This window comes from Vibrio sp. 10N.261.51.A4 (assembly GCF_041471945.1).
In the GTDB taxonomy this organism is placed as follows: Bacteria; Pseudomonadota; Gammaproteobacteria; order Enterobacterales; family Vibrionaceae; genus Vibrio; species Vibrio crassostreae_C.
Genome location: NZ_JBFRPJ010000012.1, coordinates 114,044 through 171,714, shown reverse-complemented (window position 1 = coordinate 171,714; position 57,671 = coordinate 114,044). Strand labels below are relative to the sequence as shown.

Annotated in this window: 51 protein-coding genes, 1 riboswitch and 1 other annotated feature (1 of these 53 cut by a window edge); of the genes, 37 read left to right on the top strand and 14 right to left on the bottom strand. The window is 44.7% G+C overall.

What is annotated here, in order from left to right:
- Both ycfP and AB4384_RS04405 read left to right on the top strand, forming a co-directional pair.
- Positions 1 to 169 carry the 3' portion of an alpha/beta hydrolase YcfP gene (gene ycfP / locus AB4384_RS04410; RefSeq protein WP_009847155.1) on the top strand. The gene continues 371 nt to the left of window position 1, outside the view, so the window shows 169 of its 540 coding nt (coding positions 372-540); the start codon falls outside the window, past its left edge; the stop codon is at positions 167 to 169.
- 512 nt (positions 170 to 681) lie between these two features.
- Positions 682 to 1,971: an NAD(P)/FAD-dependent oxidoreductase gene (locus AB4384_RS04405; RefSeq protein ID WP_009847154.1), complete on the top strand. Its 1,290-nt coding sequence runs from the start codon at positions 682 to 684 to the stop codon at positions 1,969 to 1,971.
- Positions 1,972 to 2,082: 111 nt separating this feature from the next.
- Here AB4384_RS04405 and AB4384_RS04400 read toward each other — a convergent pair whose 3' ends face one another.
- From AB4384_RS04400 to AB4384_RS04385, 4 genes are all read right to left on the bottom strand, one after another.
- Positions 2,083 to 2,628, bottom strand: coding sequence for a GNAT family N-acetyltransferase (locus tag AB4384_RS04400; protein ID WP_372128955.1), 546 nt, complete (start codon positions 2,626 to 2,628; stop codon positions 2,083 to 2,085).
- Positions 2,629 to 2,765: 137 nt separating this feature from the next.
- Entirely contained in the window at positions 2,766 to 3,533 is a 768-nt protein-coding gene (locus AB4384_RS04395) for a peptidoglycan binding protein CsiV (protein WP_017065298.1), read from the bottom strand.
- Positions 3,534 to 3,596: 63 nt separating this feature from the next.
- Entirely contained in the window at positions 3,597 to 7,058 is a 3,462-nt protein-coding gene (mfd, locus tag AB4384_RS04390; RefSeq protein WP_372128953.1) for a transcription-repair coupling factor, read from the bottom strand.
- A 6-nt stretch (positions 7,059 to 7,064) separates the two neighbouring features.
- On the bottom strand, positions 7,065 to 7,634 hold the full coding sequence (locus AB4384_RS04385) for a hypothetical protein (RefSeq protein ID WP_017065300.1): 570 nt from the start codon (positions 7,632 to 7,634) through the stop codon (positions 7,065 to 7,067).
- A 227-nt stretch (positions 7,635 to 7,861) separates the two neighbouring features.
- Here AB4384_RS04385 and lolC point away from each other — a divergent pair, with 227 nt between their 5' ends.
- From lolC to lolE, 3 genes are read left to right on the top strand one after another with little or no spacing between them, the layout of a single operon-like run.
- On the top strand, positions 7,862 to 9,070 hold the full coding sequence (gene lolC / locus AB4384_RS04380; RefSeq protein WP_102429154.1) for a lipoprotein-releasing ABC transporter permease subunit LolC: 1,209 nt from the start codon (positions 7,862 to 7,864) through the stop codon (positions 9,068 to 9,070).
- Positions 9,063 to 9,755, top strand: a complete 693-nt coding sequence (gene lolD / locus AB4384_RS04375) for a lipoprotein-releasing ABC transporter ATP-binding protein LolD (protein WP_017060230.1) — start codon at positions 9,063 to 9,065, stop codon at positions 9,753 to 9,755. Before lolC ends, lolD begins: the two co-directional genes overlap by 8 nt.
- Positions 9,756 to 11,000 carry a lipoprotein-releasing ABC transporter permease subunit LolE gene (gene lolE / locus AB4384_RS04370; protein ID WP_017072111.1) on the top strand — a complete coding sequence of 415 codons (1,245 nt, stop codon included), beginning with the start codon at positions 9,756 to 9,758 and terminating at the stop codon, positions 10,998 to 11,000.
- 205 nt (positions 11,001 to 11,205) lie between these two features.
- Here the strand turns inward: lolE and AB4384_RS04365 are convergent, their stop codons facing one another.
- Entirely contained in the window at positions 11,206 to 11,718 is a 513-nt protein-coding gene (locus tag AB4384_RS04365) for a DUF2062 domain-containing protein (protein ID WP_017060232.1), read from the bottom strand.
- A 17-nt stretch (positions 11,719 to 11,735) separates the two neighbouring features.
- On the opposite strand from AB4384_RS04365, the gene AB4384_RS04360 reads away from it, so the two are divergent.
- From AB4384_RS04360 to pyrF, 11 genes are all read left to right on the top strand, one after another.
- Positions 11,736 to 14,066, top strand: coding sequence for a DNA internalization-related competence protein ComEC/Rec2 (locus AB4384_RS04360; RefSeq protein WP_372128951.1), 2,331 nt, complete (start codon positions 11,736 to 11,738; stop codon positions 14,064 to 14,066).
- Positions 14,067 to 14,097: 31 nt separating this feature from the next.
- On the top strand, positions 14,098 to 15,846 hold the full coding sequence (gene msbA / locus AB4384_RS04355; protein ID WP_372128948.1) for a lipid A ABC transporter ATP-binding protein/permease MsbA: 1,749 nt from the start codon (positions 14,098 to 14,100) through the stop codon (positions 15,844 to 15,846).
- A 13-nt stretch (positions 15,847 to 15,859) separates the two neighbouring features.
- The gene (lpxK, locus tag AB4384_RS04350) at positions 15,860 to 16,867 is read left to right on the top strand and encodes a tetraacyldisaccharide 4'-kinase (RefSeq protein WP_029235494.1); all 1,008 of its coding nucleotides are present in this window, start codon (positions 15,860 to 15,862) and stop codon (positions 16,865 to 16,867) included.
- The gene (locus AB4384_RS04345) at positions 16,848 to 17,027 is read left to right on the top strand and encodes a Trm112 family protein (protein ID WP_004736429.1); all 180 of its coding nucleotides are present in this window, start codon (positions 16,848 to 16,850) and stop codon (positions 17,025 to 17,027) included. The genes lpxK and AB4384_RS04345 overlap by 20 nt, the downstream gene beginning before the upstream one ends.
- The gene (gene kdsB / locus AB4384_RS04340; RefSeq protein WP_017060236.1) at positions 17,027 to 17,773 is read left to right on the top strand and encodes a 3-deoxy-manno-octulosonate cytidylyltransferase; all 747 of its coding nucleotides are present in this window, start codon (positions 17,027 to 17,029) and stop codon (positions 17,771 to 17,773) included. The genes AB4384_RS04345 and kdsB overlap by 1 nt, the downstream gene beginning before the upstream one ends.
- Positions 17,774 to 18,052: 279 nt before the next feature.
- Positions 18,053 to 18,733 (top strand): (d)CMP kinase, encoded by a 681-nt coding sequence (cmk, locus tag AB4384_RS04335; protein WP_017060237.1) that lies wholly within the window; start codon positions 18,053 to 18,055, stop codon positions 18,731 to 18,733.
- 106 nt (positions 18,734 to 18,839) lie between these two features.
- Complete coding sequence (gene rpsA, locus AB4384_RS04330; RefSeq protein ID WP_010439921.1) at positions 18,840 to 20,510, top strand: 30S ribosomal protein S1; 1,671 nt, start codon at positions 18,840 to 18,842, stop codon at positions 20,508 to 20,510.
- 121 nt (positions 20,511 to 20,631) lie between these two features.
- Positions 20,632 to 20,916: an integration host factor subunit beta gene (ihfB, locus tag AB4384_RS04325; RefSeq protein ID WP_017060238.1), complete on the top strand. Its 285-nt coding sequence runs from the start codon at positions 20,632 to 20,634 to the stop codon at positions 20,914 to 20,916.
- Between the two features lie 129 nt (positions 20,917 to 21,045).
- A complete protein-coding gene (locus tag AB4384_RS04320; RefSeq protein WP_017060239.1) occupies positions 21,046 to 21,318 on the top strand; it encodes a LapA family protein in 273 nt (90 codons plus the stop codon).
- Between the two features lie 12 nt (positions 21,319 to 21,330).
- On the top strand, positions 21,331 to 22,506 hold the full coding sequence (gene lapB, locus AB4384_RS04315) for a lipopolysaccharide assembly protein LapB (protein WP_017060240.1): 1,176 nt from the start codon (positions 21,331 to 21,333) through the stop codon (positions 22,504 to 22,506).
- Positions 22,507 to 22,630: 124 nt separating this feature from the next.
- The gene (gene pyrF / locus AB4384_RS04310; protein ID WP_017060241.1) at positions 22,631 to 23,326 is read left to right on the top strand and encodes an orotidine-5'-phosphate decarboxylase; all 696 of its coding nucleotides are present in this window, start codon (positions 22,631 to 22,633) and stop codon (positions 23,324 to 23,326) included.
- A 104-nt stretch (positions 23,327 to 23,430) separates the two neighbouring features.
- Here the strand turns inward: pyrF and miaE are convergent, their stop codons facing one another.
- Together miaE and AB4384_RS04300 are read right to left on the bottom strand one after the other, a co-directional pair.
- Entirely contained in the window at positions 23,431 to 24,186 is a 756-nt protein-coding gene (gene miaE / locus AB4384_RS04305) for a tRNA isopentenyl-2-thiomethyl-A-37 hydroxylase MiaE (RefSeq protein ID WP_017060242.1), read from the bottom strand.
- A gap of 143 nt (positions 24,187 to 24,329) precedes the next feature.
- Entirely contained in the window at positions 24,330 to 25,094 is a 765-nt protein-coding gene (locus AB4384_RS04300; RefSeq protein WP_017060243.1) for a hypothetical protein, read from the bottom strand.
- Positions 25,095 to 25,416: 322 nt separating this feature from the next.
- Here AB4384_RS04300 and cysB point away from each other — a divergent pair, with 322 nt between their 5' ends.
- Both cysB and AB4384_RS04290 read left to right on the top strand, forming a co-directional pair.
- Entirely contained in the window at positions 25,417 to 26,391 is a 975-nt protein-coding gene (gene cysB / locus AB4384_RS04295) for an HTH-type transcriptional regulator CysB (RefSeq protein WP_372109968.1), read from the top strand.
- 214 nt (positions 26,392 to 26,605) lie between these two features.
- On the top strand, positions 26,606 to 27,814 hold the full coding sequence (locus AB4384_RS04290) for a methyltransferase (protein ID WP_372128946.1): 1,209 nt from the start codon (positions 26,606 to 26,608) through the stop codon (positions 27,812 to 27,814).
- Between the two features lie 149 nt (positions 27,815 to 27,963).
- On the opposite strand, the gene ald is transcribed toward AB4384_RS04290, so the two are convergent.
- Complete coding sequence (gene ald / locus AB4384_RS04285) at positions 27,964 to 29,088, bottom strand: alanine dehydrogenase (RefSeq protein ID WP_017060246.1); 1,125 nt, start codon at positions 29,086 to 29,088, stop codon at positions 27,964 to 27,966.
- A gap of 156 nt (positions 29,089 to 29,244) precedes the next feature.
- Here ald and lrp point away from each other — a divergent pair, with 156 nt between their 5' ends.
- The 6 genes from lrp to AB4384_RS04255 all read left to right on the top strand — a co-directional run bounded on the left by lrp (position 29,245) and on the right by AB4384_RS04255 (position 37,091).
- Positions 29,245 to 29,739, top strand: a complete 495-nt coding sequence (gene lrp / locus AB4384_RS04280; protein WP_004734558.1) for a leucine-responsive transcriptional regulator Lrp — start codon at positions 29,245 to 29,247, stop codon at positions 29,737 to 29,739.
- 163 nt (positions 29,740 to 29,902) lie between these two features.
- Positions 29,903 to 33,061, top strand: a complete 3,159-nt coding sequence (locus tag AB4384_RS04275; RefSeq protein ID WP_372128944.1) for a DNA translocase FtsK 4TM domain-containing protein — start codon at positions 29,903 to 29,905, stop codon at positions 33,059 to 33,061.
- A 75-nt stretch (positions 33,062 to 33,136) separates the two neighbouring features.
- Entirely contained in the window at positions 33,137 to 33,733 is a 597-nt protein-coding gene (gene lolA / locus AB4384_RS04270; protein ID WP_017060248.1) for an outer membrane lipoprotein chaperone LolA, read from the top strand.
- A 64-nt stretch (positions 33,734 to 33,797) separates the two neighbouring features.
- Positions 33,798 to 35,153 carry a replication-associated recombination protein A gene (locus tag AB4384_RS04265; protein ID WP_017060249.1) on the top strand — a complete coding sequence of 452 codons (1,356 nt, stop codon included), beginning with the start codon at positions 33,798 to 33,800 and terminating at the stop codon, positions 35,151 to 35,153.
- A gap of 142 nt (positions 35,154 to 35,295) precedes the next feature.
- The gene (gene serS / locus AB4384_RS04260; protein WP_017060250.1) at positions 35,296 to 36,603 is read left to right on the top strand and encodes a serine--tRNA ligase; all 1,308 of its coding nucleotides are present in this window, start codon (positions 35,296 to 35,298) and stop codon (positions 36,601 to 36,603) included.
- Between the two features lie 221 nt (positions 36,604 to 36,824).
- Positions 36,825 to 37,091 (top strand): DksA/TraR family C4-type zinc finger protein, encoded by a 267-nt coding sequence (locus AB4384_RS04255; RefSeq protein ID WP_017060251.1) that lies wholly within the window; start codon positions 36,825 to 36,827, stop codon positions 37,089 to 37,091.
- Positions 37,092 to 37,215: 124 nt separating this feature from the next.
- On the opposite strand, the gene bioA is transcribed toward AB4384_RS04255, so the two are convergent.
- Entirely contained in the window at positions 37,216 to 38,493 is a 1,278-nt protein-coding gene (gene bioA, locus AB4384_RS04250) for an adenosylmethionine--8-amino-7-oxononanoate transaminase (protein WP_102319767.1), read from the bottom strand.
- Between the two features lie 159 nt (positions 38,494 to 38,652).
- Here bioA and bioB point away from each other — a divergent pair, with 159 nt between their 5' ends.
- The 4 genes from bioB to bioD are packed head-to-tail and all read left to right on the top strand — an operon-like array spanning position 38,653 to position 42,387.
- Positions 38,653 to 39,705 (top strand): biotin synthase BioB, encoded by a 1,053-nt coding sequence (gene bioB, locus AB4384_RS04245; protein ID WP_102319768.1) that lies wholly within the window; start codon positions 38,653 to 38,655, stop codon positions 39,703 to 39,705.
- Positions 39,692 to 40,903, top strand: a complete 1,212-nt coding sequence (bioF, locus tag AB4384_RS04240; RefSeq protein ID WP_102319769.1) for an 8-amino-7-oxononanoate synthase — start codon at positions 39,692 to 39,694, stop codon at positions 40,901 to 40,903. Before bioB ends, bioF begins: the two co-directional genes overlap by 14 nt.
- Entirely contained in the window at positions 40,904 to 41,707 is an 804-nt protein-coding gene (gene bioC / locus AB4384_RS04235) for a malonyl-ACP O-methyltransferase BioC (protein ID WP_017072119.1), read from the top strand. It begins immediately after the preceding gene.
- The gene (gene bioD / locus AB4384_RS04230) at positions 41,704 to 42,387 is read left to right on the top strand and encodes a dethiobiotin synthase (protein WP_029405464.1); all 684 of its coding nucleotides are present in this window, start codon (positions 41,704 to 41,706) and stop codon (positions 42,385 to 42,387) included. The genes bioC and bioD overlap by 4 nt, the downstream gene beginning before the upstream one ends.
- 114 nt (positions 42,388 to 42,501) lie before the next feature.
- Here the strand turns inward: bioD and AB4384_RS04225 are convergent, their stop codons facing one another.
- Positions 42,502 to 42,669 carry a hypothetical protein gene (locus AB4384_RS04225; protein ID WP_017060256.1) on the bottom strand — a complete coding sequence of 56 codons (168 nt, stop codon included), beginning with the start codon at positions 42,667 to 42,669 and terminating at the stop codon, positions 42,502 to 42,504.
- Between the two features lie 277 nt (positions 42,670 to 42,946).
- On the opposite strand from AB4384_RS04225, the gene htpX reads away from it, so the two are divergent.
- Entirely contained in the window at positions 42,947 to 43,810 is an 864-nt protein-coding gene (gene htpX, locus AB4384_RS04220; RefSeq protein WP_029235495.1) for a protease HtpX, read from the top strand.
- Positions 43,811 to 44,124: 314 nt separating this feature from the next.
- Here the strand turns inward: htpX and purB are convergent, their stop codons facing one another.
- From purB to mnmA, 3 genes are all read right to left on the bottom strand, one after another.
- Entirely contained in the window at positions 44,125 to 45,495 is a 1,371-nt protein-coding gene (gene purB / locus AB4384_RS04215; protein ID WP_372083371.1) for an adenylosuccinate lyase, read from the bottom strand.
- A gap of 143 nt (positions 45,496 to 45,638) precedes the next feature.
- A complete protein-coding gene (gene hflD / locus AB4384_RS04210; protein WP_017060259.1) occupies positions 45,639 to 46,256 on the bottom strand; it encodes a high frequency lysogenization protein HflD in 618 nt (205 codons plus the stop codon).
- A 43-nt stretch (positions 46,257 to 46,299) separates the two neighbouring features.
- Positions 46,300 to 47,436 (bottom strand): tRNA 2-thiouridine(34) synthase MnmA, encoded by a 1,137-nt coding sequence (mnmA, locus tag AB4384_RS04205; RefSeq protein ID WP_017060260.1) that lies wholly within the window; start codon positions 47,434 to 47,436, stop codon positions 46,300 to 46,302.
- A gap of 204 nt (positions 47,437 to 47,640) precedes the next feature.
- Here mnmA and AB4384_RS04200 point away from each other — a divergent pair, with 204 nt between their 5' ends.
- Together AB4384_RS04200 and AB4384_RS04195 are read left to right on the top strand one after the other, a co-directional pair.
- On the top strand, positions 47,641 to 47,910 hold the full coding sequence (locus AB4384_RS04200; RefSeq protein ID WP_010439986.1) for a hypothetical protein: 270 nt from the start codon (positions 47,641 to 47,643) through the stop codon (positions 47,908 to 47,910).
- Between the two features lie 102 nt (positions 47,911 to 48,012).
- Positions 48,013 to 49,317 carry an inosine/guanosine kinase gene (locus AB4384_RS04195; RefSeq protein WP_017060261.1) on the top strand — a complete coding sequence of 435 codons (1,305 nt, stop codon included), beginning with the start codon at positions 48,013 to 48,015 and terminating at the stop codon, positions 49,315 to 49,317.
- A 194-nt stretch (positions 49,318 to 49,511) separates the two neighbouring features.
- Here AB4384_RS04195 and AB4384_RS04190 read toward each other — a convergent pair whose 3' ends face one another.
- Positions 49,512 to 49,922: an H-NS family nucleoid-associated regulatory protein gene (locus AB4384_RS04190; protein WP_017060262.1), complete on the bottom strand. Its 411-nt coding sequence runs from the start codon at positions 49,920 to 49,922 to the stop codon at positions 49,512 to 49,514.
- A gap of 364 nt (positions 49,923 to 50,286) precedes the next feature.
- Positions 50,287 to 50,464, top strand: a riboswitch (Lysine riboswitch).
- A 112-nt stretch (positions 50,465 to 50,576) separates the two neighbouring features.
- Between AB4384_RS04190 and AB4384_RS04185 the strand changes: the two genes are divergently transcribed.
- From AB4384_RS04185 to hisH, 6 genes are all read left to right on the top strand, one after another.
- A complete protein-coding gene (locus AB4384_RS04185) occupies positions 50,577 to 52,169 on the top strand; it encodes a Na+/H+ antiporter NhaC family protein (protein ID WP_017060263.1) in 1,593 nt (530 codons plus the stop codon).
- A 190-nt stretch (positions 52,170 to 52,359) separates the two neighbouring features.
- Positions 52,360 to 52,495 (top strand) — a sequence feature (His leader region).
- Between the two features lie 53 nt (positions 52,496 to 52,548).
- The gene (hisG, locus tag AB4384_RS04180; RefSeq protein ID WP_017060264.1) at positions 52,549 to 53,445 is read left to right on the top strand and encodes an ATP phosphoribosyltransferase; all 897 of its coding nucleotides are present in this window, start codon (positions 52,549 to 52,551) and stop codon (positions 53,443 to 53,445) included.
- Positions 53,445 to 54,746 carry a histidinol dehydrogenase gene (gene hisD, locus AB4384_RS04175; RefSeq protein ID WP_017065318.1) on the top strand — a complete coding sequence of 434 codons (1,302 nt, stop codon included), beginning with the start codon at positions 53,445 to 53,447 and terminating at the stop codon, positions 54,744 to 54,746. Before hisG ends, hisD begins: the two co-directional genes overlap by 1 nt.
- Before the next feature lie 9 nt (positions 54,747 to 54,755).
- Positions 54,756 to 55,796 (top strand): histidinol-phosphate transaminase, encoded by a 1,041-nt coding sequence (gene hisC / locus AB4384_RS04170; RefSeq protein WP_372128942.1) that lies wholly within the window; start codon positions 54,756 to 54,758, stop codon positions 55,794 to 55,796.
- Between the two features lie 131 nt (positions 55,797 to 55,927).
- A complete protein-coding gene (gene hisB / locus AB4384_RS04165; protein ID WP_017060267.1) occupies positions 55,928 to 57,016 on the top strand; it encodes a bifunctional histidinol-phosphatase/imidazoleglycerol-phosphate dehydratase HisB in 1,089 nt (362 codons plus the stop codon).
- A gap of 9 nt (positions 57,017 to 57,025) precedes the next feature.
- Positions 57,026 to 57,640, top strand: coding sequence for an imidazole glycerol phosphate synthase subunit HisH (hisH, locus tag AB4384_RS04160; protein ID WP_017060268.1), 615 nt, complete (start codon positions 57,026 to 57,028; stop codon positions 57,638 to 57,640).
- Positions 57,641 to 57,671 lie beyond the last annotated feature (31 nt).

Below are 57,671 nucleotides of genomic sequence, written 5' to 3'. Positions count from 1 at the left end.
AGGACGCTGTTTAGTGGTGCTTTCTCGTGAAGATGAAATTCACGACAATACCAAAACAGCTGCCGCGCTAGAAGATTACTATGATGTAATCTGGGATGAGAAAGAGAGTCATAAATTCAAAAAGATCTCTCAACATCTTCAAGCAATGAAAGCGTTCAAAAACGCTTAATCAATCCAGATGTTTTATAAAAGCAGTGCTCAATGAGTGCTGCTTTTTCACATCTGAACCTTAGAGATTGGTATTGATAAAGTAGTTGTATATGTTTTATCGGTCGGTTTGTGCATTTATAGATCAGTTTGCGCAAACGTTAACTAATTAGTCGCGAATCCTCATTGAGGGTAAGGATTTTTTTGTTGCGGTCATCTTTTTGCTATATATAATGTTCCCAAGCAAAATATTTTGACAAATATCAAAAAAAATTGAGAGCGAGTGAAAAAACTTGCCCATAATTTGTGTTCTGCCTCTCAGGTAGTCACCTTTTATATCCACGTGAGCAAAGCAACAAACCATTATTTGTTGTTTGTAACCCCTCTAACTACTCGGTGAGCTGTCGTTATTCTTTTTCGCGGTAACCCAATTTGTAACAGCCTTCGCATTCAAGGCCGAGTAGATACATAGAATTTATCGGTTGGAGTAATCGAGCCGAACCCCATTTATTCATTTTGTAGAGGATTGTCATTGTGACAAAAATTATCGTAGTAGGCGGCGGTGCTGGTGGTTTAGAACTAGCAACTAAGCTAGGCCGCACTTTAGGTCGTAAGAAACGTGCCCAGATTACTCTGGTAGACCGTAAAGCAAGCCACCTATGGAAACCATTACTTCATGAAGTAGCAACGGGCTCACTGGATGAAGGTGTTGATGCATTAAGCTACCGTGCGCACGCAAAAAACCATTACTTCGATTTCCAAATGGGCAGCCTGAACGACATCGATCGTGAGCGTAAAGTGATTGCACTAAGCGAGCTTACAGACGAGCACGGTGAACTGCTGATGCCAAGCCGTGAACTTGAATACGATATTCTAGTGATGGCGCTAGGCTCAACGTCAAACGACTTCAACACTCCAGGCGTTCGTGACAACTGTATTTTCCTTGATAGCCCAGAGCAAGCACACCGTTTCCGTACAGAAATGAACAATCAGTTCTTAAAGCTTCACGCTAAGAACGGTCAAGGCACGGTAGACATCGCGATTGTTGGTGCTGGTGCAACTGGTGTAGAGCTTTCTGCAGAGCTACACAACGCCGTTAAAGAACTTCGTACTTACGGCTTCGGCGACCTAGATTCAAGCAAGCTGAACGTAAACCTAGTTGAAGCGGGTGAGCGTATTCTTCCAGCTCTACCTCCTCGTATTTCAAGTGCAGCACACTCTGAGCTAACCAAGCTTGGTGTGAACGTTCGTACGAATACGATGGTGACTCAGGCGGATTCTGACGGCCTAACAACCAAAGATGGTGACAAGATCCCAGCTCAAATCATGGTATGGGCAGCAGGTATCAAAGCACCAGATTTCATGAAAGATATCGGTGGTCTTGAAACCAACCGTATCAACCAGTTGGTTGTGAAGAACACGCTGCAAACAACACTGGATGACAACATCTTTGCAATCGGTGACTTGGCGCAATGTACACAAGCAGACGGTTCATTCGTTCCGCCACGTGCACAAGCGGCTCACCAAATGGCAAGCTGTGCATTCAGCAACATCATTGCTAAGTTGAACGGTCGTGACCTGAAAGACTACATCTACAAAGACAAAGGCTCGCTAGTTTCACTTAGCCGTTTCTCTACGGTAGGTAGTTTGATGGGTAACCTGACGAAAGGCTCGATGATGGTCGAAGGTCGTATTGCTCGTGTGGTTTACATCTCTTTGTACCGCATGCACCAGATGGCGCTTCACGGCTTAATCAAAACATCACTGATGATGCTGGTTGGTCGTATTAACCGTGTACTTCGTCCAAACCTAAAGCTTCACTAATCAGGTAAGCCTTCTCAGAGCATTACGCTGATAATAAAAAAGAGCTCTTCGGAGCTCTTTTTTGATCGTGTCGATTATGGATTATCGCAGGTGTTGAACTCATTTCTGCTGTTAAGACGTTGGAGGTAGCACAGAATAAACCACGCCATCTTTCGGCTTACCGTTAAACAGAAATCGATTCTGGGCAATGGTTTCTCGCTCAGCGCCACACTTCTCGATCAACTTTTGGCTGGGTAGGTTCTCGGTATCGCAGACAATTTCCAAACGCGTTAACTTGAGTTGCGCGAAACAAAATTCAAATAGGGCGAACATCGCTTCTTTGGCGATCCCTCTCCTTTGAAAGTCATCACCGACCCAATAACCTAAACTCGCCATATTAAAGGTGTGGTAAAGCTCATTAATGGCAACCATACCGACTAACTTATCGCTTTTTCGTTCAAAGATGCCAAAGCCAAACGCATCGGCTTTCACCCAGTTCAGGCGAGTTGCCAGAATAAATTTCTCGGCCTCGACGATAGAAAACTCTCTATGACACCAGTCGACCCATGGCAGCAAGCTAGGGGAGGACTTAACCAGCTGAGAAAATTCTTGAGCATCTGAGGCCTCAATGATTTTAAGGCTAAGATTTTGTGTGTTGATCTGAAATTCAGGGCTCATAGGACGTACCAAGTAACGTGTAAGTACTGAACCAAGAGAGTCAGTACAGAATAAAGATAGATAGCACTTAATAAAACGCCCTCACTAGGAGGGCGGATTGAATTATTTATATAATTATAGCCGAATCGGCAAGTAACTTACTGCGCTACACGTCGAACTTGAATCACCATTCCAAGAAGTGGGTGGTCAAGGTAGTGAGTTTCTGTACTGCGCATACGACGTTTTTGGTCCATGCGGTAGCTCTTAAGGAACTCTTGGACTTCAACCGTCGGAGAAATTTCAGTTAGATTGCCTACCTGGACGTTGCTTTCTGCGCCACTTACTGGTGAATCTAGCTCAATTTGTTGCTCTTGTAGAGTCACTTCACGAACGCTTGGCGCTTTTAAATCTAATGTCGTTTCAGCGTATAGGTAGTGCTGAACGTAGATTTGCAGCTTGCCGTCTAATTCGTAGAGTGGCTTATCAATGGTCTCTTCTTGGAACCCATCAGCGCTGCCTGCAGTGATTGCGCCTTTTTCAGAGCCATCAGCATTAAACTGTTTAGAGAAATCTTTACCTGCTTGAATATGGAAAACAGGTGCCGAGCTCTTACCTTGGTCGCCTTGACGCCAAGCGGTATGCATCAGAACTTCAAAGCCAGCGTGTTTACGTAGCTTGTCTTTTTGAGGTGTTAACTTATATTCCGAGTAAGGAAGCATTTGAACGCCTTTCTTTGCTCGGTATTGGGTATCTTGAAATGAACCAACACGCTCAAGTGAAATCTTAGGCTGTGTATTTGGCCAAGATTCGTTCACCTTCTCTGCATCAACAGCGCGCTTAAAAATGATCACTTCTATATCAAATTGTCTCTGCGCCAAACTTGGCAGTGAGACGAACAATAGTAGCAGTGGGATCAGTCTTTTCATTTTTACTCCGTCTTCCAGCCGAACTACCGGCTGGATAATTTATATGTGCAAGTGGATTGGGTCTTATGCTGAAGGCAGCAAGTTTTGTCTGAATTCGCCCAATAAATCACTAACAAATTGAATTCGTTTCCGTCTGTCGACCAATGGTATCGTAAACTTGAACTTTGTTGGTCCTTCCATTGAAAACTTTTGCGGTTGAGATTGCAACAGTTTAACAAGGTAGGTCGGGTTTATGTCAGCATCCGGGTAGAATTCTAAGAATCCACCCTTATCGTGGGCTTCAATTTTCTTCGCTTTGATAGACGCTGCGGCTAATTTTAGCTCAGAAACTGATAACAAGTTCTTGGTTGCATCAGGCAGAAGGCCGAAGCGATCAATCAGCTCGACTTTCAACTCTGCCAATTCGTCGGAGTCACTCACACTCGCAATACGCTTATAGGTAGACAAACGTGTATTGATGTCTGGGATGTAGTCATCTGGTAATAGTGCTGGCAAACGCATCTCAATTTCAGTTTGTTCACGCAGTAGGTCATCAAGCGATGGCTCTCGACCTTCCTTCAATGCTTCAACCGCTTGTTCAAGCATCTCCATGTACAAGGTGAAACCAACTGACTGGATTTGACCACTCTGTTCATCACCTAACAGCTCACCCGCACCACGAATCTCTAAATCGTGAGTTGCTAAGGTAAAGCCTGCGCCCAAGTCTTCGAGCGAAGCAATCGCATCCAATCGCTTGATCGCATCTTTGGTCATTGCTTTAGGGTGTGGCGTTAACAAGTAAGCATAAGCTTGGTGGTGCGAACGACCTACACGACCACGTAATTGGTGCAGCTGTGCTAAACCAAGGTTATCGGCTCTGTCCATCAAGATGGTATTTGCCGTTGGTACGTCGATACCGGTTTCAATGATGGTTGTACACACCAGTAAGTTGAAGCGCTGGTGGTAGAAGTCATTCATGATGCGTTCCAGTTCGCGCTCTCGCATCTGGCCATGAGCTACAGTCACGCGCGCCTCTGGAATCAGCTTTTGCAATGACTCTGCTGTTTTCTCAATCGTGTCGACTTGGTTGTGTAGGAAGTAAACCTGGCCACCACGCATGATTTCACGCAGCACCGCTTCTCTGACGATGGCATCATCACTCTCGCGAACGAAGGTTTTAATTGCCAAGCGTCGTGCGGGTGGTGTAGCGATGATCGAAAGGTCACGCATGCCACTCATTGCCATGTTCAGCGTTCGCGGGATCGGTGTCGCAGTAAGCGTTAGAATATCGACATCCGCACGCATCGCTTTCACTTTCTCTTTCTGACGCACACCAAATCGGTGTTCTTCATCGACAACCAGCAAGCCAAGGTCTTTAAACTTAATATCACTCGAAAGTAGCTTGTGAGTACCCACTAAGATATCGACCTTACCGTCGGCGACATCTTGCATGATCAACTTCTGCTCTTTAGCTGATTTGAATCGGGATAGAACCTCAACACGAATCGGCAAGTTGGCGAAACGGTCACGGAAGTTCTCGAAGTGTTGCTGAGCAAGTAGGGTAGTAGGAACTAACACCGCCACTTGTTTACTGTTATCCGTACAAACGAATGCTGCGCGCATTGCGACTTCTGTTTTACCAAAACCAACATCACCACACACTAAGCGGTCCATGGCTTTTGCTTGGCACATGTCAGACATCACCGCATTGATTGCCATCGCTTGGTCATCGGTTTCTTCAAATGGGAAGCCAGATTTGAAGGTTGCGTATTGCCCGCGATCTAAAACAAATTTATAGCCAGGTTTAAGCTCACGCTTGGCGTAAACATCCAGCAGCTCTGCAGCAACGTCACGTACTTTTTCAGCGGCACGCTTACGCGCTTTTTGCCACGCCTCACCACCTAGTTTGTGTAGCGGTGCAGACTCTTCGGCGCCACCAGAGTAACGTCCAATAAGGTTCAAAGACGCAACGGGCACGTACAGCTTGGCATCGTTTTGGTACTCAAGTGTCACATATTCGGTTTTCATGCCACCGGCTTCGAGTGTCTGCAAGCCGATGTAGCGACCAATACCGTGGTCAATGTGCACTACAGGTTGACCTGGTTTAAGTTCGGCTAAGTGACGAATGACAGTGTCGCTGTTAACACTTTTTTTGTCTTTCTTACGGCGCTGAACAACGCGATCACCCAACAGGTCGCTTTCACAGATAAGGGCGATGTTTTGCTCTTCATGGATAAAACCGTGTTCAGCAGAGCCAAGGATGAGGCTGAACTTGTCTTTGCCTTTAATTGAGGCATCGAGGTTTTCAACTTCGCTTGGTCGTACTTTAATACCACGAAGCAGTTCACTCAGCGCTTCACGACGACCTTCTGATTCAACCGAAAAGACCACTTTTCCTTCGAAGGCTTCAGTGAACTTTCTTAGGTTTGCGAGTGGTTCTTTATTCTGATGCTGAACACTGAGATCAGGAAGAGACACAACCGGAAGGTTGGTACGTCCAGCTTTCTCTTCAATTGAATCTAAGCTCAGATTGACTTGTGGCTTCTGTTTGAAGTGTGCGAACAGCTCGTCTTTCTTCAGCCACAGTTGTTCAGGCGTGAGAAGTGGCCGTAATGGGTCAACACCGCGCTGTTCGTATCGATGAGCAACGTCCGTTAGGAATGAGTCTACTGCAGTCTCGACATCACCTAGAATCAGCAGTTGCGCTTCATCGGCAACGTAATCAAACAAGGTTTCTGTGTGATCGAAGAACAGCGGTTGCCAGTACTCGATACCAGCAGGCCAAGTACCCTTAGAAACCTGCATATAAACCGATTCTGGTTCGCGGCGCGCATCAAACTGTTGGCGCCAACGAATACGGAAATCTTCAATCGCCGTTTCCGAGGTTGGGAATTCGTGAGCAGGCAGCAGGCGGATCTCAGAGATGTCTTCGATAGAACGCTGGTTTTCAGGATCGAAGGTACGAATGGTATCGATCTCATCATCGAAGAAATCGATACGATACGGGTCTTTGCTGCCCATCGGGAACAGGTCGAGAATCGAACCACGACTTGCGTATTCACCTGGGCCAAACACTTGATCAACGTAGCGATAGCCGGATTTTTCAAGCTGTAGGCGAAGTTTCTCAAGCGAGTAGAGATCGCCCGTTTTCACCATTAACGTGTGTTGTAGCAAAAAGTCTCGCGGTGACTGGCGTTGCAATAACGTGCTGATCGGAACGATCGTGATGCCATCTTTTAATGTTGGCAGTGCGTAAAGGCGTGCGATACGATCTGAGATGATCTCTTGGTGCGGCGAGAAGCTATCGTATGGCAGCGTTTCCCAGTCAGGGAATAATGCGACTTCATGTGCCGTAAACTGTTCAATTTCAGATTGAAGCTTAAGCGCCACTTGTGGGTCGGGTACAGCCAAGACGGTATGGCTGTTGTGTTGCTCTGCGAGTTTGGCAATGGCAAGAGCGAGAGACGAACCGACTAGGTTACCGATGTGCTTTTTGTCACCGGCACCTTTAAGTTTAGGTAGTGTAAATATGGATTTTTTGGTCATGTTAATTTACTTGTTATCTCGGTCTAGAGAGCGTTGACGCAAGAGTTTCTGTTGTTGATAAAGTGCCGCTTTAATTAGCAGGTCTTGGTCGGTATCGCGAAGATGAGCGTATTTAAATTTGATTTCGAAACCTGAGTCTTTCGCCTCGCTAGCAAATACTTCTGCGTAGCAATAAATGGCTGCAGCTGGGTGCTCTAGAAAAAGTTTGGCTTTTACTAAGCGACCCGGTTCGATGTCTGCTTTTGAAAAGCAGGAAAACTGACTCGCACCAAATGAATAGGTGTGAGTGCGAAATTTCTCATCATCTTGCTGCGATAACATAAAGCTCAACAAGAGGTTTAATTTTGAGTTTTGTGCATCCAATAAACTGGTGACATTCTTCAAGTCGCTGTTTTTCAGTTCCGCTCGAGCGCTGTCAGCTAACAGATCCAATTGGCTAAATTCACTTGCCACCACAAATGGTGCTGGGATCTCAGATTCGAATTGAATTTGAGAAGGTAAAGTGAAGCCGCTGTCCATTGGTTCAATATTAGCGGTAAGGCTATGGTGAACGGTGAAAAACTCTTGTTCTGTCATGCGTTAGTTCCTTGAAGTGATCTATTGATTATCGCTATGTGGCCGCAGTAATCAAGGTCAGTTAATTGAAAGTCTCAAATAGTTGTTTGAAATTTGGCTATTTGACAAGGTTCTGTTTTTCAAGCCTAACTAATTGAGTTAATTCACTCTATATTTTCAATTAACCCCTACACAGTAACAGCAATACCCGTTACATTAACCCGCATCCCCTTTAGATGGTTCAAAGTATGTTTCATCCTATTTCGTTGTTTGTTGGCCTACGCTATTTGAAAGGCCGTTCAGGTGATCGCTTTAGCCGTTTTGTTTCTTATATGTCGACGGCAGGTATCACCATTGGTGTGCTGTCTTTGGTTACTGTTTTATCGGTAATGAATGGATTCGAAGCGCAGTTAAAAGATCGAATTCTTGGTGTTCTTCCTCAAGCGGTGGTTTATGAGCAAGGTGGCACCACCTCTCTTTCTGCCCAAGCGCCTAATTTTGCAGAGCAAATCTCGCTTAATGGTCACGTTGAACCGATTGTCCGCAGTGAGGCGGTGATTCAGAGTCCGGCTCAGTTATCTGCGGGGCTATTAATCGGTATTGAACCTAATTCAGATGACCCTCTTCAAAACCACTTGATTGCGGGCAGATTGTCTTCACTTAAAGCGGGCCAGTATCAGCTATTTCTTGGTCACACCTTGGCGAGAAATTTGAAGGTATCTATGGGTGACAAAGTTCGCCTGATGGTGACCAGCGCGAGCCAGTACACCCCATTAGGTCGTATTCCAAGCCAACGAAATTTCACCGTTGCCGGTATTTTCAATACAGGTTCTGATATCGACGCTCAACTGATGGTGACAGACATCCAAGACGCTGGGCGTTTGATGCGTTATAAATCAGACACTATTTCAGGCTGGCGACTGTTTTTTGAAGACCCGTTTGAAGTCGCAGAGTTATCAACTCAGCCATTACCGGAAGGTTGGTTGTGGAGCGACTGGCGAGACCAACGAGGTGAGCTATTCCAAGCCGTTCGTATGGAAAAAAACATGATGGGTTTAATGCTTGGGCTTATCATCGGTGTTGCTGCTTTCAATATTATCTCAGCACTTATCATGGTGGTGATGGAGAAGCAGTCTGAAGTCGCGATTCTTAAGACCCAAGGCATGACTGATGGTCAAGTCATGGGGATCTTCATGGTTCAAGGCGCAAGTAGTGGCGTGATTGGTGCGCTCTCTGGTGGTGTGTTAGGCGTTGCTCTAGCGATGAACCTTAATACTATTTTAGAGGCGATGGGCGTTGCTCTATTCTCCTTTGGTGGACAGTTACCAATTTTGATTAACCCAATTCAAATCGCTGTTGTTGTGGTTCTGGCTATTGCACTTAGCCTGATTGCCACTGTATTCCCTTCTTATCGTGCATCGTCTGTGAAACCTGCTGAGGCCCTTCGTTATGAGTAATTTTCTTCAATGTAATGATATCCGTAAAACGTACCGTGAAGGCTCGTTAGATACTGAGGTGCTCAAGGGAGTCAGCTTTGACATCGAAAAGGGTGAGCTAGTAGCAATCATCGGTACCTCTGGCTCGGGCAAAAGTACCTTACTGCATATCTTAGGCGCATTAGACGATGCTTCTGCGGGCAGTGTGAGTTTTCTTGGTCAAGATTTAGCATCTTTGAGTTCGAATAAGCAGGCGAAGCTTCGCAACCAGCATCTTGGCTTTGTGTATCAGTTCCATCATCTTCTATCTGACTTTTCAGCTTTAGAAAACGTGGCGATGCCGTTATTGATTGGCGGCGAAAAGCCCGCTAAAGCAAAGCAAGAAGCACAACGTTTGTTGGACAAAGTTGGATTGAGTCACCGCGTGGACCACCGACCTTCAGAGCTTTCTGGTGGCGAGAGGCAACGTGTGGCGATTGCTCGTGCATTGGTGAATAAGCCTGCGCTAGTGTTGGCGGATGAACCAACCGGTAACCTTGACCATAACACCGCACTGTCTATTTACGACTTAATGCGTGAACTGAACCGTGAATACGATACTGCCTTTTTGGTCGTGACTCACGATGGTGAACTTGCCGGTAAGATGGATCGCCAACTTCACATGCAAGATGGTTTACTGGTCAACGTAGAAAAAGAGGAGAGCTAAGTGTTTTCCTCTTTATCTCTATTGATAGGCGGCCGATTTAGCCGTGCGAAACAACGAGACAAGATGGTGTCGTTCATCTCATTGTCTTCGACCATTGGTATTGCGGTTGGTGTCGCGGTGATCATTATCGGCTTATCTGCGATGAATGGCTTTGAGCGAGAGCTTCAATCACGAGTACTTTCTGTCATTCCTCATGGTGAATTTGAAGGCGTGAATGAGCCTGTGACTCGTTGGGAGCACGTGATTGAGGAGTCGGTTAAGCACGATAAAGTCGTTGCTGCTGCGCCTTATGTGAAAATTACTGCGCTTGCTGAAAAGGGCAAAGAACTCAAAGCAATTGAAGTTCGCGGCGTTGATCCGCAGCTAGAACAACAGGTATCAAGCCTATCGAGTTTTATCGATAAGCAAGCTTGGAGCGAGTTTAAGGCAGGGCAACAACAGATCATTTTGGGTTCTGGTGTAGCGAATGTGCTGGGTGCGAAAGTCGGTGATTATCTGACTTTGATGATTCCGACGGTAAACGGTTCTGTGAAGGTTCAGGCACCAAAACGTGTTCGAGTGAAAGTGGTTGGCTTGCTGACGCTTAATGGTCAGATAGATCACAGTTTGGCGCTAATCCCGATTGGTGATGCTCAGGTCTACGCAAACTTAGGTGAGGCGGTAACTGGGGTTTCTTTGAAAGTGACCGATGTGCTGAACGCGAACTCTATTGTGCGTGAAGTGGGCAATCAGCTTGATGTGTATGTGTATCTACGAAGCTGGCAGCAGAAGTTTGGTTTCTTGTATCGAGATATCCAACTCGTTCGTACCATCATGTATCTGGTGATGGTACTGGTTATTGGTGTGGCTTGTTTCAATATTGTCTCGACGCTAATGATGGCAGTAAAAGACAGAGCATCAGAGATCGCGATTTTAAGAACCATGGGTGCATCAGACGGCCTTGTGAAGCGCATCTTTGTTTGGCAGGGCGTATTCTCAGGCGTGTTAGGCAGTTTAGTGGGCAGTGCAATAGGTGTGCTAGTCGCTCTTAATCTCACGACACTAATCAAAGGACTTGAAAAGTTGGTCGATCACCAGTTCTTGTCCGGTGATATCTATTTTGTCGACTTCTTGCCATCACAACTTGATATGACGGATGTTGTTGTGGTTTCCGGCACTGCGATTGTGCTGAGTTTACTGGCGACATGGTACCCAGCATCACGCGCGGCGAAGTTGAATCCAGCCTCAGTGCTGAGTTCTAAATAGCATTCGCCTAAATAACAGGCCGTCAGTTTTCAGTCGATACAAAAAAGGATCCCAGTGGGATCCTTTTTTATTGAATTCAATTCGTGTTCTTTACGACTTTCGTTACATGCCAATCTTGCAGAGGTAAGTAGCTCATCCGATTTTAACTTGTGTACGTTTTAAGTGAAGCGCATACAAGGTTAGATTGAATAACAAGAAATGGCGTTCAGTGCCTTGCTTGTCGCTTCTTCCAACTTCTTACTACTGAGTAGCGCCATAAACCGCGAATACCAAAGTAGCCAATCATTGCTGAAACCACGCCACAAATCAGACAACCCAATAAGAACGGAGGCCCTATAGTGCTCATTTGCGCCAAGATGAAGTCCCAAGACAATTCGAAATGGAAGGCTTGCGGTGGCACATGCATAACAAACGCCCCGACTTTATAAGCAAAGTAGAAGAGAACAGGCATGGTAACCGGGTTACTGATCCAAACAAGTGCGACAGCTAAAGGCAGGTTAACGCCACATGCGACAGCAAGGCCTGCAGACATAATCATTTGACTTGGTAGAGGGACAAACGCCATGAATAACCCAACAGCAAACGCGCCAGCCGCAGAGCGACGATTAAGGCACCATAAGTTGGGGTTGTACAAAACATTGCCAAAAACTTTCAATGCTTTCTGACGCTTGATTAGATCATGGTCAGGCATAAATCGTTTGATAAACTTTCTTGGCATAGGAGGAAGCTACTCTCTTGTTTAACACTTGGTTCTTGATTTCATTTGCTGCGACAGTTGTGTCTGCCAGCTTCTGGCCTGTGATGCCACATTGGGTTTGGGCACCATTGATGCTGTTGTTACTGCTAGCACCAACAAAGTATAGCGTTTTCCGGAGTGCAAGAGGTCCAGTAACAGCATTGATACTAGTTATCTGCCTAGGGAATGCGATTGAAATACAAACGAGTCGCTTATTCCAATCAGGGCAGAATACTACCATAAATGCGTCGGTTGTTAGCCTTTTTAGTGAAAATAGCCACGGTTTTGAAAGCGTAATAGTAGTCAGATCAATTGGCGGCGAAAAATTAATCTTTCCTCAATTGATAAAATTGCGTTTGTTTACTCCTTTCAAGCTAACTCTTGGAGATGATGTCTATTTATCGGCCTCAATAAAGCCGATATGGGGCAAACTCAACGAAGCCGGCTTTGACCGAGAAAAGTACTTGTTTAGTTCTGGCGTGGTTGCCAATGCAACTTACAGAGCAGATACCAAGTACCGAATTCATTCTAGCACCAACTTACGCGCCCAATGGTTTGAAGCCAGCCTTGAAAGGTTAAGTCTGCTGGCAAATCAAGATCTCATTATCGCTTTGAGTTTTGGATATCGAGACCTTATTCCGCCTCAGCGGTGGGATATGCTTAAAAGCAGTGGCCTGATTCACTTGATGGCTATTTCGGGGCTGCATATTGGGATTGCCTTTGGTATCGGCTATCAGATTGGCAAGATATTAAGGTTACTTTCCCCTTCATTTCTTTGGTTACCTACAATATTCGGGCTCGGCTTGGCGTATTTCTATAGTTGGTTTGCTGGATTCACGCTGCCAACTTTGAGAGCTTTGGTGATGTGCGTTATCGCGAGTTATTTCTTGTGGCGTGGGCAAAATATCAGTTTGCTTCGGTATGTTACTTTAAGTCTGTGCGTGGTTCTGCTGATTTGGCCGTTTTCAGCTTTGTCGAGCAGTTTTTGGTTGTCCTTTGGTGCATTGGGCGCTGTTTTCTATATCGCCTGTAATACTCAGCGCTCAGCTTCAAGCTTTACATTTATCGACCACGCACTCCAACTTATTAAGCTTCAACTGATGCTGACATTCCTTATCGCGCCTTCCTCGATGTTGTTTTTCAAAGGAGTCAGTTTAGTCTCTGTTTTCTACAACTTGTTCCTTTTGCCTTGGGTATCGATGGTGACGATCCCGCTGTTGTTTCTGGCAATGTTTCTAAGCTTAATATCGGAGTCAGTGTCTGGCGTGGTTGGTATAACAGCGCTAGACAATGATTTGGTCAGTCAGCTGTGGAAGTTAGTCGACTTATCGCTTGAGCCTCTCGTATTTAGTCTTCCTTTCTCTGAGCGATTTTGGATCCAAGTCGATAATCAGACGATTGCATTATCAGTATTCCTTATCTTGTTTTTGAGCTTTGTTAGTCGGTATTTCAAGCGAACATTATCGATATTGGTAACTGCAGTGTTTGTGCTGTGGTGGGAGTTCAGCAAACCCCAGCAAGACAAACTAACTATTGATATCTTGGATGTTGGGCATGGGTTGTCTTTGGTCTTGGAAAAGAACAATCAGATTGTTGTTTATGATCTTGGCAATGCGTGGCCAGGAGGCTCGGTTGTTGAGTCTTTGTTGATTCCTACTTTGAATCAGCGGGGGATTTATGAATTAGAAGGCGTGATTGTGAGTCATTTCGATTCTGACCATGCTGGTGGTTATCCGGCATTACTTGAGAACTATACGCCAAAGTGGATAAGAACCAGTCAGAACATTATTCAAGAACGCCAATCTATCACTCAAGCCCCGTCTAATATTCAAACATGTACTATTGGAGAGGTTTGGAACTGGCAAGATGTTGTTTTTGAGGTGTTGTGGCCGCCTAAGCAAGTAAAGAGGGCGTATAACCCACATTCGTGTGTGGTCAAGGTCTCAGATCATAGTGCTGATTTCTCAATGTTGCTCACTGGTGATATTGAACTGGTAAGTGAGTGGTTACTTGCTCGTGAAGGAGAACAGCTAAGGAGTGATGTTATGTTGGTTCCGCATCATGGCAGCGATTCGTCATCGATTAAGTCGTTTATTGAGGCGGTGTCTCCTCAGCTGGCGATAGCTTCTCTTGCCAAAGGCAACCAGTGGGGAATGCCGAGTGAGTTTGTTATTGAACGTTATCAGGAAGCGGGGAGTACTTGGCTAGATACTGGAGAAAGCGGACAAATAACCATCACTCTTAGCAAAGAAGGTTGGCAATATCATGCGATTAGAGAACAACAAGGCGGGCAGTGGTATAGGCAGATGCTCCGTAAGGGAGTAGAATAGATAGATTATTGTGAGAAAATTAAGTGATTCTATGTCAACACAAACAGATGAAACTACCTGGGTCACATTTAAAAGACTTTGGACTTATATTCGATTATATAAGGCCGGCCTAGGTGTTGCGGTAATTGCGCTTATTATAAATGCCGTTTCTGATACCTATATGATTTCCTTACTAAAGCCGTTACTTGATGAAGGCTTTGGTAATGCTGAATCTGACTTTTTACGTACACTTCCACTTATTATCTTTGCCATGATGTTCGTTCGTGGCGTCAGTGGCTTTGTTTCAACCTATTGCTTGAGTTGGGTCTCTGGCAATGTGGTGATGGAAATTCGTCGTAAGATTTTCAGCCATTTCATGCACATGCCTGTTTCTTTCTTCGATAAAGAACAGACAGGCGCATTGCTATCTCGAATTACTTACGATTCAGAGCAAGTGTCTGCAGCAACCAGTAAAGCGTTAGTCAGTATTGTCCGTGAAGGTGCAAGTATTATAGGCTTGTTGACGCTGATGTTCTGGAATAGTTGGCAGTTATCTTTGGTGTTATTTGCTGTAGCGCCTTTGGTTGCGTGGGCGATCAGTATCGTATCGAAGCGATTCAGAAAGATCTCTAAGAACATGCAAACTAGCATGGGTCACGTTGCTTCTTCAGCTGAACAAATGCTGAAAGGGCATAAAGTGGTTCTAACTTACGGTGGTCAAGATCTAGAAAAACACCGCTTTGATAAAGTTAGTAACCAAATGCGCCAACAAAGCATGAAGTTAATCACTGCTCAAGCGGCCGCTAACCCGATTATTCAAATGATCGCATCAGTTGCGATTGTTGTTGTTCTATTCCTTGCTAGTGTCGATTCTATTAAAGCCGAGCTTACTCCTGGTACGTTTACCGTTGTCTTCTCTGCAATGTTTGGTCTATTACGTCCGCTAAAGGCGTTAACTAACGTAACGTCTGAATTCCAACGTGGTATGGCTGCGAGTACGACTCTATTTGGCTTGATGGATCTAGATACCGAGCAAAACAAAGGAACGTTGAAACCTGAAACTGTAACGGGTGAAGTTGCAGTAAAAGATGTCACGTTTACTTATGACGGTGCAGAAAAACCAGCACTTGATAAGGTCAGCTTTAATATACCGAAAGGTAAAACGGTTGCGCTTGTTGGGCGATCGGGTTCGGGTAAGAGTACCATTGCCAACCTATTCACTCGTTTTTATGATGTAGACTCTGGTTCAATTGAGCTTGATGGCCACGACATTCGTGATTACGAATTGAGAAATCTGCGTGAGCACTTTGCTCTCGTTTCTCAAAATGTTCACTTGTTTAACGATACGGTGGCTAACAACATCGCTTATGCAGCAGAAGAACAGTATTCACGTGAACAGATCGAATACGCGGCTAAGCTTGCTCATGCAAGTGAGTTTATCGAAGGCATGGAAAATGGCATCGATACCGTTGTTGGTGAAAATGGCGCAAGCCTTTCTGGTGGTCAAAGACAACGTATTGCGATTGCACGTGCTTTATTAAGAGATGCGCCTGTGCTGATTCTTGATGAGGCGACGTCTGCACTGGATACTGAGTCAGAGAGAGCGATTCAATCTGCACTAGAAGAACTGCAGAAAGACAAAACAGTATTAGTTATCGCACACCGACTCTCTACGATCGAGCAAGCTGATGAGATTCTAGTGGTTGATGATGGTCATATTGTAGAAAGGGGCGCACATGCTGAGCTAATCGCGCATGATGGTGCTTATGCACAATTACACCGAATTCAGTTCAGCGGATAAATTAGGTTTTGTTGTGATCGAAAAGATTTGGTTTAACAATCACCCGTTGAAATATCTTCTCTGGCCGCTATTGTGGCCACTGAGTCTGCTGTTCAAATTGATTAGTGGTCAACGTCGTGATGCTTACCTCTCTGGGAAGAAAGAGACCTACCGCCCGCCTTTACCTGTTATTGTTGTGGGCAATATTACCGCTGGTGGAAATGGTAAAACCCCGGTTGTGATTTGGTTAGTAGAAATGCTTCAGGCTCACGGCTTTAAACCTGGAGTTGTGTCTCGTGGTTACGGTGCAAAAGCACCAAGCTATCCGTTAGTGTTGAATGAAAATACGCCAGCAGAGCATTCGGGTGATGAACCTCGCTTGATTCGTAAGCGAACTGGTGCGCCAGTCGCAGTCGACCCTGTGCGAGCTAACGCAGTGAAAGCATTGCTGAGCAAAGGTGTTGATGTGATTATCACTGACGATGGCCTTCAGCATTACGCGCTTGAACGCGACATTGAATTTGCAGTTATCGACGGCGCAAGACGCTTTGGTAGCGAATGCCTAATTCCTTTAGGCCCGTTAAGAGAGCCTGTATCTCGTTTAGATGAAGTCGACTTTTTGGTTAACAATGGCGGTAAAGCGCATGGGCGAGAGTTCTCGATGTCTTTGCTTCCAAGCCAAGCGGTTAACCTAAAGACTGGTCAGAAAAGGTCTGTGGCAGAATTACAGAAGCTGGTTGCTTTTGCCGGTATTGGCCACCCACCGCGCTTTTTTAAAACATTGGAAGATCTTGATGGTGATGTGGTATTCACACAGGGTTTCGCCGATCATCAAGATTTTGATAAAGATGAACTTCATGCCTTAGCTAAGAAAGGTATGAATCTGATTATGACAGAAAAAGACGCTGTAAAATGCGAAGAATATGCTCAAGATAACTGGTGGTATCTTCCAGTTTCTGCGCAGTTCGATGAAGATTCGCAACAGCAAATTTTAAAAAGAATAAAAGAGGTTATGGAATACTATGGATCACCGTCTACTTGAGATCGTTGCTTGCCCTGTATGTAAAGGTAAACTAACTTTTGACAAGGATAAGCAAGAGCTTGTTTGTAAAATTGATCGCCTTGCTTACCCAATTAAAGAGGGTATTCCTGTTCTTTTAGAACCTGAAGCTCGCACCGTTTCTATGGATGAGGGTAAGTAATGTCTTATACGGTTGTTATACCTGCAAGATACCAATCGAGCCGTTTACCAGGGAAGCCACTTGCTGACATTGGTGGAAAGCCGATGATTCAATGGGTATACGAACAGTCAATGAAAGCGGGTGCCGATAACGTTATTATCGCTACCGACGACGCTCGAGTTGAAAAAGCGGCTAAAGCATTTGGCGCGACCGTTTGTATGACATCACCGAATCACGAATCGGGCACTGAACGCCTAGCTGAAGTGATTGAAGTTATGAATATTCCTGATGATCATATTATCGTTAATGTTCAAGGTGATGAGCCACTTATCCCACCTTCGATCATTAATCAGGTTGCCAACAATCTTGCTAACAGTACAGCTCCGATGGCAACGTTAGGTGTGGAAATCACTCATGCTGATGAAGTGTTTAACCCTAATGCCGTTAAAGTTGTAACCGATAAAGACGGTTATGCCTTGTATTTTAGCCGAGCAACCATCCCTTGGGATCGCGATGCTTACGCGAACAACGGTACTGCAGCGGAATCTCCTTTGCTTCGTCATATTGGTATCTATGCTTACCGAGCGGGTTTTATCAATACCTACATTAACTGGGAACCAAGCACTCTTGAACGTATTGAGTGCCTAGAGCAATTACGAGTACTTTGGTACGGTGAAAAAATCCACGTAGACGTTGCGGCGGAAGCACCTGCGGCTGGTGTTGATACGCCTGAAGACCTAGAAGCGGTTCGAGCTATTATTGGTTAAGCTTCTTTGAGCTGTTTACAGAACACCACTGAGCCTTGCTTATTGCGAGGCTTTTTTATGTCTATAGAAAATTGCGAACGTGTCTTATGGATCTAAGCTCGCGTATTGACCTAAGCAAACGGATATTGGGCTGGTTGCATTGGTTTATGCATCATCAACTCGGAATTATCTGAGATTTACCTCGCTCGAGTTCCAATTTTTCTCTATAATATGCCGCCTATAAAGTAGTGGCGAATCGCTAGTACAGAATAAAACTTACGACAAAACGTGGAGTAAAAGATGCCTTCTCAAAGCCCAGTGATTACGGTTGATGGACCAAGTGGTGCAGGTAAAGGTACCCTGTGTATGTTGCTAGCAGATAAGCTAGGCTTTCATCTTCTAGACTCAGGCGCGATCTATCGCGTATTGGCTTTAGCGGCAATTCACCATGGTGTGGATACTGAATCAGAGGATGCTTTAGTACCGCTTGCGACACACTTAGACGTGCAGTTTATTGCTGAAGGCGACTTAGTTAAGGTTATCCTAGAAGGTGAAGATGTGTCTGGTGAACTTCGCAAAGAAGAAACCGGCATGGCAGCTTCAAAAGTGGCCGCTTTACCTCGCGTTCGTGAAGCTCTGCTTCGTCGTCAACGCGCATTCAGCGCGGCACCTGGTTTGGTAGCTGATGGCCGTGACATGGGAACGGTTGTGTTCCCTGAAGCTGAAGCGAAAATATTTTTAGATGCAAGTGCTGAAGAGCGTGCGAGTCGCCGCCTTAAACAGTTGCAACAGAAGGGGTTAGATGTTAAATTTGACGACCTTTTGAGCGAGATCCAAGAGCGAGACGACCGAGATCGTAATCGCCCAGTGGCGCCACTTCGCCCTGCAGAGGATGCTCTAGTGCTTGATTCCACCTCAATGAATATTGAGCAGGTAGTAGAAAAAGCACTACACTATATTGAATCGAAACTGGCTGGGTAATTTCGCCGAGCTAGTACGAACGTTGGTCGCAAGGATGATGACCGGCGAATTTATCAACCCCATGCGGTAGGATACCCATGGACGTTTAATTATTGAAGATTAAATAATGACTGAATCTTTTGCTCAACTCTTTGAAGAGTTTCTATCTGAAACTGAATTCCAACAAGGCAGCATCGTTAAAGGTACTGTAGTAGCTATCGAGAACGGTTTCGTTCTTGTAGATGCTGGTCTTAAGTCTGAATCTGCTATCCCTGCTGAACAATTCAAGAACGCTGCTGGCGAACTTGAAGTTGAAGTTGGTGCTGAAGTAGACGTAGCTCTAGACGCTGTTGAAGATGGTTTCGGTGAAACTCAACTTTCTCGTGAGAAAGCTAAGCGTCACGAAGCTTGGATCGTACTTGAGAAAGCTTGCGAAGAAGCTGAAACTGTTGTTGGTATCATCAACGGTAAAGTTAAAGGCGGTTTCACTGTTGAACTTAACGGTATCCGTGCTTTCCTTCCAGGTTCTCTAGTAGACGTACGTCCTATCCGTGACACTGCTCACCTAGAAAACAAAGAGCTAGAGTTCAAAGTAATCAAGCTAGACCAGAAGCGTAACAACGTTGTTGTTTCTCGTCGTGCTGTTATCGAATCTGAAAACAGTGTTGAGCGTGACGAACTTCTTGAAACTCTACAAGAAGGTACTGAAGTTAAAGGTATCGTTAAGAACCTTACTGACTACGGTGCATTCGTTGACCTTGGCGGTGTTGACGGTCTTCTACATATCACAGATATGGCTTGGAAGCGCGTTAAGCACCCATCAGAGATCGTTAACGTTGGTGACGAAATCCTAGTTAAAGTTCTTAAGTTCGATCGTGAGCGCACTCGTGTTTCACTAGGTCTTAAGCAACTAGGCGAAGATCCATGGGTAGCAATCGCTAAGCGTTACCCAGAAGGTCACAAGCTTTCTGGTCGTGTTACAAACCTAACTGACTACGGCTGCTTCGTTGAAATCGAAGAAGGCGTTGAAGGTCTAGTACACGTTTCTGAAATGGATTGGACTAACAAGAACATCCACCCTTCTAAAGTTGTTAATGTTGGCGACGAAGTTGAGGTTATGGTTCTTGATATCGACGAAGAACGTCGTCGTATCTCTCTAGGTCTGAAACAGTGTAAAGCTAACCCATGGCAGTCATTTGCAGAAATGCAAGCTAAGGGCGACAAAGTTACTGGTAAGATCAAGTCTATCACTGACTTTGGTATCTTCATCGGTCTAGAAGGCGGTATCGACGGTCTTGTACACCTATCTGACATTTCTTGGAACGCTGCCGGCGAAGAAGCTGTACGTGAATACAAGAAAGGCGACGAAATCTCTGCTGTTGTTCTAGCAGTAGATGCAGAGCGTGAGCGTATTTCTCTTGGCGTTAAGCAAATGGAAAACGACCCGTTCAACGCATACGTTGCTGACAACAAGAAAGGTGTTCTTGTAAACGGTACTGTTACTGCAGTTGACGCGAAAGGCGCTACTATCGAGCTAATCGAAGGCGTTGAAGGTTACATCCGCGCTTCTGAAGTTTCTCGCGACCGTATCGAAGATGCATCTCTAATCCTAAGCGTTGGCGACAGCGTTGAAGCGAAGTTCACTGGTGTAGACCGTAAGAACCGCGTAATCAACCTATCTATCAAAGCTAAAGATGAAGCTGATGAGCAAGAAGCAATGGCTTCACTGAACAAGTCTGAAGAAGGCGCGTTCGGTAACGCAATGGCAGACGCATTCAAAGCTGCTAAAGGCGAATAATAGCTTCTCATTAAGAGAATTATAGCTATCTAGCCAAGAAAGGAGCCGTAAGGCTCCTTTTTTTTTGCTTATTTTTCCGATAGGTCTATAATTTCTAAAAAGAAAACCAACGAGGGTAACTATGACTAAGTCTGAATTGATTGAGAGACTGTGCGCTGAGCAAACGCATCTTTCTGCAAAAGAAATTGAAGACGCTGTAAAAGACATTTTAGAGCATATGGCTTCAACACTAGAAAGTGGTGATCGAATCGAAATTCGCGGTTTTGGCAGCTTTTCTCTGCATTATCGTGAGCCTCGTGTTGGACGTAACCCAAAGACTGGTGACAAGGTTGAGTTAGAAGGTAAATACGTTCCTCACTTCAAACCAGGTAAAGAGCTGCGTGAACGAGTAAACTCAGGAATGTAGCCTACTTATCGGAATTAAGAAAAGCGGCATACTATAATGTATGCCGCTTTTTTATGACCATAATATGGTGGTCTGATTAGTAATTTTCCTGCATAATCGTACAGCTAACCAACCAATGAGTGATGAACTATGAAAATTATAAAAATAGTCGCCGTTATCGCACTTTTCCTAATTGCACTGGCTTTAGGCTCTCAAAACCAAACAACTGTGAATTTCAACTATCTGCTAGCGCAAGGTGACTTCCACCTATCAAGTTTATTAGGTGTTGTATTCGTTTCAGGCTTCGCCCTTGCTTGGTTAGTCTTTGGTAATATGCACATGCGGTCTCAGCTAAAAATTCATCGCTTGAAGAAGCAACTCAATAAGCAATCAAAGCAGGTCCCTGCTGATACTAAAGCTTAAAGGCTATATTTGATGTTAGAGTTACTGTTCTTACTTTTGCCCATCGCAGCCGCTTATGGCTGGTATATGGGTAATCGTAACGCTCAGCAAGAAAAACAAAAGCAATCACACCAGATCTCCCGTCAATACGTGACGGGTTTGAACCTATTACTGTCAGATCAATCTGACAAAGCGGTTGATCACTTTATTGAACTGCTTCAAGTAGACAATGAAACCATCGATACTCACTTGGCTTTGGGCAACTTGTTCCGCTCAAGAGGCGAAGTCGACCGCGCTATTCGTATTCACCAAAATCTCATCTCTCGTTCGGGGCTTACCCTCGATCAGAAAAATCTCGCACTGCAACAATTAGCTAAAGACTACATGGTCTCTGGCTTCCTTGATCGCGCTGAAAAAATCTTTGAACAACTTGTAGAAGAACCTGACCATAAAGAGGGCGCTTTACAGCAGTTGGTGGCTATTTATCAGCAGACCCGTGAGTGGAACAAGGCTATCCATTACGGAAATATCTTAGTTAAGCTCGGCAAGAAAAAAATGAAGATGCGTGCCACAGTCGCGCATTTCTGGTGTGAGCTTGCAATGCAAGAACAAGCCGATGGTAATCGTTCTAAAGCGCTTCAGCATTTTAAGAAGGCGCTTTCTGAAGACCCTAAATGTGTTCGCGCAAGTATCGCACTAGGGAAGTTCCACTTAGCGAACGAAGATTACCAAAAGACAATTGATTGTCTTGAATCGGTACTTGAACAAGATATCGATTTTATCAGTGAGGTGTTGCCAACCCTTGCTGAGTGTTACCACAAGCTTGGACAAGAAGCTCAATTGGTCGAGTTCCTCAAAGCGTGTATTCAGAAGAAAGCCGGTGTATCTGCCGAACTGATGCTAGCGCAATTGGTTGCTCACCATGAAGATGTAGGCTCTGCTCAAGAGTTACTGACAAAGCAGCTTGTTAAAAATCCAACCATGAAAGGTTTTTATCGATTAATCGATTACCACCTAGCGGAAGCAGAAGAAGGCCGAGCAAAAGACAGCTTAACCACACTTCAATCTATGGTTGGTGAACAGCTTAAGGTTAAGCCTCATTACCGTTGTCGTCAGTGTGGTTTCTCGACACACTCTTTGTATTGGCACTGCCCTTCATGTAAAGGGTGGGGGACGATCAAGCCTATTCGTGGGCTTGATGGTGAATAGATTTGTGGTCACTTTAAGACCAAATTATTAATTGCAGCTTTCGGGCTGCATTTTTATGACTGTTATTTATCACCTGCTTAGGTGATTAGAAATTTTTAGAAAGTTAACTGCGTTAGGAGATGAAATGAACGACCAAAAAATCATTGTAGCCTTGGATTATGATAATCAAGCGGATGCGTTAGCCTTTGTCGATCGAATTGACCCAGCATCTTGCCGCCTAAAAGTGGGCAAAGAGATGTTTACCCTGTTTGGCCCTGAATTTGTTCGTGAATTACATAAGCGTGGTTTCTCAGTATTTTTAGACCTTAAATTCCACGACATCCCGAACACATGTTCAAAAGCAGTCCGTGCTGCCGCTGAACTGGGTGTTTGGATGGTGAACGTACACGCAAGTGGCGGTGAGCGTATGATGACGGCTTCTCGCGAAATCTTAGAACCTTATGGCAAAGATCGTCCACTGTTAATCGGTGTAACGGTACTCACCAGTATGGAGCAATCTGACTTAGCGGGTATCGGTCTGGATCTTGAACCACAACAACACGTGATGCGCTTGGCTTCTCTAACGAAAAACTCTGGCTTAGACGGTGTTGTATGTTCTGCACAAGAGGCTTCTTTGCTTAAAGGTGCACTTGGTCAAGAGTTCAAGCTAGTTACTCCAGGTATTCGTCCTGTCGGCGCAGATGTTGGTGACCAGAAGCGCATCATGACGCCTTCTAAAGCGATTGAATCAGGTTCAGACTACCTTGTTATTGGTCGTCCGATTACGCAAGCGATAGACCCTGCTGCTGTACTTGCAGAGATCAACGGTACGCTTGCTTAAGTCTATATTTGGATTGAGATATAAATAAAGAAGGCCAGCAAATTGCTGGCCTTAATTTTTTAGTCTGGATTAGTCTAAACTGGACTGAATGTTCTGTGTGGAGCCTAAACCGGAGCACCACTATGGAATTTGAAGTCGCTGTCTTCTGAAGTGATAAGATCAGCTTCTACTTGAGCAAAATGCGAAATACGCTCTGAAATATCTTTCCCTGCGATCTGTTCTGCTAGCTCAAGGTAATCTTGGTAGTGGCGAGCTTCTGAACGAAGTAGAGACACGTAAAACTTCTCCATGTCTTCTTCCAAGAAAGGAGCCAATTTAGCGAAGCGCTCACAAGAGCGAGCTTCAATAAACGCACCGATGATAAGCTTATCAACCAGAGCATCAGGCTCGTAAGTCTTAACTTGTTTGATCAAGCCCTTAGCGTAACGACCCGCCTCGATTGGCTGGTAAGTCACGCCTTTCTTCTCCATCAACTCCATGACTTGGTAGAAGTGATGCAGCTCTTCTTTGATCAGTAAAACCATCTTATCGATTAGGTCAGCACCGTAATTACAGCCTTCTTTCGCTGTGATTTGCTTGGATACGTTGCTTTTACCACGCAGAGACTCTAAGTCTCCGATACGACGGTAAGCAAATTGCTCGTATGGCAAAATCCATTCATTCAGTTGCTTCGCGCTTTCTTTATCGACGGCGTACTTGCGAATAAGGAATAAAGCACTCTGTGCCGCCTTAAGTTCACACAGCATGTGATCGCGTAGAATGATGTGAAGATTTTCTGGCTTTTTGGCTTCATCTATCCATGAATCTGGCGTTTCGGCTTTAAGAAAAGAGTGGATTGGAGCGAGTAATTCTTGATACATGGTCAGGGAAAGTTTGTTGATAATGCGGGGATTTTATCACAGCTCAAGAGATCTCCCTATACAGAGAAAGGAAATTCAACAGCTACAAAAAAGGCCGCCTATTTAATGTAAATAAGGCGGCCTTTAAGTGTTGAGTTAGACTGTTACCATTTCTTCTTCTGACCGAAGAGGGCATCCATATCGTCTTCTCGTTCTTTAGATTCCATCTGCTGCAAATCTTGAGCGTTTTTGTCTTGGCGTTTCTGGTCAAGCTCGTTAAGCATCTGTTGAAGCTTTTCTTTGGCTTGATTAGAGTACGAGTCGTTCTTAGTCGCCAAAGCATCAATACCTTTGCGTAATAGCTGAATCGCTGTTCCCGGTTGTCCGCGAGAAATCGAATCGTTTGCACGTTTGATAACATTTTCAATGTTAATACGGATTTGAATTGTTTCTAGGCGAGCATTTTCAACCACATAAGCTTGAGTCTCGAAACGGCCTTTATTGTGCTCGTTGCGCACCGTATCACGCAGGCGTTTAACTAACTTAAGCATCATGATCGCTTGCTTGTCACTACTTGGTACGCGGAAAGCGGTACTCTCGCCACCTTTGTAGTTCTCTTTTAGCTGAGTGATTTGTTGTTTTACGCTTTCAATGCGTTGGGCAAGCTGCTTATTTTTTGGATCGAGTTGATACATGTTTTCTAATGCATCAAGAATTCGATTGTTTAAGCATACAAGAAGATCTTGGCTAAACGGCATGTGATGAGCGTTGCCAATCAGTTCTTCTGTACCGTCAATAATGGTTAGATAACGAGAAGCTTCCTGTTTCTTCGCTGTTTCTACCTTAACTTTATATTGAAGCATGATGTTGTAGCCTAAAACTAACACCAAAAGAACGGCTACTAAGACGATTATTAAACCAATATTCATATATTTGAGTCTGCTTATTATTTTCTATAGCTAACTGGAGAGGATACACGATTCCATTGTGTATCGGCACTCGTAAATTGCAATTTCTGATTATCTCTTGTTGAGCGAAATCGGCAATCAAAACTTACCAACTAATGTATGAGAATGAGGGTTGGGTTGCAAAGCGTTAGTGATGTTTTTGTTTGTTAAGCTAGAAAAACTCAATTTTCCTGTCATTTTTGTGTTCGAAGCGTTATAACTATTAATTATATTACACGCGACTATAACGCTCTCTTTGCAAATAAGTTAGCACAGAAATGAGTAAAGGATTACGAGGTTAGATATGAAGTTACAGCAACTGAAGTACATTGTTGAGGTTGTAAACCATAACCTAAATGTTTCAGCTACAGCAGAGAGTTTGTACACATCTCAGCCTGGCATTAGTAAGCAAGTTAGATTACTTGAAGACGAACTAGGCATTCAGATTTTTGAGCGTAGCGGCAAGCATCTAACGCAGGTTACCCAAGCGGGTGAGGATATCATTCGTATCTCTCAAGAGATTTTGGCGCGCGTTGAAAGCATTAAAGCGGTAGCGGGTGAACACACACATCCAGAGATGGGTACATTGAATATTTCAACGACTCATACTCAAGCTCGTTATGCACTGCCTGATGTGATTAAAGGTTTCACGGCGCGCTATCCAAAAGTATCGCTTCACATGCACCAAGGTACGCCAAGCCAAATGTCAGAAGCCGTCGCTAAAGGTACAGCGAATTTTGCGATTGCAACGGAAGCGCTACACCTTTACCAAGATGCGATTATGCTGCCTTGTTACCACTGGAACCGTTCGATCGTCGTGACCAAAGATCATCCCCTGGCACAGAAGCGTAATATCACGATCGAAGATCTTGCGGCTTACTCTCTCGTGACTTATGTATTTGGTTTCACTGGCCGTTCTGAGCTTGATACCGCGTTTAACAAAGTAGGTTTAACACCGCGTGTTGTGTTTACTGCGACCGATGCAGACGTAATCAAAACCTACGTTCGTATGGGCATTGGTGTTGGTGTAATTGCAAGTATGGCTATTGACCACGAGCAAGATACTGATTTGGTTGCGATTGATGCGAGTCATCTATTTGGTGCGAGCACAACCAGCATTGGTTTTAGAAAAGGCACCTTCTTGCGTTCTTACATGTTTGATTTCATGGAGCGTTTTGCACCGCACTTAACTCGCCCTGTGGTTGAGCAAGCTATTTCTTTGAAATCGAACGAAGAGATCGAAGAGATGTTTAAGGATATCGATCTGCCGGTGAGATAGTGATTAGAACATTACAAGACTAGAAGCTCGGAAGCATTTCTAAATTTTAAATCGGTCTGTTATCAGGCCGATTTTTGTTTTAATTATGTGTCATCCTCAAACGTTCGCATCTCGATAACTTTTCTTTACACTGCCTCTCTTTGCGCCGCATCTCATGTAGTGCCTTTCTATTTCGGCCTCTACCCTCTACAATCCACCCATCATAGGGGGAAGCATGCATTCACGATTCAAAATACTCGACTCATTTTTGTTAGAGCACCAAATTTATTGGCGTTCAGAGCCCTTCCATCTATGTCGAACTCACCAAACACCATGGCGCAATGTGAATCGTCCTCTTGTTGATTGGTTAGAAGGCTTGAGTATTCAGCGCATTCAAACGTTGAAAGAGCAGCCTCAGCTATTGGCCGATGAATTGACTCTTTTCCTCCCTCAATTATATGCCGTTAACCAAAATATCCAGTTTGAAAGAGCGACACTTGCCGGGTTAAAGCTTGCTCGCGGTACTGGAGATGGTATTCCTGGAAGAAAGTTGCAACAAATTGTTTCGATGGGAGAAGCTGTGCTTGAGAACCATTATGGAAAAGAGTGGTTGGAATGGTGTTCTGGTAAAGGCTTTCTTGGTCGAATCCTATCTCAGCAATCGGATCAAAAAGTCACTAGCTTTGAATGGCAGCAATCGTTATGCGAAAGCGGACAAAAGATTGCGGATGACCAAAAGTTAGCGATGAATTTTGTTCAAGGAGATGCGTTTTCAGACAAGGCCGATGACGTGTTTAACTCAAACCAACATGCCGTAGCCCTTCATGCTTGTGGCGATCTTCATGTTGAGTTAGTTAAAAAGTCAGTGTCACACGGGCTACCCGCGGTCACGATTTCCCCTTGTTGTTATCATCTTATTCGAGACGAAAACTACCAAGCGATGTCTTCTGTCGCGAAAAAATCAGTATTAACGTTAAGTAAGAGCGATTTAAGAATCCCGCTTCAAGAAACCGTCACTGGTGGTGAAAGAGTAAAGAGACATCGTCAACTAGAGATGAGTTACCGTTTGGGTTTTAGCCAACTGCTTAAGGCTGAACTCCATATTGACGAATACATCCCTGTACCGAGCATCAAAAAATCAGAGTTAGCTGAGGGTTTTGAATCCTTCTGCCGCTGGGCATCTGAAGTGAAAGAGCTATCGCTGGGTTCAGAGATTGATTTTGACTCTTATTTAGTTCAAGGCGAAGCGCTTTTCTGGGAAATGGAAAAGCTGAGTTTGGTTCAACAAGTCTTTAGAAGACCTTTAGAGATATGGCTGGCTTTAGATCGCGCTATCTACCTTCAAGAACAAGCTTATGAAGCTTCGATTGTAGAGTTCTGCGAACGCAGTATTACGCCAAGAAACCTGTTGATTCATGGGGTTAAAATCGAGCGCGAGTGGTAAACCGTCCTGTTACGTGTTTTTACGAACTAAATCCATTAATGCAAAAAAGCCAGCGCGACATTATGTCGTACTGGCTTTTTGTTTAATGTGTATGAGTTAACTGAACGCTTCAACGAGAAGATTATAGCGTTCAATTAACCACTACATCATTAATTAAACATTGCGATTGCTTCTGCTGGGTCTACGTATTCAAGGTCAAAGCTCTCTGCAACTTCTTTACAAGTTACTTTACCGTGAATAACGTTTAGACCTTCTAGGAAGCCTTCATCAGATAGAAGTGCTTCGCGATAGCCCTTGTTCGCTAGCTTAACAATGTAAGGAAGTGTTGCATTGTTTAGTGCGTAAGTTGAAGTGCGAGCAACAGCGCCAGGCATGTTTGCAACACAGTAGTGAACTACGTCATCAACAATGTAAGTTGGGTCTGCGTGAGTGGTTGCGTGAGAAGTCTCGAAACAACCGCCTTGGTCGATTGCAACGTCAACAACTGCTGAACCTGGTTTCATCTTAGCGATGTGCTCTTTTGTAACCAGTTTTGGCGCTGCCGCACCAGGGATTAGTACAGCACCAATCACTAGGTCTGCTTCTAGAACATGCTTCTCAATGGCGTCTTCAGTAGAATAAACCACTTTTGCGCGACCTTGGAATTCTTCATCAAGACGACGCAATGTATCTACGTTACGGTCAAGAATTGTAACATCAGCGCGAAGGCCTACAGCCATACGTGCTGCGTTAGCACCTACAACACCGCCACCAACAACAACAACTTTTGCTGGTTCAACACCTGGAACGCCACCAAGAAGAAGACCACAACCACCGTTAGATTTCTCTAATGTTTGTGCACCTGCTTGAATAGACATACGACCAGCTACTTCAGACATTGGTGCTAATAGTGGCAAGCGACCCATATTATCTGTTACAGTCTCATAGGCTACGCAGACAGCTTTGCTCTTGATAAGCTCTTCAGTTTGTGGAAAATCTGGTGCAAGGTGTAAATAGGTAAATAATATTTGCCCTTCGCGAAGCATAGCTCGCTCGACAGCTTGAGGTTCTTTAACCTTTACAATCATCTCTGCTTTCGCGAAAACGTCAGCAGCAGTAGGAAGAATGGATGCGCCTACAGCGATGTAATCATCGTCTGAAAAACCGATACCAGTACCGGCATTGGTTTCTACAAAAACTTGGTGGCCGTGTGAGATTAGTTCTCTCACGCTAGCTGGGGTCATACCAACGCGGTATTCGTGGTTCTTGATTTCCTTAGGTACGCCAATGATCATCCTGACTCCTCATTTTATTTTGGTTGTTTTATCTATGTGTAGGGTAATTCTGTCGAATTAATATCTAGTATAGATAGGTTCAGATAAAATTTGATACTGAATATTAAAAAGTTGTAGTATATTTTTTTGCAAGGAAGTAATAAGGTGGAATAAAAAATGGCAGACAATTATAAGAAGCCGTCCAAGGAACTAGATCGTATTGACCGCAACATTCTTAATGAGTTGCAAAAAGACGGTCGTATCTCAAACGTTGAACTCTCAAAACGAGTAGGACTTTCTCCAACTCCATGTCTTGAACGTGTTCGTCGTTTAGAACGTCAAGGTTACATTACTGGGTACACAGCATTGCTGAACCCACAGTACCTTGATGCTTCACTTTTAGTGTTTGTTGAAATTACGTTGAACCGTGGTGCGCCAGATGTGTTCGAACAATTCAACACCGCTGTGCAGAAACTGGATGACATCCAAGAGTGTCATTTAGTGTCGGGTGATTTTGACTATCTTCTAAAAACACGTGTATCTGATATGGGTGCTTACCGTAAGCTACTGGGTGATACGTTACTTCGTCTACCGGGCGTAAACGACACTCGAACTTACGTTGTAATGGAAGAAGTGAAACAAACTAATCAACTTGTGATTAAAACTCGTTAGTCACAATTGGTGAAATGAAAGAAAGCGGACATTTGTTCCGCTTTCTTGCTTTCTGGAATTGGGTTTTTCTGTTTGATATGGTTAAATCAACAGTAGTTTCATTGAAACGAGCGGCTTTTGCCGCTCGAGATGTTTTTATCCCGTTTAATTATTAAGTTGGTTTATGTTCAAGCAGAGCAGTAATAAAGTAGAAACAATCATTAAAACGAGTGAAGAGCCTCAGTCTCCTCGTTTGAGTGGTTCTCAACGTCTCAAAGAGTGCAGCCTGATTCTCGGTGTTCTCTTCTCTATTCTACTTGCCGTTGCGTTATTAACTTTTAGTCCAGCTGACCCATCATGGTCGCAAACGGCGTGGGGTGGTGACATTCAAAATGCGGGTGGTTATCTAGGTGCTTGGTTGGCGGATACACTTTTCTTCGTATTTGGTTCTTTGGCTTACCCTTTGCCTATCTTGGTGACGGTTGCTGCGTGGGTATTATTCCGCAAACGTAATGAAGACGAGCAGATCGACTTCATGCTGTGGGGCACTCGCTTACTTGGCCTGACTATCCTAATCCTTACTAGTTGTGGTCTAGCGGATATTAACTTTGACGACATCTGGTACTTTTCATCAGGTGGAGTCGTGGGTGACGTCTTAACAAGCCTTGCACTTCCGACGTTGAATGTTCTTGGTAGTACGCTGGTTCTTCTTTTCTTATGGGGCGCTGGTTTTACTCTATTAACTGGTATTTCTTGGTTAAGCATTGTGGAATGGTTAGGTGAATGTGCCATCAAATTCTTCACGTCTGCTGTTAATAAGGCTCGTGGCCAAGATCAAGAGCTACTAGAGCCTCAGCTAAGAGAATCAGCAGACCGCGATTTAATCGAAGAACGTCATCAAGAACCGAGTTACCGTGATGTTACTGCTTTAGAAGATAACAAAGAATCAACAGAGCATGATCCACTAGATCCTGCAATGAGCTTTTCTGCGACCAATGATTCGTCAGATGCGGCTGCAAGTGCGCTAGAGAGCGCTGCGACACCGAAGCGCCATTACAATATTCACATGCCTGTTGAGGCGCCAGCGAAGCAAGAAGCTTCAGAACAAGAAGAACCTCAGGTTCAGCGCCAACCTCAAGTTGCACCTGCGTCGATCCCTGTAGCACCTGTTTACAAAGCGCCAGAAGAACCGTTAGAAGAAGGTATTGAGCGCTCGAAGCAGCTTAATGCCACTATCGAGCAGCTAGAAAATGCCGCTATGTATGAAGATGATCTCGCTGAGCAAGATCAGACGGATGCTCACGAATCTCAGGCTGCGTACCAACAATACATGCAGAACGACCAACCAGAAGTTGTCCCTACTGACATTGGCCTTGAAAGTGCTGAGTCAGCAGTCGATAGCACTTCAGAAGTTGATCGCACTCCAGAAGTTGAGAGTGAATTCGATACGGAAGATGTTCAACCTGAATCGTTATACGCTTCGCCAATGGGTGAACCAGAAGAACCAAGCGAAGACGATTTCTCAGTACAAGCATCACCGTTTGATGTGGCTGAAGAACAAAGTTATGAACAGTCTACAGAGTTCGAGTCTGTATCGACTGAAGAAGATAATGCAGAGCAATCTGAGTCTTTAGTTAACCAACAAAATAATTCAGAATTTGAGCAATCAAACGAACAAACTCAAGAGCCAACGGTTGATCTTCCTTGGGAACAGGTAACAGAAGAAGAGCCTCTTCACCAAGATCAAGATGTTGCAGCCTTCCAAAGCCTTGTCTCTGAGGCACAAGCGAACGTGGCGGCGACACAAAACCCGTTCCTGGTACAGCAAGATGTTAACTTACCGAAACCGGCCGAACCATTGCCAACGCTTGAGTTGTTGTTCCACCCTGAAAAACGTGAAACCTTTATTGACCGCGATGCACTAGAGGCGATCGCTCGTCTTGTTGAATCGAAGCTAGCGGACTACAAGATTAAAGCTGATGTGGTTGATATTTTCCCAGGTCCTGTCATCACTCGATTCGAACTCGATCTGGCTCCTGGCGTCAAAGTAAGCCGTATTTCTGGCCTTTCTATGGACTTAGCTCGTTCGCTTTCTGCATTGGCAGTACGTGTCGTCGAGGTAATACCGGGTAAACCTTATGTTGGTTTGGAATTGCCGAACATGAGCCGTCAAACCGTATTCTTCTCCGATGTGGTGGGCAGCCCTCAGTTCCAAGAAGCGAAGTCACCAACGACCGTTGTTCTAGGGCAAGATATTGCTGGTGAAGCAGTTATTGCTGACCTATCGAAGATGCCACATGTTCTGGTTGCAGGTACAACCGGTTCTGGTAAATCTGTGGGTGTGAACGTGATGATCTTGAGTATGCTTTACAAGGCATCACCAGAAGAAGTTCGTTTCATCATGATCGACCCGAAAATGTTGGAATTATCTATCTATGAAGGTATTCCACATCTATTGTCTGAAGTTGTGACTGACATGAAAGATGCGTCTAACGCCCTTCGTTGGTGTGTAGGTGAAATGGAACGTCGTTACAAACTGATGTCGGCTCTAGGTGTTCGTAACATCAAAGGCTACAACGACAAATTGAAGATGGCCGCGGAAGCGGGTCACCCAATTCATGACCCACTGTGGAAGCCGGGCGACAGCATGGACCCTGAAGCACCATTGTTGGAAAAACTGCCTTATATTGTGGTTGTCGTCGATGAATTCGCCGATTTAATCATGGTAGTCGGTAAGAAAGTGGAAGAACTGATTGCACGTTTGGCGCAGAAAGCGCGTGCGGCTGGTGTTCACTTGATCTTAGCCACTCAACGTCCTTCGGTGGATGTTATTACTGGTCTTATTAAAGCAAACATCCCAACTCGTGTTGCCTTTACGGTATCAACCAAAACGGATTCAAGAACTATTCTTGACCAAGGTGGTGCAGAATCATTATTGGGTATGGGTGATATGTTGTACTTACCACCGGGTTCAAGCCACACAACGCGTGTACACGGTGCGTTTGCATCTGATGATGATGTACACGCGGTAGTGAACAACTGGAAAGCACGCGGTAAGCCAAACTATATTGAAGAGATTACGAACGGCGACCAAACCCCGGAAACACTGTTACCGGGTGAGAAGATGGAAGGCGATGAAGAAGTCGATCCACTGTTTGATCAAGTGGTAGAACACGTTGTCCATTCACGTCGTGGTTCAGTTTCTGGCGTACAACGTCGATTTAAGATTGGCTACAACCGTGCGGCACGAATTGTTGAGCAGCTTGAAGCTCAAGGCATTGTGAGTGCTCCAGGTCATAACGGTAACCGAGAAGTCTTAGCACCAGCGCCACCAAAAGATTAGTTCCGGTAGGAACTCATAACTATTCAGTCGGTCAAATCGAAAATATGACCGACTTATGTTCTAACAGGATTATTGATGAAAAAAGTATTCGCACTTTTATTTATGAGCTTCTCAGTGTTTGCTTCTCCGAAAGAAGAGTTGAGTAGCCGCTTGGCATTAAACGCAGGCTTCAGCGCTGACTTTAAACAAGTCGTGACCAGCCCTGATGGTGATGTTGTTATGGAAGGTGAGGGCACGGTAGAGATTGCACGCCCAAGCCTGTTCCGCTGGGAGACCACGTTCCCTGATGAAAACTTGTTGGTATCTGATGGCCAAAGCTTGTGGTACTACAGCCCGTTCATTGAGCAAGTGAGCATTTATTGGCAAGAGCAAGCGACATCACAGACACCTTTTGTCCTGCTTACACGTAACCAAGAAAGTGATTGGGATAATTATAATGTGGCGCAAACGGGTAACCAATTCACGCTAACGCCAACTGCTGTCGATTCTAATCAGGGTGACTTCCAGATTAATATCACCGAAAAGGGCATTGTTCAGGGCTTTAATGTGATTGAACAAGACGGTCAAAAAGGTGAGTTTACCTTTAGCAATGTTGATTTGGGTAAACCTGCAGCAGACCGCTTTACTTTTGTGGCACCGGAAGGTGTCGAGGTCGACGACCAAAGAAACTGATCTAAACAAGCAGATCGTTTGGTAGTACGTCGATAGGCATTAATGCCATCAACGAATCAAGAGATTGCAATTGAGTAATTACAGCTTAGATTTTGCGGGGGACGAAGATTTTCGTCCCCTTGCTGCTCGTATGAGACCGGAAACTGTCGAACAGTACATCGGTCAGCAGCATATATTAGGCCCAGGTAAACCACTTCGCAGAGCGTTGGAAGCGGGCCATATCCACTCGATGATTTTGTGGGGGCCTCCGGGCACCGGTAAAACGACGTTAGCCGAAGTTGCAGCAAACTATGCGAATGCTGAAGTGGAACGCGTATCGGCGGTAACCTCGGGCGTAAAAGACATTCGTATTGCAATTGAAAAAGCGCGCGAGAACAAGCAAGCAGGGCGCAGAACCATCCTGTTTGTGGACGAAGTCCATCGCTTTAACAAAAGTCAGCAAGATGCTTTTCTGCCTCATATCGAAGATGGCACCGTGACCTTTATTGGTGCGACGACAGAAAACCCATCTTTTGAACTGAACAACGCTTTGTTGTCACGTGCGCGTGTCTACAAACTGACGTCCCTGAACACAGATGATATTTCTCTTGTCATTCGCCAAGCGATTGAAGATAAGCAACGTGGGTTAGGTGATGTGCCTGTTGATTTTGCTGATAATGTTTTAGATCGCCTTGCAGAACTGGTTAACGGCGACGCGCGTATGTCGCTTAACTACCTTGAACTGCTGTATGACATGGCAGAAGACAACGATAAAGGCGAGAAAGCGATAACCTTGCAGTTGTTGGCTGAAGTGGCTGGTGAGAAAGTCGCTCGTTTCGATAACAAGGGTGATATTTGGTACGACCTAATCTCCGCGGTTCATAAGTCAATTCGTGGCTCAAACCCTGATGCGGCCTTGTACTGGTCAGCACGAATGATTGCTGCGGGTTGTGATCCTTTGTATATCGTTAGACGCTTGCTGGCGATTGCTTCTGAAGATATCGGTAACGCTGATCCTCGCGCCATGCAGGTAGCGATGTCGGCTTGGGATTGCTTCACGCGCATTGGCCCTGCTGAAGGGGAGCGTGCGATTGCTCAGGCGGTTGTTTATCTCGCATGTGCACCAAAGAGTAACGCCGTTTACACCGCGTGGAAGCAAGCGTTAACAGATGCTCACAATCTTCCTGAATATGAAGTGCCGCATCATTTGCGAAATGCACCGACAACTTTGATGAAGGACATGGGCTACGGGCAAGAATACCGTTATGCTCATGACGAACCAGGAGCCTACGCCGCTGGTGAAAAGTATCTGCCTCCTGAAATGGGAGAGAAGCAATACTATTTCCCAACAAAACGAGGCTTAGAGACCAAAATTGGCGAGAAGCTAGATTATCTGGCGGATTTGGACGCAAAAAGCCCACAAAAACGCTATGAAAAGTAGTCTTTTTTGGATATCGTTACCTAGTCATAAAATTTCAATTAAATCGTTATAAATTGGTCGAAATAACACCAGTTTTAGGGGTTTAGCAGTGATTCAGTAGCAAGCTACTGAATATTCAAATAACTAAAGCATAGGATTAGCAATGCTGGATTCTAAATTACTTCGAGCTGAGCTGGATGAAACAGCGGCAAAATTAGCACGTCGAGGCTTCACCCTTGATGTAGAGACAATTCGTGAACTTGAAGAAAAACGTAAGTCCCTTCAGATGAAAACTGAAGAGCTACAAGCGTTACGTAACTCTCGATCGAAGTCCATTGGTCAAGCGAAAGCAAAAGGCGACCATGAAGAAGCTGAGCGTATCCTTGCAGAAGTAGGCAACTTAGGCGCAGAACTAGACCAAGCTAAAGTAGCATTGGCTGATCTTCAATCTGAGCTAGAAACGATCACAATGTCTATTCCTAACCTACCTGATGCAGAAGTGCCAGATGGTAAAGATGAAGACGATAACGTAGAAGTTTCTCGTTGGGGTCAACCTAAGACTTACGACTTTGAAGTGAAAGATCACGTCGATCTTGGCGAAATGTCTGGCGGTCTTGATTTTGCTAGCGCAGTTAAAATCTCGGGTTCTCGTTTCATCGTGATGAAAGGCAAATTTGCACGTCTACACCGTGCTATTGCTCAGTTCATGCTGGACCTTCACACTGATGAGCACGGCTACACAGAAATGTACGTACCGTATCTAGTGAACCACGATAGCCTTTACGGTACTGGTCAACTTCCTAAGTTCGGCGAAGACTTGTTCCACACAAGCCCGCTAACTGAGCAAGTAAGTGACGTACCTCTTAAGACTCTATCGCTTATCCCTACTGCGGAAGTACCGGTAACGAACATGGTTCGTGACACGATCACTGATGAAGCTGAACTGCCACTTAAGATGACAGCTCACACGCCGTGTTTCCGTTCTGAAGCGGGTTCTTATGGTCGTGACACTCGTGGTCTTATCCGTATGCACCAATTCGATAAAGTTGAATTAGTACAAATCACTAAGCCAGAAGACTCAATGGCAGCGCTTGAAGAGCTAACTGGCCACGCTGAGAAAGTACTTCAACTTCTAGAGCTTCCTTACCGTAAAGTGATTCTATGTACAGGTGACATGGGCTTCGGTTCTGCGAAAACTTACGACTTAGAAGTATGGGTTCCAGCACAAGAGACTTACCGTGAGATTTCTTCTTGTTCAAACATGTGGGATTTCCAAGCGCGTCGTATGCAAGCTCGTTTCCGTCGTAAAGGCGAGAAAAAACCTGAACTTGTACACACACTAAACGGTTCTGGTCTTGCTGTTGGTCGTACTATGGTTGCTATCCTTGAGAACAACCAAGAAGCAGATGGCCGTATTGCTATCCCAGAAGTACTTCAACCATACATGGGCGGCGTAACGCACATCGGTTAATTAGATTGATTAAGCATTAGGTTACTTATAAAACCCAGCCAACAGGCTGGGTTTTTTATTGCCTATAGAATAGTGCAGTGGCGAGAAATAAATAATTTTTGTTACCTATGTGTAATAGTGTTTTATTGATTTTGATAATTATTACAATCCTTAAATGTGGCTATAATATGCTCTTACCGCGGTAGGTATAGATTTTCTCGTTCAAATACTGAGGAGGGCTTATGGCCGTAGGATGGGCTGGTGACGATAGTGTCAGCCAGCAAATACAAAATACCATTGATGATGAGATCTCTCGTGTAAGAGGAAACCTTCGAGGTGGTGAGGGTTTGCGTTATTGTGATGAGTGTGGTGATGAGATTCCGGAACAAAGACGACGCGCGATCAAAGGCGTTCGTTTGTGTATAGAATGTCAGTCAATATTAGAGCATGACGCACATCGACATTCATTGTTTAACCGTCGAGCAAGTAAAGATAGCCAATTACGTTAAACTGACGGTTACCTTCAAGCAGTTAAGGCCTTACTTTTATGTAAGGCCTTTTAGTTTAATTAAATGATTTATTAATGAAGATATATAGAAATAATCGTCGCTCTTGTTTAGAGCAATAAACGCCTTATTTAAAGCAATGAGTATTTTGTAATGCAGTGTCGATAGCAGCGACCAATTGCTCAATATGTTGTGGTTTGATAATAAACGGAGGCATCATATAAATTAGCTTACCAAACGGACGGATCCAAACGCCTTGCTCTACAAAGTGAGCTTGAATGGCTTCCATATCGACGGGTGTGTGAGTTTCAACGACGCCAATAGCGCCTAACCAACGCACGTCTTTAACCAGTTCATGTTCTCGCAACGGTGGTAACAACTCAGAAAAGAGCTGTTCAATCTGTTGAGTCTGATTTTTCCAATGGCCTTGCTCGATGATGGATAAACTTGCCGCACCGACTGCGCAAGCCAATGGGTTGCCCATAAAGGTTGGCCCATGCATAAAGCAGCCTGCTTCACCACCACATACCGTGTCAGCAACTTCCTTACTCGCAAGCGTCGCTGACAATGTCATATAGCCACCAGTTAAAGCTTTGCCTACGCATAATATGTCCGGTTGAACATCGGCATGCTCACAAGCGAACAGTTCCCCTGTGCGGCCAAATCCGGTCGCAATCTCATCCAAGATCAGCAATACGTTGAATTCATCACACAGCAAGCTAACTTGTTTTAGGAACTCAGGGTGGTAGATGCGCATGCCGCCAGCCCCTTGAACGATAGGCTCTAAGATCACCGCTGCGACTTCTTGATGGTGTGCTGCCAGCTTTTCTCGAAAACTATCGATGTCACTTGAGTTCCACTCATCCCAAAAGCCTGTTTTTGGCGAATCAGCGAAAATATGTTCCGGCAAAAAGCCTTTGTAGAGGCTGTGCATCGAATTGTCAGGGTCGGTCACTGACATCGCCGCAAAGGTATCACCGTGGTAGCCATCTCTTAGTGTGAGGAACTTTGAACGAGGTTGTCCTTTAGCGTGCCAATATTGCAATGCCATCTTGAGGCTAACCTCTACGGCAACTGAACCTGAATCGGCCAAAAATACATGCTCAAGATTACTTGGCGCGAGATTCAAAAGCTTCTTACATAGATCGATAGCGGGCTGGTGGGTGATGCCACCAAACATAACGTGTGAAACCTTATCGATTTGACTATGAGCTGCAGCGTTTAGCTCTGGATGATTGTAGCCGTGAATGGTTGACCACCAAGATGACATACCATCAATAATTCGTTTTCCGCCTTCTAATTCTAGGTAAACACCGTCTGCGTTGGTGACTGGGTAGCAGGTCAGAGGTGTTAACGTTGATGTGTAGGGATGCCAGATATGCTGGCGATCAAAGGCGAGATCCATAGTAACTTCCATTCTTGGTGTGATTAAAAAATAACCAGATGTAAACTTTTGATATTATCAATGTGTTGACAGTCTAAAGCTTGTCGGTAGACTAGCCAAGCATAAATGCAATCTCTATTGATAGAGATGAAACATCAAATAATAAAAAAGGATCGACACGTGGAAGTTCGTCATGACTGGACAGTTGCTGAAGTAACAGCACTGCTTGAAAAACCGTTTATGGATTTAATGTTTGAAGCTCAAGTGGTTCATAGACAGTACCAAGAGCACAACCACGTGCAGGTGAGTACGCTTCTATCGATTAAGACTGGTGCTTGTCCTGAAGACTGTAAGTATTGTCCTCAAAGTGCTCACTACCGAACGGATGTCGACAAAGAACGCCTAATGGAAGTAGAGCGTGTTTTGGATGCGGCGCAAAAAGCCAAGAACGCGGGCTCGACTCGTTTCTGTATGGGCGCGGCGTGGAAAAACCCGAAAGAACGCGATATGCCTCACTTGACTGATATGATCAAAGGTGTGAAAGGTATGGGTCTAGAAACCTGTATGACACTAGGCATGTTAACCCCTGATCAAGCTGGCGAGTTAGCGGGTGCAGGCTTGGATTACTACAACCATAACCTTGATACGTCTCCCGAGTTTTACGGCAGCATCATCACCACTCGTACTTACCAAGATCGTTTAGATACGCTATCTCACGTACGTGATGCCGGTATGAAGATCTGTTCTGGTGGCATTATTGGTATGGGCGAAAGTACCAATGACCGTGCAGGCCTGCTGGTAGAGCTAGCGAACCTTCCGGTACACCCTGAGAGTGTGCCAATCAACATGCTCGTGAAAGTGAAAGGCACACCGATGGAAAACGTCGATGATGTTGAATCTTTTGACTTCATTAAGTTGATTGCGATTGCTCGTATCATGATGCCAATGTCAGCGGTTCGTCTATCTGCAGGTCGCGAGAATATGAATGAACAGATGCAGGCGATGTGCTTCATGGCTGGCGCGAACTCTATCTTCTACGGTTGTAAGCTACTGACTACGCCAAACCCAGATGAAGACACGGACATGCAGCTGTTTAAGAAGTTAGGCATCAACAGCCAACAAGTGGCTCAGAAGCCTGATGAAATTCAAGAAAACGAACTGTTAGATCAAGTAGTGGAGCGCGTTGCTGCTCGTCCAACGAAAGATGACATGTTCTACGATGCCACTGTTTAAATCCCGTATCAAAGATGCCCTTGTTCAACGCCGTGAGCAGGGGCTAACTCGTCAACTTAAAGTGCTCGAAAACAGTAATGGTCCTTTGCTTAATTGCGAAGGTTCTCGCTTTATTAATTTTTCGAGTAATGATTACCTAGGCTTGGCGAACGACCCTGAATTGGTAGAGGCGTGGCAAGCGGGGCTTTCCCTTTATGGTGCTGGCAGTGCGGCATCGCCATTGGTCACGGGTTTTAGTCCTGCCCATCGAAATTTAGAAGCTCAACTCTGTGAATGGTTGGGCTTTGAACGTGCCATTCTCTTTAGTTCTGGTTTCAGTGCGAACCAAGCCTTGTTGTTTTCTCTGCTCGAAAAAGACGACTCTCTGCTGCAAGACAAACTTAACCACGCCTCTTTGATGGAAGCGGGGATGCTTTGTCCTGCAACCATGAAACGCTTTAAGCACAACGATACGCAGCACCTAGAGTCGTTATTAAGCCGATCTCCACAATCCTTGGTCGTCACTGAGGGCGTATTCAGCATGGACGGCGATCAAGCGCCTCTCAGCCAGATATCTAACCTGACTCATCAATACGACAGTTGGTTGGCGGTTGATGATGCCCACGGTATCGGTGTATTAGGTGATAAAGGAGCTGGGAGTTGCAGTGCAGCACAAATCTCCCCCGATATTTTGGTGGTGACCTTTGGCAAAGCATTTGGCCTTTCTGGTGCTGCGATTCTTTGTTCGTCAGAAGTGGGTGATTACTTAACTCAGTTTGCTCGTCATCATGTGTACTCGACGGCGATGCCACCTTCACAAGCGGTGGCTTTATCTCATGCCTGTAAGATGACTCAAACTCAAGAGTGGCGCCGAGAAAAGCTGACTGAGTTAGGGTCTCTCTATGCAGAGCAGGTGAGCGGCTTGAAAGGCTTTGTGGATACTCAGACTCCGATTAAGCCATTTGTGATAGGTGAAGCACAAGCGGCATTATCAATAGCTGAAGAGTTAAAGCAAAACCAAGTTTGGGTGACCGCAATAAGGCCGCCAACCATACCTGCTGGAACTGCTCGATTACGAATCACGTTAACAGCTAACCATAGCCCAAAACAGATTCTCCAGTTAGCCAGGTCGTTGCATCAAGCCATTGAACGAAACATCGACTTAAGCACTGAACCGGGTATCCATCCAAGCTTTGAATCAAATAAAGAGGCTCAGTAAATGTCACAAGAAGCAGTAGTGCATAATTACGTTGGCCAAGATAAGAGTGCGATTGCCGAAGCCTTTGGTAAAGCGGCAACAACCTATGACAAACACGCTGAATTTCAACGCGATGTTGGCCACCGATTACTGGATAAATTACCCAGCGATCTGTCAGGCTTTAAGGTGCTGGATCTAGGTTGTGGTACTGGCTATTTCTCCGAGCAACTTGTAAAACGAGGCGCCGAAGTGGTTTGCGCTGATCTTTCTGTTGGAATGCTAGCAACAGCAGAGAAGCGGTGTGGTGCATCTGTATCTTTATATCAACAAGCCGATGCCGAACAATTGCCGTTTGAAGATGGGTGTTTTGACATCGTTTTCTCTAGCCTTGCGTTGCAATGGTGTGACGATTTGTCGTCGCCTTTGAGAGAGATGAAGCGTGTTACAGCGGCTGGTGGGCGTGTTATTTTCTCAACTTTGCTTGATGGGTCACTGTTTGAACTGAAAAAGTCGTGGTCCAAAATTGATGCACATCAACACGTTAACCATTTTATTACAATCAATCAGGTAAAAATTGCGTTAGCGCAATCTAGCTGTACCGTTCATCAACTAGACTTGCCCACCATCACCGTTTGGTACGACACTGCGTTTGAACTGATGCGCGACCTTAAAGGTATCGGCGCTAATCACGTAAGTGGTCGCTCACAAGGTTTAACAAGTCGTCGCATGTTGCAGCTTGTTGATCGGGAATATCGAGAGTTTAAGAACCATCAAGGTTTCTTACCAGCAACATATCAAGTTTGTTTAGGGGTTATTCAATTATGATTGATGCATTATTCATTGCGGGTACGGATACCGAAGTGGGAAAAACTGTGGTTTCAAAAGCGATTCTTCAAGCTTTGGCCGCACAAGATTTATCAACAATTGGTTACAAGCCAGTTGCTGCAGGGAGTGAAAAATCCCCTGAAGGACTACGTAATAGTGATGCACTGCATCTTCAAGAAGCGGCGACGCAAGATATTGCTTACGAAGACGTAAACCCGTATGCACTATTGCTACCGTCATCGCCTCACATCGCTGCAAAGCATGACGGCGTGGTGATTGATGAGGCGGTATTATCAGCGAAGCTGGAAGAGCATAAGCAAAACTCTGACATCGTGTTAGTTGAAGGTGCTGGTGGTTGGCGAGTCCCGGTTTCAGACGATGAATATCTTTCTAGCTGGGTTAAAAAAGAGCAACTGCCAGTGGTACTGACTGTGGGTATTAAACTTGGTTGTTTGAGCCACGCTCTATTAACGGCAGAAGCGATTCGTGCTGATGGCCTAAACCTAGTAGGTTGGGTCGCAAACCGTATCAATCCAGGTACTGAGCACTACGCAGATATTATTGCGATGCTTGAAGATAAGTTAGGTGCACCTAAGTTAGGTGAAATCCCTTACGTCCCAAAAGCGAAGTCTAAAAACATTGGTAAGTACATTGATGTGCAGCCTTTGCTTGCGCTTTAATTACCACGTTATGTACTAAATAAGAAAAGGGCTGCGATTGCAGCCCTTTTGCTATTTTAAGCCTTTAGACCTTGAGTTGATAAACAACCGGTCTTTTAATAAACAAGCTTAGAACTAATGTTCTTTAGTCAGTCCCATTAAAGCTTGCTGAGTTTCTGTGATTTTTGTCTGTGCCGTTTGCGGTGTTAGGATTCCAACCTGCTTTTTCGCTTCTTCTTCAGTAATCCCTAGGTGACAGCACAGTAAATCGATAGCCATTTGAGTGTTAGTACCTTCAACCATGATCCTTTCCTTTTTGTACATGGACTAGCCAATAAATCATCTGCAGTCACTGTAAACGGATTGTTATATCGACACCATACGACTTAGGTCTAATAGAGTGGATTTAATTCGGATATGGTCTCGTAATCAAATGTTGCAATTTAATGCTTAACCTTGTTTTCTTAATCTAAGACTATATGTATAAGTAAGTATAAGTCTTCAAGGTTGGAATCTATTGCTGTCTGCCTTGTCTATAACAATAAGTTTTATAAAAACAGCTTTCATGCGGAGATAAGTAATGAAGCGAGTAATGTTGTTCCTTGCAACTAACCTAGCGGTTGTATTGGTACTAAGTGTTGTTCTTAATGTTGTATACGCAGTTACAGGTATGCAACCCGGTAGCCTCTCAGGTTTATTGGTGATGGCTGCGGTATTTGGTTTTGGCGGCTCATTCATTTCATTAATGATGTCGAAGAAAATGGCGCTACGCTCGGTAGGCGGCATGGTCATTGAAAGCCCACGTAACGAAACAGAACATTGGTTGATGGAGACGGTAAGCCGTCAATCTCAACAAGTTGGTATTGGTATGCCAACAGTGGCGATCTACGACTCGCCAGACATCAACGCATTCGCGACAGGTGCTAAGCGTGACGATTCATTGGTAGCAGTATCAACAGGCCTGCTGCACAACATGACGCGTGATGAAGCTGAAGCAGTATTAGCGCATGAAGTGAGCCACATCGCGAACGGTGATATGGTGACCATGACGTTAATGCAAGGTGTAGTGAACACGTTCGTTATCTTCCTATCTCGTTTCATCGCCAACATTGTTGCGTCGAATGACAACGAAGAAGAGGGTGGCAGCAACATGATGGTGTACTTCGGTGTGTCTATGGTGTTGGAATTGGTATTTGGTTTCTTAGCAAGCTTCATTACGATGTGGTACAGCCGTCATCGTGAATTCCATGCCGATGCAGGTGCAGCGAACCTAGTAGGTAAAGAGAAGATGATTGCAGCGCTAGAGCGCCTAAAGGTGAGCCATGAGCCACAACTAGAAGGTTCTATGATGGCATTTGGTATCAACGGTAAGAAGTCTCTAACAGAGCTTCTAATGAGCCACCCGCCGCTAGACAAGCGTATTGCTTCTCTACGTAACATGTAATCGCTACGTATTCTTCAGTCGCTAATCGACAAGATACATTTGAAAGGCTTCCTTCGGGAGGTCTTTTTTGATCTTGGCATCTAAGACAGTAAGTATTCGAGGAATAGGTGTCTGGCGATAGAGGGTTACTGGTGATGAAGCATTACGATATTGATTGGTTGATATCGCACGGATTGAGATGAGTAGGGTAATGATACTGGGTTGCTTTGTATTATTTTTCTGACGTCTCTTGTGCTCAATACACTTTGTTCCGCTCAACAAAAAGGCTTCCACATGGGAAGCCTTAGTCTATTCTGTGATTCGAAATTCGAACCTTACAGTTTGTCAGTTAGCTCGATTGCTTGGCCGATGTAGTTCGCTGGAGTCATCTCTTTCAGGCGAACTTTCTCGTCTTCAGGGATCTCAAGACCATCGATGAATACACGCATGCCTTCGCCATCTACACGTTTACCACGAGTTAGCTCTTTTAGCTTCTCGTATGGTTTTTCGATGCCGTAACGACGCATTACTGTTTGTACTGGTTCAGCCAATACTTCCCAGTTCTTGTCTAGTTCAGCAAGTAGCGCAGCGCGGTTAACTTCAAGCTTGCTAATACCTTTCAGAGTCGAAGTGTATGCAATGATTGCGTAGCCAACACCCACACCTAGGTTACGAAGAACCGTAGAGTCAGTAAGGTCACGCTGCCAGCGAGAAACTGGAAGTTTTTGTGCAAGGTGGCTGAATACTGCGTTCGCTAGACCAAGGTTGCCTTCAGAGTTTTCGAAGTCAATTGGGTTAACTTTATGCGGCATTGTCGAAGAACCGATTTCGCCAGCAATAGTCTTCTGCTTGAAGTGACCAAGAGCGATGTAGCCCCAAACGTCACGGTCGAAGTCTAGAAGGATAGTGTTGAAACGAGCAATTGCATCGAATAGCTCAGCGATGTAATCGTGAGGTTCGATTTGAGTTGTGTACGGGTTCCAAGTTACGCCAAGAGATTCAGTGATGAACTCTTCGCTAAACTGGTGCCATTCAACTTCTGGGTATGCAGAAAGGTGTGCGTTGTAGTTACCTACAGCACCGTTGATTTTCGCTAGGATCTCAACGTTTTCGATTTGCTTGTATTGACGTTCCATACGGTACGCAACGTTAGCCATCTCTTTACCCATAGTAGAAGGAGAAGCTGGCTGACCGTGTGTACGAGACAGTAATGGAATATCACGGTACTCGTTCGCAAGTGCTTTGATAGCATCAATTACGTTACGGATTTCTGGAAGAATCACTGTGTCACGAGCTTCTTTAAGCATAAGCGCGTGAGAGGTGTTGTTGATGTCTTCAGAAGTACATGCAAAGTGAATAAATTCGTTTACAGCGTGAAGTTCAGGAACGCCAGCAACTTTCTCTTTCAAGAAGTACTCAACCGCTTTAACGTCGTGGTTAGTCGTGCGCTCGATCTCTTTGATACGTAGAGCATCTTCTTCGCTGAAGTTAGCGGCTAGTTCATCAAGAAACTGGTTAGCTTCTGCACTGAACGCTGGTACTTCTTTGATTGCATCAGTTGCTGCAAGCTTTTGTAACCAACGAATTTCAACGATAGAGCGGTACTTTAGTAGTCCAAACTCACTAAAGATGCTGCGTAATGCAATAGTCTTACTTCCGTAACGGCCGTCTACTGGTGAAACAGCAGTCAATGCTGACAGTTCCATGGTGTTCTCCTGAATTGAGTTTTCTAAATTTTGAGAGGTTTATACCAGTAACAATCTCAATTGTCACGCACATTGCGCAATCGTTTGCGTGAGAGTTGTATTGATACAAAAAACAAGCTCGCGACGAGGCGCGAGCTAATAAACTACATTCGAGCTAGTAGGATTTGAGCCTGCTCGATCATCTTCTTACGACCGAAGATAAGGTGGCGACGTTTACCGCCAACTTGACGCCATAACACAGCGCTTCGAATCCCTGATAGAAGCAGTGCGCGAACCTTATGTTGGCTCGATGTCTGCTGAAGTACAGACGGAGTACCAGAAACCTGAATGCGAGGGCCGATAGGGCTGACGACATCAAGGTAGATACTTGCAAGGTTGCTGATCATTTGCTCGTCAAACAGATCAAAGTGTTCAGTTTGGCGCTCTGCAGTTTGAATGCGGTCACCAAGCTGAGACATAGAGTCGTTGCGAGAAGACAGCTTACGCTCAAGCGCCATCAAGCTGATGATGTAACGCGTGATATCGCTACCTGCTGGAGTACTATCGATACCTTTTACTAAGCACTCAAGGCCAAGCTTTAGGTTCGCTTCACGTCCAAATACGCCCACGGTATTCGATGGGTTGGTATTTAAAATGGCACTGAGTGAAGCTTCAAAGGCATCTTTATCACAATGGCCGTCTTTCGCTACTTGTTGAACCAAAGCCACAGCTTGGCAAATTCCGGCGAAAGCAATAGTACGGTCATAAAGTGTATTAGCCACGTAGTAACTCCTAGTTGTCTTCTATCGTTTGTCGTTTGATTGATTAGATGCGCTTTTCGATGATACCACCACCAAGACATACTTCGCCTTGGTAGAACACTGCAGATTGACCTGGGGTCACTGCGATTTGTGGCTCATCAAAAATAACCTTAATGTTCTCATCATCAATTGGGATGATTGTACAAGGAATATCTGTTTGACGGTAACGTGTTTTTACCGTGCATGTCATAACTTCAGTAATTGGTGTGCGATTTACCCAATGAAGTTGAGATGCGATCAAGCCTTCTGATTTCAGAAGAGGGTGGTCTTTACCTTGTACTGCGATGAGTACATTACGCTTAAGGTCTTTTTCACCAACAAACCATGGTTCTTCGTTACCGCCACCACCTTTAGTGCCGCCAATATGAAGGCCTTTACGCTGACCTAGCGTGTGGTACATCAAACCTTGGTGTTGACCAATCACTTGGCCTTCAGGTGTTTCGATGTTACCCGGTTGTGCTGGTAGGTATTTGCCTAGGAACTCAGTGAACTTGCGCTCACCGATAAAGCAGATGCCTGTTGAATCTTTCTTCTTAGCTGTGATCAAGTCTTGCTCTTCAGCAATACGTCGCACTTCTGGCTTCTCTAATTCACCGACAGGGAATAGGCTGCGTGCCACTTGATCTGAGCTTAGCGTGTATAGGAAATAACTTTGGTCTTTGTTGCTGTCTAGACCGCGTAGCATTTCTGGTTTTACGCCAGCATCAAGCTCCTCTTGAGTTGGGAAAGTACGACGAACGTAGTGACCCATCGCAATGTAGTCTGCGTCTAGCACTTCATCCGCAAACTCTAAGAATGCTTTAAATTTGATTTCTTTGTTACAAAGAATATCTGGGTTAGGTGTACGACCTGCTTTGTACTCTTCAAGGAAGTATTCGAATACGTTGTCCCAGTATTCTGCAGCAAAGTTGATAGTGTGAAGGTGGATACCTAGTTTGTCACATACCGCTTGAGCATCAGCAAGATCTTCAGCTGCCGTGCAGTATTCTTCGTTATCGTCTTCTTCCCAGTTTTTCATGAAAAGGCCTTCTACCTGATAGCCTTGTTGCTGAAGAAGATACGCCGATACTGACGAATCTACACCGCCGGACATACCGACAATTACTTTCTTTTCGCTGTTTCCAGAGCTGATATCTGACATGTCTAAACACCGTTACTATTACTTGGTCGCAGATTCTAACAGAAAGAGAAACGCCGTGACAGATCCGAGACCGGAATCACAGTTTCATTTGCACAAATAGTGCGCTGACTTTGTTAGAGAATCGCATGAGAGCGAGGTGAGTCGCTAGGATGTCAGAAGTATATGTGGCATAGTCGCTCGAAATCCAAGACCTGAGATAAAAAAATGTCTGAACAAAATGAATTTATGCAAGAAGAAGAGCTGATTGAGATCATCGAGAACCAGCTTGAAGATGGCGAACCAGTGAAAGTGAAAGAGACGTTGATGCGTTTAATGATGACAGGCACTCCACGTGAAGAAGCAATTGCGGCTATGGCATGTGCACTGGCAATTGAAGTATTTGACGTTATGAAAAACGGCGCGGAGTTTAATCAAAAACGTTACGCGGAGCATTTGGGCATGCTGCCCGATTTAAGCTTTATGGAAGGCGAATAAAAAAAACCTTCAGCAAACGTTTGCTATAGTTTGAAAGATTGCCGCGTTAAATATAGCGCGGTAGAATCCGCCACCTATTTCCCCTTGACTTAGACTAGCCTTATGAAATTCCCTGGACAACGTAAATCAAAGCACTACTTTCCGGTTCACGCTCGTGATCCTCTAGTGAGCCAAGCTCAAAGCAGTAAAAGAATGTCACGCACTCATATTATCGGTATTGACCAAACATTGGTGGATATTGAAGCAAAGGTGAGTTCTGAACTTATTGAGAAGTATGGTTTGAGCAAGGGACATTCACTGGTTATTGGCGACGCAGCCGCTGAATCTTTGTATCAAGAATTAAAAGAGCAGTGCCTGATTACCAATGAATACGCTGGTGGCACAATTGGTAACACATTACACAACTATTCAGTGCTAGCGGATGACCGTTCTACACTGTTAGGTGTAATGAGCCAAGATATTAAGATTGGTAGTTACGGTTATCGCTATTTATGTAATACATCAAGCAGAATGGATCTGAACCATTTACAAGGGGTAGATGGCGCAATTGGTCGCTGCTTTGCATTAATTACAGAAGACGGTGAACGTACTTTCGCAATTAGCGAAGGACAAATGAACCAATTAAAACCAGAAAGCATTCCTGAAAAAATCTTCAAAAGTGCTTCTGCTTTAGTTTTAACGGCTTATTTAGTTCGCTGTAAGCCAGGCGACCCGATGCCTGAAGCAACAATGAAAGCGATCGAATACGCGAAGAAATACGATGTGCCAGTCGTTCTTACACTAGGTACTAAGTTCGTTATTCAAGATGATCCAGAATTCTGGAAAGATTTCCTTGAGCAACACGTAACGGTTGTTGCAATGAATGAAGACGAAGCTGAAGCGTTAACGGGTGAAAGCGATCCACTGGCTGCATCAGATAAAGCGCTAGACTGGGTAGACCTTGTTCTATGTACTGCGGGACCTGTTGGCCTATTTATGGCTGGTTATACAGAAGATGCAGCTAAGCGTGAAACGTCACTGCCTTTACTTCCAGGTTCAATTGCGGAATTCAACCGTTTTGAATTTAGCCGTCCTGCGCATAAAGATTTATGTGAAAACCCAACTAAAGTGTATTCGCACATTGCGCCATACATGGGTGGACCAGAAAAGATCAAAAATACCAATGGTGCAGGTGATGCTGCGTTATCAGCTTTATTACATGATATGGCTGCTAATAAGTACCACAAAGAAAACGTGCCAAACTCAAGTAAACACCAACATTCATTCTTGACGTACTCTTCGTTCTCACAAGTTTGTAAATATTCTAACCGTGCTAGCTATGAAGTGTTGGTTCAACACTCTCCACGTTTATCTCGTGGCCTTCCTGAAAGAGAAGATAGCCTAGAAGAAGCGTACTGGGAAAGATAAGTTACTTTCTTTAATCAGTAGTACTATCAGTATCAGTTGGTTTCTAATACTGATAGTACAAATATAAAAAAGGCTCCGAAAGGAGCCTTTTTTGTTTCTGAATATATTGAAGTCGTAAATAATACTTTGGTCGACTTAAATATTAATTCTATCGCTTAGCGTGTAATTGATTACTCACTAAGTAAACTAAATGTTTAGATAGCAAACTCTTCTAGAGATTTACCAGCATCTAGCTGTTCTTGGATAGCTGAAGGCGTACGGCCTTGACCTGTCCAAGTCTTCTCGTCGCCGTTTGCGTCTACGTATTTGTATTTCGCTGGGCGAGGAGCGCGTTTAGCTTTTGTTGTTTTAGATTTTGCTTCACCAGAAAGTGCAGCAATAAGATCGGCAACATCAATTCCGTCTTTTGCAATTTGTTCAGCAATAGCAGAAAGCTTAGCTTCTTGCTCTGCTTTAGCAGCACGCTCTTCAGCTTCAGACTCTTGACGCTCTTGTACAACAATAGTCAGCTTGTCTAGCGCTTCTTCAAGTTGCTCAAGAGTTAATTCACGTGAGAACGCACGAAGGCTGCGGATATTTAATAGAGTTTTTGTTAATTCAGACATGATATTTTCCATCAAGGTAAACTAAATAATCTTCCTAATAATAAACAGAGCCTAGGAATAAAACAAATAGTATTTCTTCTATTACATATTTAAATATAAAAGTGAGATGAATAGTTGAAAATTCAGAGCAGTATTTCTATTGAATTTATAATAATTATTAAGAATATCTTAAAAAATGATATGTGACAGGTGGAGTAGTCAACTTATGTAGACTATTCTTCTATTGATTAGTTCATTAACAAAAAGCTATTTTTCTCGGAATGATATGTTGCATTGTTGCTATTGATGAGTACAATTGCGGCTACCTGATGCGAGGTGTTGGTTAATTTGTTGTTAAACTCTGGTTTACACGGTTAATAATGTTATCGCACGTAGAGGTGCAATTATAAAAAGTAACTTCCGTTGGGGTGATGCCAATGAACGGGAATGAAAGGTGTAATTGCCGAAGTAAATTGTATATCTAAGCAATTTGCTGGGGTTGTGCTCAATAGGTACAACACTGCCATAGTCTTAATTTTAAACTATGGAGCGCTACTGTAGGGTTGGGTGAAGTGTTCACTTCCCTTTCGCTTAGTTCAACATGAGCTTGGTCAGCCGTATCAAGTTTGTCTGCAGTAGATCTCTAGCCAAATAAAAAACTGGTTTTTGAAGATCATGAATTTAATAGATTTTGCAACATCACCTTTATCTTTGCTTCCGCCCCTTGTGGCTTTGAGCCTTGCTATTGTTACCCGCCGTGTATTGGTTTCTTTGGGTGTCGGTATCATCATGGGTGCGATTCTACTTGCTGATTACTCAGTAGGTAACGCAGCTAGCTACGTGTTTACTAAAGCATCTGGTGTTTTCATCGAAGATGGTGGCATCAACACTTGGAACATGAGCATCATTGCATTCCTAATTATTCTTGGAATGACAACGGCATTATTAACACTGTCTGGCGGTACTCGCGCATTCGCGGAGTGGGCACAGTCTCGCGTTAAGAGCAAACGTGGTTCAAAACTACTTGCTGCTTTCTTAGGTGTATTCATCTTTGTTGATGACTACTTTAACAGCCTAGCGGTTGGTGCTATCTCTCGTCCTGTAACAGACCGCTTCTATGTATCTCGCGCTAAGCTTGCTTATATCCTAGATTCAACTGCTGCTCCTATGTGTGTGATCATGCCTGCTTCTAGCTGGGGTGCTTACATCATCACGATCATTGGTGGCATCTTAGTGACACACGGTGTGACAGAGTATTCTGCACTGGGTGCTTACGTTCGTCTTATCCCAATGAACTTCTACGCTGTATTCGCACTACTAATGGTGTTCGCAGTAGCATGGTTCGGTCTAGACGTTGGTAAGATGCGTGAGCATGAGATCGAAGCATCTCAAGGCCGTGGCTTTGAAGGTGACAACGATCAAAAGCAAGCTCACGATCTAAACGAAGAGTTAGATATCGAAGAGAGCGAAAACGGTTCAGTTTCTGATCTTGTTATGCCAATCGTATCGCTAATTGTAGCGACAGTGGCTGCAATGCTTTACACAGGCGGCCAAGCGCTGGCTGCTGATGGCCAAGCATTCAACCTTCTAGGCGCATTCGAAAACACGGATGTAGGTAAGTCTCTTGTTTACGGTGGTGTTATTGGCTTACTAGTAGCACTAGCGACAGTATTCAAGCAAAAGCTATCTATGACTGATATCGCAAGAACAATGTGGATCGGTGCTAGCTCTATGTTTGGCGCGATTCTGATTCTTGTGTTTGCATGGACTATCGGTTCTGTTATCGGCGACATGAAAACGGGTTCTTACCTATCGTCTCTAGTAACAGGCAGCATTGATTACCACTGGTTACCGGTTATGTTGTTCCTTCTAGCGGGCGTTATGGCGTTCTCTACAGGTACATCTTGGGGTACGTTCGGTATCATGCTACCAATCGCGGGTGATATGGCTGCAGCATCGGATATCGCACTGATTCTTCCAATGCTAAGTGCGGTTCTAGCGGGTGCAGTATTTGGTGACCACTGTTCTCCAATCTCAGATACGACGATTCTGTCTTCTACTGGTGCTCGTTGTAACCACATCGACCACGTCTCGACTCAGCTTCCATACGCGTTGTCTGTAGCGTTCGTATCGTGCATTGGTTTCATCACTCTAGGTATGACATCTTCAATTGGCATCGCATTTGGCGCAGCGTCTCTAACGTTTGTTGCTGTATGTTTTGCATTGGCTTACTTCTCTCGCTGCAAAATGGCTACGTGCAAAAGCTAAAATTGAAAGTTAATCAGTAAACTATCAGGGAGGCGTTTGCCTCCCTTTTTTGTGCCTGTTAATTTAATTTTAAGTTTCGTGAAAAAAGTTCGAATAAATGGTTGAAAAAGGATGTCAGCTTAGTTAGTGTGGAGACAAGACAGCAAACAACCTAAGAGCTGATAAGTATGCGTAAATTAGTAATGAACATTCATCACCATCATCACCCTATCTAGTCTTTCGGGGAGATTTACGTATACCCGGGAGCAAGATTACTCCCGGAGGTTAAGTCAAAAGAATTTAGATTTAAACCCTCGGGATGACAAAGTCCCCGAGGGTTTTTTAGTTTTAGCGCTTTTAAATAATCAATAAATTCAAATATTTGCACAGGGATACAGCAATGCAGACACAACGCCTAAGAATCGCAATTCAAAAGAAAGGTCGCTTAAGTAAAGAGTGCCAAGACCTACTTAAAAAATGTGGTGTTAAATTTAATATCATGGGTGAGCGCCTAGTGGTTCACTCACTAAATATGCCAATCGACTTGTTACTCGTTCGTGATGACGACATCCCAGGTCTTATCATGGATGGTGTAGTTGACCTTGGTTTCATCGGTGAAAATGAACTAGAAGAAGTTCGTCTAGATCGTGTTGCTCTTAAAGAGCCTTCAGAGTTCCGCACACTACGTCGTTTAGACTTCGGTGGTTGCCGCCTTTCAATCGCTATTAATAAAGACGAAGAATACAACGGCCCACAAGACTTAGCGGGCAAACGTATTGCGACAACCTACCCACAACTACTTAAAGCCTACATGGACGAGCAGGGTGTTGAGTTCAGCACTTGTATGCTAACAGGTTCGGTTGAAGTCGCGCCTCGCGCTGGCCTTGCAGACGCTATCGCTGATTTAGTTTCTACAGGTGCAACGCTTGAAGCGAACGGCCTAAAAGAAGCAGAAGCTATCTTCCAATCGAAAGCAACACTGATTCAACGTGTTGGCGACTTCGACGCAGACAAGACCGCACTGATTGAAAAACTACTGACTCGTATGCAGGGTGTTCAACAAGCGAAAGAGTCGAAGTACATCATGCTTCACGCGCCAACCTCTCAACTAGAGCAAATCAAAGCACTACTGCCTGGTGCTGAAGATCCAACGGTTCTTCCTCTATCTACAGACAAAGACAAAGTTGCCGTGCACCTAGTAAGTACAGAGAACTTGTTCTGGGAAACAATGGAACAGCTGAAAGAGTTGGGTGCAAGCTCGATTCTAGTATTACCAATCGAAAAAATGATGGGGTAGTGACGATGAGAACCGTTGTTTGGCAATCTTTAAGTGAATCACAGCAAGACTCGGTATTAGAGCGTCCAGCTATTACTGAAGGTGCAAACATCACAGCGACTGTTTCTGATGTTATTGCAAAAGTACGAAATGAAGGCGATGCCGCGCTTAAAAAGCTGACTGCAAAGTTTGATGGTGTAACTCCAGAATCTATCCGAGTCAGTTCGGGTGAGATTGAAGAGGCGTGTGCTCGTCTAACACCAGAGATGAAGCAAGCGTTAGAGCAAGCTTATAGCAACATTGCTAAGTTTCACGAAGCTCAAAAGCCGCAGCCAATTAAGGTTGAGACACAGCCTGGTGTTGTGTGTGAGCAAGTGACGCGCGCGATTAATACTGTTGGCCTTTATATTCCCGGTGGCAGTGCGCCACTACCGTCAACGGTTCTTATGTTAGGTGTTCCTGCTCAAATCGCAGGTTGTCGTAAGGTTGTGCTTTGTTCACCTCCGCCAATCGCTGATGAAATCTTGTATGTCGCTAAGCTTTGTAAGATCGACGAAGTTTACAACGTTGGTGGTGGTCAAGCGGTTGCAGCAATGGCTTACGGTACCGAGAGTGTGGCTAAAGTCGATAAGATCTTCGGCCCAGGTAATGCCTACGTTACGGAAGCAAAGCGCCAAGTGAGTAATGACTTCCGCGGAGCAGCTATTGATATGCCAGCTGGCCCATCTGAAGTGTTAGTGATTGCTGATGAAACGGCTGATGCAGACTTCATTGCAGCGGATTTGTTGAGCCAAGCGGAACACGGGCCTGACTCTCAAGTAGTATTGGTAACTCCATCTCCAGTGGTTGCAGACCAAGTAACAGAAGCGGTTCAAAAGCAACTGAAAGAACTGTCTCGTGCGAACATCGCTCAGCAAGCATTGGCTTCAAGCTTAATCATCATTGCTGAATCGATCACTCAAGCGATTGCGATTTCGAATTTCTACGGTCCTGAGCACTTGATCGTTCAAACCAAGAACCCACGTGAATTGCTGCCATTGCTAGATAATGCAGGCTCAATTTTCCTTGGTGACTGGTCTCCAGAATCTGCAGGTGACTACGCATCCGGCACAAACCACGTTCTTCCGACTTACGGTTATACCAAGACGTATTCAAGCCTAGGTTTGGCTGATTTCTCTAAGCGAATGACGGTGCAGGAGCTAACAGCCGATGGGTTGAAAGGCCTAGCGCCAACAGTAGTAACAATGGCGGAAGCCGAAGGTTTGGATGCACACAAACGCGCTGTGACTATCCGAGTTGAAAAGTTAAATAAAGCGAAATAAGGGTAGGGCATGGAAAAGTTAGCAAGAAAACAAGTTCAGGCTCTAACACCTTACTTGTCTGCAAGACGCATAGGCGGTACTGGTGATGTATGGCTAAACGCCAACGAATCTCCGTTTGATAACGAGTACAACCTGAACTTGTCTCGTCTTAACCGTTACAGCGAATGTCAGCCAAAAGAGCTGATTGATGCTTACGCTCAATACGCAGGCGTGAACTCAGAGCAAACTCTGACAACGCGTGGTGCTGACGAAGGCATTGAGTTATTGATTCGTGCTTTCTGTGAGCCGAACGAAGACGCTATTCTTTACTGCCCACCCACTTACGGTATGTACGCAATCAGTGCAGAGACGATTGGTGTTGAGCGTAAGGTTGTGCCTCTGACTTCTGAATGGCAATTGGATCTTCCAGCTATCGAAGCTCAGCTCGACAACGTAAAAGTGGTGTTTGTTTGTAGCCCAAATAACCCAACCGGTAATTTGGTTGATCGCAAAGACATCATCAAGTTGCTTGAAATGACACAAGACAAAGCGATTGTGGTGATGGATGAAGCGTATATCGATTTTTGTCCAGAAGCGTCAACCGTTGATTTGCTTGAGCAATATCCAAACCTAGCGATTCTGCGCACCTTGTCGAAGGCCTTTGCTTTGGCGGGCTTACGTTGTGGCTTTACGCTAGCGAACAAAGAGCTTATCGATGTACTGTTGAAAGTGATTGCTCCTTATCCAGTGCCAATCCCTGTTGCTGACATTGCCGTTCAAGCACTTTCAGAGCAAGGACTCGCGCGAGCTAAGTTCCAAGTTCTGGATTTAAGTGCTAACCGAGCGTATTTGCAGGCGGGTCTATTAGGTATGCCTCAAGTGACGGTTTTTGATGGCTGGGGTAACTACTTACTGGTGAAATTCCCGAACGGCGATGAGTTATTTAAAGCGGCTTGGGATACGGGCATTATTTTGCGTAATTCACCTATTGAAGACTGTGTTCGTATTAGTATTGGTAACCGCGAAGAGTGCGAAAAGACACTTGGATTCATTCGTAACTTTTATCAGTAACGAAAGGCTTACCAGTAATAACATTTGCCAGTTTGAGTTGATTAATCGCAGATTGGCAAGTGAAACCAATATTTTGGGTTAGCGTTTGATTTTAGCTAGGCCACCAGATTTAAAATTAAAAGGAAGTTCAAGTGAGTAAACAACAGAAAATACTTTTTATAGACCGTGACGGCACCTTAATTGTAGAGCCGCCAGTTGACTTTCAAGTAGATCGTTTAGACAAGCTAAAATTCGAACCGCGAGTAATTCCTAGCCTACTTGCACTGCAAGACGCTGGTTACCGTCTAGTGATGGTGACTAACCAAGATGGTCTAGGTACCGATAGCTACCCACAAGAAGATTTCGATGCACCACACAATATGATGATGGAGTTCTTCGAATCTCAAGGCGTTAAGTTTGACGACGTGCTTATTTGCCCTCACTTTGACGAAGACAACTGCTCTTGCCGTAAGCCTAAACTGGGTATGGTTAAAGAGTACCTACAAGGCGGTAAAGTCGATTTCCAACACTCTGTTGTGATTGGCGACCGAATGACGGATCTTCAACTGGCAGAGAACATGGCTATCCGCGGTATTCAATATGGCCCGGATGCGGAAACTGAAGGCACGCTTAACTGGCCACAAATCGTTAAAGATCTGACGGTTAATGCGCGTATTGCTGAAGTAGTTCGTACTACTAAAGAAACCGATATCAAGGTTGCAGTAAACCTTGATGAAACCGGTGGCAACAAGATCGATACCGGCATGGGTTTCTTCGACCACATGCTTGATCAAATCGCGACACACGGTGGTTTCCAAATGAACCTGACTGTGAAGGGCGACCTGCACATTGATGATCACCACACAGTCGAAGATACCGCTCTGGCTTTAGGCCAAGCATTGAAAGATGCACTAGGCGACAAACGTGGTATTGGCCGTTTTGGTTTCAGCCTACCAATGGATGAGTGTTTGGCTCAGTGTGCGTTAGACCTTTCTGGTCGTCCATACCTGAAGTTCGATGCTAAGTTCAGCCGTGAGCAAGTGGGTGATCTTTCAACCGAGATGGTGGTTCACTTCTTCCGTTCTCTAACTGATACATTGGCTTGTACGCTACACCTTTCTTCTGATGGCAATAATGATCACCACATCATTGAGAGCCTGTTCAAAGCGTTTGGCCGTACTCTTCGCCAAGCAATCAAAGTTGAAGGTAACGAGTTACCAAGCAGCAAAGGCGTTCTGTAAGGGTTCGGTATGAAAGAGCAAAAAGTCGTTATTATTGATACTGGTTGTGCCAACGTTTCATCGGTGAAGTTTGCGATTGAACGTCTGGGCTACGCAGTTGAAATTTCAAAAGAACCAGAAGTTGTTCTTGCTGCCGACAAGCTATTCCTACCCGGTGTAGGTACAGCAAGTGAGGCAATGAAGAACCTGCAAGAGCGTGACCTTGTTACCCTTGTCAAGCAAGTTGAGAAGCCTCTGCTGGGTATCTGTTTAGGTATGCAGCTGTTAGGCAAACTGTCTCAAGAGAAAGGTCAAAAGGCTGATGAGTTAGTTGAATGCCTAGGTTTGTGTGATGGCGAAGTTCGTTTACTTGAAACGGGCGACTTACCATTACCACACATGGGTTGGAACACAGTAACAGCAACGCCTAATCACCCGCTATTTAAAGACATTGAAGAAGGCGAATACTTCTACTTTGTTCATAGCTTCGCAATGCCAGTGGGTGACTACACAATCGCACAATGTGATTACGGTAATCCGTTCACTGCGGCGGTTCAAAGTGGCAATTATTATGGTGTTCAGTTCCACCCAGAGCGATCTTCGAAAGCTGGCTCTAAGCTGATTCAGAACTTCTTGGAATTGTAATAAGGATTAGGCAGCGGCTAACGTTGCCATA

Coding starts and splice junctions, on each gene's coding strand:
- lolD (WP_017060230.1), top strand. CDS start 9,063: ATGAGTAATTTTCTTCAATGTAATGATATCCGTAAAACGTACCGTGAA.
- lolA (WP_017060248.1), top strand. CDS start 33,137: ATGAAAAAAGTATTCGCACTTTTATTTATGAGCTTCTCAGTGTTTGCT.
- purB (WP_372083371.1), bottom strand. CDS start 45,495: ATGGAACTGTCAGCATTGACTGCTGTTTCACCAGTAGACGGCCGTTAC.
- AB4384_RS04320 (WP_017060239.1), top strand. CDS start 21,046: ATGAAAATTATAAAAATAGTCGCCGTTATCGCACTTTTCCTAATTGCA.
- AB4384_RS04345 (WP_004736429.1), top strand. CDS start 16,848: ATGGATCACCGTCTACTTGAGATCGTTGCTTGCCCTGTATGTAAAGGT.
- AB4384_RS04255 (WP_017060251.1), top strand. CDS start 36,825: ATGGCCGTAGGATGGGCTGGTGACGATAGTGTCAGCCAGCAAATACAA.
- hisH (WP_017060268.1), top strand. CDS start 57,026: ATGAAAGAGCAAAAAGTCGTTATTATTGATACTGGTTGTGCCAACGTT.
- lapB (WP_017060240.1), top strand. CDS start 21,331: ATGTTAGAGTTACTGTTCTTACTTTTGCCCATCGCAGCCGCTTATGGC.
- AB4384_RS04290 (WP_372128946.1), top strand. CDS start 26,606: ATGCATTCACGATTCAAAATACTCGACTCATTTTTGTTAGAGCACCAA.
- bioD (WP_029405464.1), top strand. CDS start 41,704: ATGATTGATGCATTATTCATTGCGGGTACGGATACCGAAGTGGGAAAA.
- mfd (WP_372128953.1), bottom strand. CDS start 7,058: ATGACCAAAAAATCCATATTTACACTACCTAAACTTAAAGGTGCCGGT.
- cysB (WP_372109968.1), top strand. CDS start 25,417: ATGAAGTTACAGCAACTGAAGTACATTGTTGAGGTTGTAAACCATAAC.
- serS (WP_017060250.1), top strand. CDS start 35,296: ATGCTGGATTCTAAATTACTTCGAGCTGAGCTGGATGAAACAGCGGCA.
- AB4384_RS04275 (WP_372128944.1), top strand. CDS start 29,903: ATGTTCAAGCAGAGCAGTAATAAAGTAGAAACAATCATTAAAACGAGT.
- AB4384_RS04225 (WP_017060256.1), bottom strand. CDS start 42,669: ATGGTTGAAGGTACTAACACTCAAATGGCTATCGATTTACTGTGCTGT.
- AB4384_RS04195 (WP_017060261.1), top strand. CDS start 48,013: ATGAAATTCCCTGGACAACGTAAATCAAAGCACTACTTTCCGGTTCAC.
- msbA (WP_372128948.1), top strand. CDS start 14,098: ATGTCAACACAAACAGATGAAACTACCTGGGTCACATTTAAAAGACTT.
- bioF (WP_102319769.1), top strand. CDS start 39,692: ATGCCACTGTTTAAATCCCGTATCAAAGATGCCCTTGTTCAACGCCGT.
- kdsB (WP_017060236.1), top strand. CDS start 17,027: ATGTCTTATACGGTTGTTATACCTGCAAGATACCAATCGAGCCGTTTA.
- htpX (WP_029235495.1), top strand. CDS start 42,947: ATGAAGCGAGTAATGTTGTTCCTTGCAACTAACCTAGCGGTTGTATTG.
- AB4384_RS04200 (WP_010439986.1), top strand. CDS start 47,641: ATGTCTGAACAAAATGAATTTATGCAAGAAGAAGAGCTGATTGAGATC.
- AB4384_RS04385 (WP_017065300.1), bottom strand. CDS start 7,634: ATGACAGAACAAGAGTTTTTCACCGTTCACCATAGCCTTACCGCTAAT.
- cmk (WP_017060237.1), top strand. CDS start 18,053: ATGCCTTCTCAAAGCCCAGTGATTACGGTTGATGGACCAAGTGGTGCA.
- pyrF (WP_017060241.1), top strand. CDS start 22,631: ATGAACGACCAAAAAATCATTGTAGCCTTGGATTATGATAATCAAGCG.
- AB4384_RS04300 (WP_017060243.1), bottom strand. CDS start 25,094: ATGAATATTGGTTTAATAATCGTCTTAGTAGCCGTTCTTTTGGTGTTA.
- AB4384_RS04400 (WP_372128955.1), bottom strand. CDS start 2,628: ATGAGCCCTGAATTTCAGATCAACACACAAAATCTTAGCCTTAAAATC.
- ald (WP_017060246.1), bottom strand. CDS start 29,088: ATGATCATTGGCGTACCTAAGGAAATCAAGAACCACGAATACCGCGTT.
- AB4384_RS04395 (WP_017065298.1), bottom strand. CDS start 3,533: ATGAAAAGACTGATCCCACTGCTACTATTGTTCGTCTCACTGCCAAGT.
- ihfB (WP_017060238.1), top strand. CDS start 20,632: ATGACTAAGTCTGAATTGATTGAGAGACTGTGCGCTGAGCAAACGCAT.
- mnmA (WP_017060260.1), bottom strand. CDS start 47,436: ATGTCAGATATCAGCTCTGGAAACAGCGAAAAGAAAGTAATTGTCGGT.
- AB4384_RS04185 (WP_017060263.1), top strand. CDS start 50,577: ATGAATTTAATAGATTTTGCAACATCACCTTTATCTTTGCTTCCGCCC.
- bioC (WP_017072119.1), top strand. CDS start 40,904: ATGTCACAAGAAGCAGTAGTGCATAATTACGTTGGCCAAGATAAGAGT.
- hisC (WP_372128942.1), top strand. CDS start 54,756: ATGGAAAAGTTAGCAAGAAAACAAGTTCAGGCTCTAACACCTTACTTG.
- rpsA (WP_010439921.1), top strand. CDS start 18,840: ATGACTGAATCTTTTGCTCAACTCTTTGAAGAGTTTCTATCTGAAACT.
- miaE (WP_017060242.1), bottom strand. CDS start 24,186: ATGTATCAAGAATTACTCGCTCCAATCCACTCTTTTCTTAAAGCCGAA.
- AB4384_RS04190 (WP_017060262.1), bottom strand. CDS start 49,922: ATGTCTGAATTAACAAAAACTCTATTAAATATCCGCAGCCTTCGTGCG.
- lrp (WP_004734558.1), top strand. CDS start 29,245: ATGGCAGACAATTATAAGAAGCCGTCCAAGGAACTAGATCGTATTGAC.
- hisG (WP_017060264.1), top strand. CDS start 52,549: ATGCAGACACAACGCCTAAGAATCGCAATTCAAAAGAAAGGTCGCTTA.
- bioA (WP_102319767.1), bottom strand. CDS start 38,493: ATGGATCTCGCCTTTGATCGCCAGCATATCTGGCATCCCTACACATCA.
- AB4384_RS04365 (WP_017060232.1), bottom strand. CDS start 11,718: ATGCCAAGAAAGTTTATCAAACGATTTATGCCTGACCATGATCTAATC.
- lolC (WP_102429154.1), top strand. CDS start 7,862: ATGTTTCATCCTATTTCGTTGTTTGTTGGCCTACGCTATTTGAAAGGC.